Here is a 57671-nt window from a genome sequence, read left to right as displayed (position 1 = left end):
AGATGTCGCATTATAAATACCTTCTGCGCCTTCAAGAGAGCCTGAAATACCAACACTACTGCCTTGGTCACTAAAGCCCCAACGTACGCCTAAGTCTTCGGTAACGTTATCGCGTACCGTTACCATTCGAGATTCTATTACAACCTGCTGCACTGGAATATCAAGCGTTTCAATCATGCGGCGGATATTTTCTATACTCTTAACAGTATCTTTTACTAACAATGTATTTGTACGTTGATCAACAGATACACTACCACGGGCAGTTATAATACTGTTTGTATCTGTTTTTAATAAGTCAGCAAAATTTTCGGCTTTAGCATAGTTTAATCGGATGTATTCACTATATAGAGGCTCTAAGTCTTCAACTTGCTGTTTAGCTTTTAAATCTTTGGCTTCACGCGCTGCAAGTTCTTCTGCAGGCGCTACCATTAATATAGAGCCATCCATGCGCTTATCTAGCCCTTTAATACGTAGTACTACGTCAAGCGCTTGATCCCACGGTACACCATCTAGGCGCAACGTTATATTGCCCGTTACTGAATCACTGGTTACTAAGTTAAAGTCGTTGTAACCCGCGATAATTTGCAATGCTGCACGCACAGAGATATCTTGAAAATTTAAGGTCATAGGGCGACCTTGATACTCAACCCCACCATCTAAGTACGCATTTTGCGTTTCATCTTTTTCTACTGTCAACGTTAAAATATTATCTATTTGCTGATACGTAAACGTGAACTGAGCATTTGGTTCGATAACAACACGACTTAAACCATCTTCTTTAAAAGTCTCGATATTACTGACAACAGTACCAAAATCTAATACATCTAATTCATAAAGTAGATCGTCTAAAATATCGGTGTGATGAAAGTCAGCGTAAATTTTCCCGCCACTTTCATGGACTTCAATTGCAGCTTGAGTGTCTTGTAAAAATACAAGTACTTTTGCTTCACCCTTCTCACCACGTCTAAAATCAATTGACTGGATACGGTTAATGTAATTTCCACTTACATCACCTGAATCCAGCACTACATCTTCATTTTCAGATTCTGTAAGAGGGTTATCAGAGACACGTATCGATACTAAATTGTTATGAACTTCAGTCTCATAAATTTTTAATCTATCTAAGTTTACCGTTACCTTTAAACCACTGTTAGTTAAAACATTAGTAACACTGCTAATTCCAGCTTGATTAACTTCAACATCATTTAAACCAACCTCTAACTCTGCAGTATCAAAAAACATTTCGATTCGGGCTGGGCTATTAAACACTTGAACTTTTGGTTCAAAGGTTAACTCTTCATCAAAAACAAGCTGTAATTCAGTTTCGCCTTTAAGTAATGGATTATAACGAACATCATAAAGCAATGGCCCAGCTATGGCTGAGTTTACAGTGACTAAAGCAACAGCAGCCAGTAATGTCCGTGAAATACGATGAAGCCAAAGTACATCCTTATGCATCCTATTTTTACCTTTTTTATTATTAATTTGCGCCATCTGTTGCCGCCTCTAACATTTCTAATTTCGTCAGGCGCTCTTTCCAACAGCCAGACCCATCAGGGATTAATTCCACTAATTCTATATAGTCGTTGCTTACTCTTTTTACTTTGCCATCATAACTTCCAAGATAATTCCCTACCGTTACGCGGTGCAAAGTGTCATCTGTTGCTGTAATTAATGCCCATATTTGTCCACTAGAGCCAATTGTGCCTTTCATTGCTAAATTATCTAGCGGGTATTTCTCTAACGGTTCGCGGCGGCGCTCTTGATCTGGGTGCAAACAGTTTTTTACTTGCGTTAGTTTATTTTGAATAATCTCAGGCTGAGGCGCTACAAACGGGCTGCGTAGCTGACCAGCACTGTACTCAAATATTTCAAACTTTGTCAGTTCAGGGATCGACTCAACCCTTGGAGTTGTGCTTGCTTTTACCTGATCAATAAATTCTTTTTGCTCAGAAGTGTCATCATTACAACCCGCTAAAACAAATGCTATAGCTAAAGGTACTACGCGAAGGAGTTTCATTTTTTAACCCCTTCTTCATAACGATATGTTTTTGCAACAACACTGAATGTTAACTGTTTATCGCCCGATGATAAAATAGAAAAGTCATGTAAGCTTACAATCCGGGGTAACTGGGCCACTTTACCTACAAACTCACCAAACTCATGGTAGCTACCTATTACTTCGATTTTAATCGGCAGCTCGGTATAAAATTCTTTCTCAACTTCTGGCAGCCAACCTATTTTTAAAAAAGTCAGACCACTCGTTGTCCCAACATATGATAAATCATCAAGTAAACCAGGAGTTTCGTTCGAAGTGGGTAGACGCTTTAATAGCTGTGAAAACTTATCTTCCATTTCAATCATTTGTTGACGATATATTTCAAGCTTGCTCGCTACTGCATACTTAGTTCGATAAGTTGTTCGTAGTTCAACTTCTTTTGCCACGGCACTATGGTAGCTGTCAATTTCATCAGAAACTAATAGGCTATAACTAAAAAACAATACAAGGCCCGCAACAAATGTGCAGCAAATTGATTTAACAGCAATTGGCCAATCACCAATGTTATCAAGCTCTATTTCATTCCAATCAATTTCACTCAGTGCTTTAAAATCAAGGTTCATCGCTAACCTCACCAATTTTATCAAATGGTTTTACATAAAATTCCATATTAAAATCACTAAGTAAACGCGAAGATTGATCGCCTGCAACAATGCCCTGCATTGAAGGGTTCTCTAGTAAATATGAGCTTTGTACTTGGCGGAGCATTGTTGATAGGCGGTTATTAGATTCACTACGTCCTAAAACATGTATTTGGCTGCCTTTACGCTCCAGTTTTGTTAAATAAACACCACCTGGCACTATTTTGGCAACTTCATCCATTATTTGCGTACCCAAATTACGGCTGCTTTGCAATTCTTCAATGAGCCTCATACGCTGTTGTAAATTTTCCTTTCTTTTATCTAAGCTTCGTATTTCACTTATTTTTTTATCTAGCATGCTAATTTCTGAGCTTAAATAATTATTCTTTAAATTTTGACCGTCTTTTAAAGCACTATAAAAAGAGCTTAATAAATACATACTTGCAAAACAAAGTATAACGACACCAACAAGTATAGTTACAAATTTCTTTTTCGATTCTTCGCGTTGTGATTCACGCCAAGGCAGTAGATTTATATGTGGCATGTTGAAAAACTCCTTAATGCCAACCCTGTTGCAATTGCAAACTGCGTTTTGTGACGCTGCATTATATTACGATCTACCTTTGGGGAAATTTCCATATTTACAAAAGGCTCTGCAACAACTGAGTGGATACCGAGTTCTTCAATAAGCAATCGGTCGATACCTTTTATCATCGATGTACCGCCCGTTAATACAATATAATCTATTTGCTCTTTACCGCTGGTTGTTAAAAACATTTGCACAGCTCTGCGAACTTGTTGAAGTAACGAAGTTTGAAAAGGGGCTAATACTTCAAAGGTATAGTTTGGCGGTAAATCACCTGATGTTTTGCCTATTTCGGCTTCATCAAAGCCTTTATTATAATAAGCAACAATACTATTTGTATATTGATCGCCACCAAAAACTTGGTCACGGGTATAAATGGTTTCCCCAGCTTGCACAACACTCACAAGCATTAAAACTGCGCCAATATCGACCACAGCCACACACTTATTAAATGCATCGCTAGGTAATTGTTGATAGTAAACGTCCATAGCACGGCTCAATGCGTAGCTTTCTACATCTACTATTTTGGCTTCTAAATTTGCGGCTTCTAAAGCGCCCACCCGTGCTTCAACACTCTCAGTACGAGCAGCTGAAAGCAAAACATTCATTTTGCTAGGATCGGCCTCATTCGTCGAAAGCTTCTCAAAATCGAGGCTCACTTCATCAAGCGGGTAAGGGATTAAACTATCAGCTTCAATTTCAATTTGCGATTCAAGTTCAGCATCTGTTAACGATACATCCATGAAGATCACTTTTGTAATAACTGTTTGGCCAGAAACAGCCACTGCAGCAGATTTTAACGACTTCGGTAATTTTTTTCTTAATTTTGTAATAACGTTACCAATCGCTTCAATATCTTGGATTGTGCGCTCACTCATCGCACCTTTTGGCATCGGCTCAATTGCAAGTGCTTCTAGTCGAAATCCAGTTTCAATTTCACGTAAAAGCACCGCTTTGATAGAGTGCGATCCAATATCAATTCCTACCATCATCGGGGACGGTTTTTGAAATAGTTGACTTAGCATGTTTCAACTTGGCCTTTGTTTTAATAATAAACAAGTTATAATTTTTATCTGAAAAAATATTATTCATTTTTTAATCAATATATACTAGCAGTCAAAACTCGCAATTGGGAGTCCATTTAGGGAAATATAAGTGATTTTATTAAAACGAACTTTACAATTTTTTATCATTTGTGTATTAATTGGTCTGATCACTTTGGTCAGTCTTTATTACTACGTTAAACCTGATATCCCCAGTGTGCAAGTTTTAAAAGACGTGCAATTACAAACTCCTATGCAAGTATTCACAAAAGATGGGCTTTTAATCAATCAATTTGGTGAAAAGCGTCGTATTCCAGTGACTATTGATGAAATTCCTCAAACCCTCATTAATGCATTTTTAGCGACAGAAGATAATCGATTTTACGATCATATAGGCATAGATCCTATAGGTATTGTACGTTCGGCTATTGTTCTTATATCTACCGGCGAGAAAAAACAAGGCGCAAGTACTATTACTATGCAGCTTGCTCGTAATTTCTTTTTAACTCGCGAAAAAGCATATATTCGTAAAGTTAAAGAAATATTTATAGCGCTACATATCGAAGGTGTATTAACAAAAGACGAAATTTTAGAGCTTTACCTTAATAAAATAGAATTAGGTAATCGCGCTTTTGGTATTGGTGCTGCAGCACAAGTTTATTACGGTAAGGAGTTAAAAGATTTAACACTTGCACAAATGGCGATGATTGCAGGTTTACCGAAGGCCCCTTCAGCTTTAAACCCAATTCGTAACCCAACGCGTGCAAAAGCACGCCGAAATGTTGTATTAGGGCGTTTATTAACTGAAAATTATATTACTCAAGAAGAATATAACGAAGCAACGAGCCAACCTATCACCGCTTATTTTCATGGTGCTGAAATAAATTTATACGCCCCATATATTTCTGAAATGGTGCGCGCTGAAATGGTCTCGCGTTATGGAATAGATAAAGCTTACAACTCAGGTTTTAAAATTTTCACCTCGGTAGAGTCTAAAGTTCAAAAAGCAGCGCAAAACGCACTTGTAAACAACTTACATAATTATGATATGCGCCATGGTTTTAGAGGACCAACAGATGTTTTATGGGACCCTGAAACACAACCTGCTTTAACTGAGCAACAAATACTCAATAAATTACAAAGCGTAAATGAGTTGGGTACTTTGAAAGCAGCAGCCGTGCTTAGTGTTAATGACAAAACAGCGTCGGTATTACTTAAAAGTGGCGAGCGCACAACTCTTACTTGGGATAACTTAAAATGGGCGCGTAAATATATTACTCGTTACCGCCAAAGTTTTGCTCCAAAAGCAGCTACAGATATTTTAACGCCAGGAATGCAAATATGGGTGCGTAAAAATGAAGATGACAGCTACTTACTAAGCCAAATACCAGAAGCATCAAGTGCTATTGTGTCACTCGACCCACAAGATGGAAGAATTAAAGCTATTGTAGGTGGTTACAGCTTTGAGCAAAGTCAATATAACCGAGCGGTACAAGCAAAGCGTCAAGTAGGTTCTAATATAAAACCTTTTATATATTCAGCAGCACTTGAAAAAGGTTACACGCTTGCGTCTATATTAAACGATGCTCCTATAAACCAATGGGATAAAAGCCAAGGCGTAGCATGGCGCCCTAAAAACAGCCCTGCTATATATAATGGTCCGATAAGAATTCGCCGTGCCTTAGCACAGTCTAAAAACGTTATTTCGGTGCGCTTACTACGCGGCGTTGGATTACAACGTACTGCTGATCATTTATTAAAGTTTGGCTTTAAAGATTCAGACATTAATCGCAGTGAATCACTAGCACTGGGTAGTGCTTCCATTACTCCACTTGAACTTGCTCGTGGGATGAGTGCATTTGCCAATGGTGGCCACTTAATTGAACCTTACTTTATTTCAGAAATTCAAGATGCTTACGGTAATGTATTGTTCAAAGCAAACCCTGCCCTTGCCTGTGATGAAGAGTCTTTACCAACACATAATGAATTCTCACTTCATAATAGTAGTGCTGATGTAGAGCCAACAAAAAAATGTGCACCGAGAATTATTTCTAAGCAGAATGCATTTCTAATTGCTGATGCAATGCACAGTGGTATTTGGGGCGGCGGTAGTTGGGCCCATAAAACGGGTTGGAGTGGTACAGGTTGGCGCGCACAAGCTTTAGAACGTCGTGATCTTTCGGGTAAAACAGGCACAACAAACGATTCTGTAGACACCTGGTTTAGTGGCTTTAACAGTAAAGTAATGACTTCTGTGTGGGTGGGCTTTGATAACCCAGGTAACGCTCTTGGCCGTTCTACGTACAATAACAACTTAGATAGCAGCCAAATATCTGGTGCTGAATCGGGGGCTAAAACAGCGCAGCCTGCATGGATTGAATTTATGAAAGCCGCACTTGAGGGAACACCAGAGGCGCCAATTGAGCCACCTGAGGGGCTTGTTTCGATTCGTATTGATTTAGCCACTGGTTTGCTAAGCCACAAAAATGACTACACCAGCCGCTTTGAATACTTCGAAAAAGGCACTGCACCTACAAAGTATGTGCTATCTCAGCCAAACGATATATTTGAAGAAGACACAAAAACCGAAGAAGAGCTATTTTAATAATATCTCTGTAATACAAAAAACGGCAGCTTATTTAAGCTGCCGTTTTAATTTAAATAATGGCTTATTTTAAGTTTTGAACAAGCCAATATAAGTCAGAGTGTACACCAGCAGCGGTTACTTCTTTCCCAGCCCCAGGCCCCTGAATCACAAGCGCGTTATCACTATACCATTTGCTATTAATTACAAAAATATTATCGCCAGGTGTAAGGTTTGCTAACGCATCTCCATTGGGCACATACGTAATTCCTACTTTAGCGATAACTTCAGTTTTTGTTATATCTAATAGGCCTGTGTATCTCAGTACTGAGTTATTAGCTTTTGCTGTATCAGCATGCTCTTCAATGAACGCATCTAGCTGGGCTTTATTGTTTAGAAAGTCTTCCCAGCTTCCTAGCGCAAGCTCGCCGGGCATTAATGCCGATAAGCTAATATCACCAAGCTCAAGCTCTATACCTAACTCTCGGGCTAAAATAAGTAACTTACGCTGCATATCTCGTCCAGATAAATCCTCGCGAGGGTCAGGCTCTGTGAACCCCATTTTCTGTGCTTCTAATACCAACTCAGAAAAAGCAGTGGTACCATCATACTTACTACATAACCACGAAAGTGTACCCGAGAACACGCCTTCAATACGCGTAATTTTATCACCACTATTTTGCAAATCAGCCAAAGCAAAATTGATAGGTAAGCCTGCGCCTACACTTGTATTATATCGCCAATGTAAATTACGTTCGCCAAGGTTACTACGAAGTGCTTTATACCAAGAAGTCGGTGCTGTACCTGCATATTTGTTAGCACTAATTAAATGACAATCTCTGTCTACAAAATCTGTATATAAAAAGCTAAACTGCTCACTTGCAGTAATATCTATTAACACTTTATGTTCGTAGTCAAGCTCGCTTATCGCATTAAGTAAATCCGCAGCTTCATAGCTATTTGCCTCATGCTGCCATTGAGTTTTCCATTGCGATATATTTATGCCACTTGCATTAAATAACATATGTTTAGAGCGAACCAGCGCTACCAATTTAATACTAAAGTCGTCTGATAAACGCTCAAATTGTGCCGATAACTGCTCAATAAAAGCATCGCCTACATTGCCAAGGCCCGCAACTATAACGGCTATTTCTTGGCCTTTATTGATTAGCTTATCGTGTAAGGCGCTTTGTATATCGCTATCTATAAATTGGTCTGTTAGTAATAAAACATAACCATTATCTTGATGCACAAAACGCGGCTTTATAGTCTGTTCAGCTAATACCTCTAAAGCTTGCAGTTTCAGTACGCTAACGTCTTGCTCAGGGGCAACAATTGCACAGCCATTTAAATTTGACTCACTAATATTAGCTCTACCAGCAAAGTAATTAATAACTTGATATGTTTGTGCAGCCGGTACTACTAAATACACTTCACCATTATGGTTAAAATGATGAAGGCTATGCTGAATAAGCTGACTAACGCTTGCGACCTCACCTTCACTTAATCCTTCAACCATTAATAAATCAACATTTTGCAGCGTGGTTATAAAGCGCTTTTTCTTTGCTGAACCTTCTTTTACTATATCTGTTGGGCTTGCTTGCACATCAAAACTACTACGAACAGCTAGCTTAATATCTGTGTTTTTAAGTGGCGATAGTGTTTTTGCATGTAATACAGGGTTACCCAAACGAGCTAATAAATTAGCTTGCCCGCGACAAATTTTGCCGTACTTAATCGCTTTTTTTACCTTACGAGGATCAGTGCTAAACACTCCCTGTGTATCGGTCCAAATACATACTTGCTTAGCATTACAGTAATTTGCAAGTAGTGTTGCACTATAATCGCTACCGTTGCGTCCAAGTGTTACGGTCTCACCTTTCGTATCAGCGGCAATAAACCCAGTAACAACATTTATCTTATTAGGCAAAATTGACTGTCGACATTGCTGCGCATTTTGCGCATGCATTAATTCACCATCGTTTAAGGTAAAAAGACTACGGGCATCTTGAGCACACGCCTCAATATTTAACTGCTGTAAATAAGTAGCGAGTAAACGTGCTGACCACAGTTCCCCATGCGCAAGTAACGCAGCCTCTTTTAGCTGCTCAGCTTGAGCAAGTTCTGCAATATTACTAAGCTCGGTATTTAGTGTTTTAAGTGCGCTGCGCTTTAAATCAGCTTGTAACAACTGCTCAATTAAATCGCTTTGATGGTTATTTAACTGCAGTAAAATATCAGCGACAGCTTGCGTGTCTTGCAGCTGATAACTTTGCCACAACGACACAAGTGTATCTGTAGTCTTACCTGCAGCAGACACTACAACACAGTCGCCCGGCTGAGTATGCCCTATAATTATTTTAGCTACGCTTTGATAGCGCTCACTAGAGCTTAAGCTTGAACCACCAAATTTATGTACACAATTGACCATATTTATACCAATTCGCTTAATTAAGTTGTCTATTTTGAGGTAAGAAAACCGTATCGATAACAAGGCAAAAATTTCGTTATTTAGTTGTTCTATATTAGGAATTTTTAACGATGTTATCGTGCGGTTTAATCCCTCAAATTGATTAGGGCGTGTTGATCTTTGTGGATTGAAATTTGTTCAATCCAAGGAAGATTAAATCGCGGCGCGAGGTTTGTAACCTAGTGGGCTAAGTAAAAACCGAGCAAAGCTTCCGCGTCCTGCTCACGCCCCTTACCTACATCCATGTAGGCAACAAAGAGTTAATCGTCCCTAGAAAGAACCCAAAGGGCAGCGCATGTTTGGTATTTATGCTGCGTTATCGCCTATTCATGGGGAATAACCACACTACATAGGCTCCGCCTTGCCTAAAAACCAAACATACTGCTGCAAATTCACCCACCAAAGATCAACACGCCCTAGGTATTATTGCGGATTGGTATTACTTACCAAAGCGCTGGACGGGCTGCACTTAATTTAACGTTTTCACCAGAAGTGCCAGCACCTTTGCCTACACGGCCAACATTTTTATTTTGCCCTGGTTTTACAAGTTCAAATACTCGTTCAAAGTCAGCTATTAAATCGTGTATATCTTCAATCCCAACCGAAATACGAATAAGCGTATCGCCCACACCCGCTTCTAAACGTGCCTTTGCCTCCATGCCTGCGTGCGTCATAGTTGCGGGGTGACAAATTAAACTCTCTACGCCACCTAGTGACTCAGCTAAACTAAACGTTTTAAGACTAGTTAAAAATGCTGCAGCGTCGTTTATATCGCCTTTAATATCAAAACTAACCATGCCACCAAAGCCAAGTTGTTGTGCTTTAGCAAGCTCATGCTGAGGATGTGACTCAAGTCCTGGATAGTAAACTTGGCTTACAAAATTGGAGCTTTCAAGGTACTTAGCTATTGCTAGCGCATTTTCTTGGTGCTGCCTTAAGCGCACATTTAAAGTACGTAGACCACGAAGCGTTAAATAACTATCAAAAGGGGCGCCCGTAATACCAATATTATTTGCCCACCAAGCAAGCTCATCACCAAGCTCTTGTGTTGCAGCAATAACAGCGCCGCCCACTACATCTGAGTGCCCGTTAATGTATTTAGTAGTTGAATGCACCACAATATCTACACCAAACTTAATAGGGTTTTGTAAGGCAGGAGACAAAAACGTGTTATCTGCGGCAACCAATGCACCGCATTGCTTAGCAACATCGGTAACCGCTTTAATATCGGTTAAACGAAGTACTGGGTTACTTGGAGTCTCTATCCAAATAAGCTTAGGTTTAATTGCTAAAATTTGTTGAAGGCTTTCTTCTTTTGTTAAATCTAATACTTCAAGCTTCAATAGTCCGCGTTTTTGTAACGATGTAAATAAACGATAGCTACCACCATAACAATCATGTGGAATTACTAACGTGTCGTCACTGTTAAGTAGCTGAGTAGCTAAATGCACGGCTGCCATACCAGTGGCCGTAATTATGCCGCGAGCGCCGCCTTCAAGCTTAGCAAGCGTCTCTGCTAAAATATCACGATTAGGGTTACCACTGCGGCCATAATCATACTCACGCTTGGTATCAAAGTCGGCAAACGAATAAGTCGTTGATAAATAAATTGGCGGCACCACTGCACCATGATGTTTATCAGCATCAACGCCGTTACGTACAGCAATGGTCGCTTTGTTTTTTTCGCTCATATTCGTCACCTGATTAATTTGGATGTTTAGACGTCTAAAAGAGTAAGTTATCCATTTTAATAAGTCAAAGGATTTTAAAGCTCTAGATGGCTAAAGTTAGGAAAGGCGTTTGCTAGTATCACATTTTAACTCACAAAAGTGAGCTTATTTTTACATCCCAAATAGGCTTATTAAGATAGATCGGTATCTATTATTTGACTATCTTTTTTAAATCGATAGAATTTCACGCATATTTACACGCTTTTTATACCGTGTGAGAAATTAATAATCTGAGGCAACGATACATCTTATGGCTAAATGGAATGGTGAGTATATTCACCCATACGCAGAACACGGGAAAAAATCAGAGCAAGTTAAAAAGATCACCGTTTCGATCCCGCTAAATGTATTAAAAGTTTTAACGGATGAGCGTACGCGTCGTCAAATCAACAACCTTCGCCATGCAACAAATAGTGAATTGCTATGTGAGGCGTTTTTGCATGCATTTACTGGCCAACCTTTACCAAATGACGATGACCTACGTAAAGACAACGCAGAAAAAGTACCAGAAGAAGTTAAAAAGATAATGCAAGAAATGGGTTTAGAAGTGCCTATTTTAAACGAAGAATAAATCGTTACCTTTTTAATCAAAAAACCTCAGCATTGCTGAGGTTTTTTTGTTTAAGCGTTATATATTACGCCATATAATTTTCAGGCAAGTCAATTTGCGCAACACCCGACTCTACCGCAGCAAGTGCTACAGCTTTAGCTATACGCGGTAGTAAACGCGGATCCATTGGTTTTGGAATAATGTACTGCGCACCAAACTCTAGCTTATCTACGCCTGCGGCTTTTAAAACTTCTGCAGGTACAGGCTCTTTGGCAATACTACGAATAGCCTCAACTGCAGCAATTTTCATTTCATCGTTAATCGCGCTTGCACGTACATCAAGCGCACCACGGAAAATAAACGGGAAACATAAAACATTGTTAACCTGGTTAGGGTAATCAGAGCGCCCTGTTGCCATAATTAAATCGTTGCGTGCGCCGTGAGCAAGTGCAGGATCGATCTCTGGATCTGGGTTTGAACAGGCAAACACGACCGGTTTTTCTGCCATTAGTTTTAAATCTTCGGCAGCTAACAAGTTAGGACCCGAAACACCAACAAACACATCAGCATCTGCAATTACATCTTGCAATGTGCGTTTATCGGTATTGTTAGCAAAAAGCTGTTTATATTCATTTAAATCATCGCGACGAGTATGAATAACACCTTTGCGGTCAAGCATATAAATGTGTTCACGCAGTGCACCACACTTAATTAACAGTTCCATACACGCAACTGCAGCAGCGCCTGCACCTAAACATACAATTATTGCATCTTCAATTGATTTACCTTGTACTTCTAGCGCATTTAACATGCCGGCAGCCGTAACAATGGCGGTGCCGTGTTGGTCGTCATGAAAAACAGGAATGCTACAACGCTCTATTAATGCTTTTTCAATTTCAAAACACTCTGGTGCTTTAATATCTTCAAGGTTAATACCACCGAATGTGTCAGCAATATTGGCCACCGTGTTAATAAAGTCTTCTGTTGTTTTGTGCTTTACTTCAATATCAATAGAATCAAGCCCTGCAAAACGTTTAAACAATAACGCCTTGCCTTCCATTACGGGCTTAGACGCTAAAGGACCTAAATTACCCAAGCCCAAAATTGCAGTACCATTAGTGATAACCGCAACCATGTTACCTTTACCGGTATATTTATATGCATTTGCAGGATCTGCGGCAATTTCACGTACAGGTTCAGCGACACCTGGGCTATAAGCTAGGGCTAAGTCTTGAACTGTTTCAGCTGGTTTTGTTAGCTCAATGCTAATTTTACCAGGTACGGGATGTGAGTGATAATGTAGTGCTTGTTCACGAAAGTCAGACATAACGCGATGGTATCCTGCAATTTAAGTTAAAGTGAGAGGTGGAGTCTTGGGGTACGATACCCTTATTATTTTTAAATTCCAAGCAATATCAGGTCTATCCTGTTATATGCTATATCCTTTAATTTTAAGAGGTTTTTCAGTAACTTTGCAGGATTATATAAACATTTGATAAATAAAAATTCACCAAAAAAGTAAGTTTTGAGGTGCGTTTATGTCTATTAAAATATTAAAAAAATGTATGTTTAACGCATCATCATAAACTTAAAATAACAGCCTACTACACTACTTTAAAAACAGATAAGCCCACGTTAGCTACTTTTATCAACCTAGTTAAAATTTGTACTATTTAAAATATAGAGAATATCTATCGATTTGTCTGTAAAGGTTTATGCATACTCAGAATAAGAATAGGAAATAGTTATGCAAGGTGTGATGTAGCTCGAGCAAGCTAAATAAGATAAGAAGTGGTAAATTTTAGACACAAAAAAAGCACCCTAAGGTGCTTTTTTTAACTAAACAGCAATAATTACTTCTTGCTGCTAAGTGCACCGAAGCGCTTGTTGAAGCGATCAACACGGCCGCCAGTGTCTAAAATCTTTTGCTTACCAGTGTAAAACGGGTGACACGCAGAACATACGTCTAAGTGAATGTCTTTACAAAGAGTTGAGCTAGTTTCGAATTTGTTTCCGCATGAACATGTTGCAGAAATTACTTCGTACTTAGGGTGAATACCTTCTTTCATAGGAACCTCTAGTTAAGGCCGCATCGCTCTCCAAACCCGAAGTCTGGCACCATACGTCGTTAAAACAAATTTGTTGGTGGCGGATTTTATCCAACAACCTTCCCCTGCACAAGTATTTATTTATCTTTTCGCTAAAAAAGTGAACAATCTCTTTCTCAAGTACTATTGCTAGTAGGTTTTTAGCGGTATTTTTAGTACATTACAGCATTAATTTTACGGGTTGAGTTGTTATGAGTTTTGTTGAAGTTGCTATTAAAGTCCCGCTTCCACGCACCTTTGATTATAAAATAGAAGAGCAGCTCAGTGGCTTATCAACCCCAATACTACCGGGCATGCGGGTTTTAGTACCTTTTGGTAATCAAAAAAAAGTAGCTGTTGTTCTGGGCATTAAAAACAGTACCGACGTCCCTTTAAATAAAATTAAGAATATTATAGAGGTAATAGACGATACCCCTATTTTAAGTGCCCAACATTTAGAACTCCTTAGCTTTACTGCCCGCTATTATTGCTATCCCTTAGGCGAAACTATTCACATAGCGCTACCGAGTGCACTTCGCCAAGGTGAATCGCCAGATAAAACCAGTATTAACATGGTTGCTCTGACAGAAAAAGGCGCAAAAGTACCGTCATTAAAAGCCAAAACACAACTCAATTTATTAAAGCAGTTATCGCAATCGGGGAAATCATCGTTAACCGAATTAAAAGCTCTTGGCTTTAGCAAAAAAACAATAGATAGCCTAATAGATAAAGAACTCATTACGCAAACTATTGAACATGATAACCAATGGCAAAGCGTTGCACCAACTGTCGGAAGTAAACCTGTACTTAATAAAGAACAAGCGGTTGCTTGTACAGCAATAAATCAAAGTAGTGGATTTAGCAGCTTTTTATTAGAAGGCGTAACTGGCAGTGGTAAAACAGAAGTGTATTTACAGTGCCTAGAAGAAGTACTCAAACGTGGCGAGCAAGCATTAGTATTAGTGCCAGAAATAGGCTTAACGCCACAAACTGTAAACCGTTTTCGTCGCCGCTTTCCTGATACACCCATTATGCTTTGGCATTCAGCCCTTACCGACAACGAGCGATTACAAACATGGCGTTTTTGCGAAAAAGGCAGTTGTGCAATAGTTATAGGCACACGTTCGAGTATTTTTCTGCCATTTTTAAAACTCGGTATGATAGTTGTCGATGAAGAGCACGATTCATCATTTAAGCAACAAGATACCCTTCGTTACCATGCTCGTGATTTAGCTGCATACAGAGCTTTTCAGCATAAAATACCGCTTATATTAGGCAGTGCTACACCCGCACTTGAAACACTTCACAAAGCAATTAATAACAAATATCAGCTACTAAGTTTAACCGAGCGCGCGCAAACTGCGACAGATAACCAATTTAAGTTACTCGATATGAAAGGCCAACCCGACCAAGCAGGTATTGCACATGCAAGCCTTGCCACTATGCGCCAACACTTAAACCGCGGTAAACAGGTTATGGTGTTTTTAAATCGTCGAGGTTTCTCACCCACTCTTATTTGCCATGAATGTGGCTGGCTAAGTGAATGTAAACGCTGCAGTACCAGCGCCACATTTCATAAAGCGATTGGGCAAATGATTTGTCATCACTGTGGCGATCAATACCCTGTTCCTCACCAATGTCCTGATTGTGGAAGTACGCAAATATTTCCAAATGGCAAAGGTACAGAGCAAATTGAAGAGTTTTTATCGACCGAGTTTCCAGATACACCCGTTACTCGCATAGACCGCGATTCAACTCGCCGTAAAGGCAGCCTTGAAAAAGCACTAGATGAAATAAACCTAGGCGGTGCACGCATTTTAGTAGGCACACAAATGCTTGCCAAAGGCCATCACTTTGCAGATGTAAGCCTTGTTATAATTTTAGACGTAGATAGCGGCTTATACTCATGCGACTTTAGGGCGACAGAGCATTTAGCACAGTTAGTTACTCAGGTCGCGGGGCGAGCTGGGCGTTCAGGGGAACCTGGCCAAGTATTATTACAAACACACTTTCCAGAACACCCACTTTTACAAGACTTAGTTAATAATGGTTACCAAGACTTTGCTCGCTTTGCACTGAGTGAACGCGATGATGCAGACTTACCACCCATTACAAATATGGCTATTGTCCGTGCACAAGGACACAGCATTAAGCTAGTCGTCGATTTTTTGACGGATTTGGTTCCTGTGAATGGGGTATCTGGTATACAATTGCTCGGTCCGATCCCTGCTCCACTTGAAAAAGTCGCAGGTATGTATCGTTTTCAATTACATATTCAAGCGCAAGATCGCCGCATATTACATCAGTACCTTGCGCAAATGGTTGATTATTTAAGTTCAAGTAAACTTGCACAAAAAGTACGCTGGAGCTTAGACGTAGACCCTATAGACATGATTTAGGTTAAGGCCAAAATAACACCATGGCACAGCACGATTATATTAACAAAAAGCCTGCAGGCAGAAACAGTAAAAAAAACGCACCCGCTAAAAAACCATTTCCTATTCTTTTAGCTGTCATAGCCATCTTACTCGTCGGTGGTTTTGCTTATACATTATGGTTTATTAAAAGTAATGCAGATCCAAAACTTGTCGAAAAACAAGCAAACCCAACTGCACCCGCAAAAGTAGAAGTGGTTATTCCACGCACACCAGAGTTTATTAAGGAAATTAGAAACCACGAGATTCAAGTTGAAGTGAAAGAACTTGAGCAAAAAGGTCCTTACGTTATGCAGTGTGGTTCGTTTAAAACCCACGCACAAGCGGAATCGCTAAAAGCTAAAATAGCATTTGCAGGCCTCATTTCTGAAATAAAACAGGCTGAAGGCAGCAATGGTACTTGGTATAAAGTGCGCTTAGGCCCTTATAAAACCAAACGCCAAGCCGAAAGTGATAAAAACAAACTTAAACGTGTAAAAATAGTCGGCTGCGGAATTTGGGGCTGGACTTGAAAATAAACCATTCACCCATATAACCTCTTCATAATCGTTTTTTACGAGTTGCCTCTGCAGCTCGATGATGAGGAATAACATGACTACTATCGTAAGTGTACGCCGTGGCGACAAGGTTGTAATTGGCGGCGATGGCCAAGTGTCTCTTGGTAATACCGTAATGAAGGGCAACGCCCGTAAAGTTCGACGTCTTTATAATGGCAAAGTAATCGCTGGTTTTGCCGGCGGTACTGCTGATGCCTTCACTCTTTTCGAACGCTTTGAAAGTAAATTAGAAATGCACCAAGGAAACCTAACTAAAGCCGCAGTAGAAATGGCTAAAGATTGGCGCAGCGACCGTGCACTTCGAAAACTCGAAGCTCTGCTCGCTGTAGCAGACGAAACAGCCTCTTTAATTATTACCGGTAATGGCGATGTGGTTCAACCTGAAAACGACCTAATTGCAATTGGCAGTGGTGGTAACTTTGCACAATCAGCGGCAACCGCCCTTTTAGAAAATACAGATTTAAGCGCTCGTGAAATAGTAGAGAAAAGCTTAACTATTGCAGGCAACATCTGCGTATTTACTAATAACTTCCAAACAATCGAAGAATTATAATAGGAACTATCATGTCTGATATGACCCCAAGAGAAATTGTTCACGAGCTAGATCAGCACATTATAGGTCAGGCTAAAGCAAAAAAAGCAGTGGCTATCGCACTTCGTAACCGCTGGCGTCGCATGCAACTAAAAGAAGATTTACGCAGCGAAGTTACACCAAAAAACATTTTAATGATTGGTCCAACCGGTGTAGGTAAAACAGAAATTGCCCGCCGATTAGCAAAACTTGCTAACGCACCCTTTATTAAAGTAGAAGCGACTAAGTTCACTGAAGTTGGCTATGTTGGTAAAGAAGTTGAGACTATCATCCGCGATTTAGTCGATGTATCAATTAAAATGACTCGCGAACAGCAGACTAAGAAATTTAAACATCGCGCCGAAGAAGCAGCAGAAGAGCGCATTTTAGATGCCCTTTTACCACCAGCGAAAGATCAATACGGCGAAACGCAGCGTGATGATAACTCATCAACTCGCCAAACGTTCCGTAAAAAGCTACGTGAAGGTCAGCTAGATGATAAAGAAATTGAAATCGATTTAGCACAAGCACAACCAAACGTAGAAATTATGGCGCCTCCTGGTATGGAAGATATGACCAACCAGCTACAAAGCATGTTTCAAAACATGGGCGGCGATAAGCGCACTAAGCGTAAACTAAAAATCAAAGAAGCCTTCAAACTATTAACGGAAGAAGAAGCCGCTAAATTAGTAAATCCTGAAGAGCTAAAAGAGCAAGCTATTTTTGCAGTAGAGCAAAACGGTATTGTGTTTATTGATGAAATAGACAAAATTTGTAAGCGCGGCGATTCTTCAGGTCCAGATGTGAGCCGAGAAGGTGTTCAGCGCGACTTACTACCGCTAATTGAAGGTTCAACTGTAAACACTAAGCACGGAATGGTTAAAACTGACCATATGCTGTTTATTGCCTCTGGTGCGTTTCAGATGGCAAAGCCATCAGATATGATCCCAGAGCTACAGGGCCGCTTACCGATTCGAGTAGAACTTGAAGCACTAACTGCAGATGACTTTAAACGCATCCTTACAGAGCCTCATGCATCGCTTACCGAGCAACAACGAGAGCTGCTTAAAACTGAGCAGGTATCGATTGAGTTTAGCGACGATGCAATTGAGCGTATTGCCAAAGCAGCTTGGCAAGTTAACGAGAAAACCGAAAACATCGGTGCTCGTCGTCTACACACTGTAATGGAAAGATTGATGGAAGAAATTTCATACGATGCTTCTGAAAAAGCAGGCTCGTCATTAGTAATCGACGCCGCTTATGTTGAAAAACACTTAGGTGCACTTGTTGAAGATGAAGACTTAAGCCGCTTTATTCTATAAAACGAATATAAACGTTATACTAAAAGCCTCCAGATTGGGGGCTTTTTAATGGGATATATTAAATGAAACACGTAACAAAAGTGCATTACCACAGTGTAAGTAAAAATCTAGATGTTTACTTTGATGATGACAGTAAAGCTGTATTTAGCTGTGAGTTTTTACGTGTACACTCCCCTTCAGCTGAAGTGCAGGGCCATGGCTCTGGCCCAATGAAGCTAGTACTTAATAAGCAAGCTGTAGGAATAAAAAGTATTGTACCTGTTGGGCATTACGCACTTCGTTTAGATTTTGACGATGGCCATAACAGCGGACTATTTAGCTGGCGCTACTTTGAAAAACTACAACAGCAACAAGATACATTGTGGAGTGAATATTTAGCGCGGCTAACTGAACACGAAAAAAGTAAAGATAGCGTGCCTATAAAATTTGTTCCTTAAACTTTATAGGCCCGTTCTATTAAGCGTTATTAAACCTTAAATTTATCAATTGCAGTGAACAGAACGCGAGCCTGCTCAGAGACCTCTTCACTTGTTTGCGCATTGTTAGCGGCATGTTCAGTTGCGTCTTGTGCAATATCGCGAATTCTTACTACATTTTTATTAACCTCTGATGCCACTTGGCTTTGCTCATCAATAGCAACTGCTATTTGAGAGCTCATTTCCATTATTGTTTGTACATCCTCAGTAATTGCGCCCAATAGCTCACCTGCTTTAATTGCTTGTGAGGCACTTTCATCACCTTGAGAGCGACATTTGTGCATAATACTCACCACTTCTTGAGTACGCTGCTGTAAGGTACTTATAATACCTTCAATCTCACTTGTAGACTCTTGAGTACGCTTTGCTAATGAACGAACCTCATCTGCAACAACAGCAAAACCACGACCATACTCACCAGCACGGGCCGCTTCTATTGCCGCATTAAGTGCAAGTAAATTTGTTTGATCTGCAATCGCTCGAATTACATCAAGCACTGAACCAATTGTTTCACCATCTTTTTCAAGTTGCGACACTACATTTGATGCATTCCCCAGCGAATCAGATAGGGCCCTAATGTGCTTAACGGTAGAATCTACTTCACTACGCCCTTGTTGTGCACTTAAATTTGTTGACTCTGCTTTTTTCGCAGCCGCCTCAGTATTATGTGAAATATCCTGAATCGTCGCCTGCATTTCGGTGGCTGCAGTTGCAACCATGTCGGCTTCATGTAGTTGCTCTTGCATACCAGAGCTTGTTGCTGCGGTACTTTCTGATAAATGCTCTGTTGCTACATTAAGCGTGTTTAAAGCACCATTAACTTCGTTAATTAAGTTCTTAAAATCGCCTATTAAGCTATTAAAGTCGACCGTCATGGTGGTAATTTCGTCTTTACCAGTTTGCTCTATCATCACGCTCAAATCATTATTACGACGAATATCGTTAATAGTGTGATAAACCCGCTCAATAGGTACAATAATGGAGTGGCTTGTAAAATAAACGAGTGCTAATACAATCACACCTGCAATCACAAATACCAAAATAGCTAAAAATTGAGCCTGCTCTACACTTTGTTCTACTTGTAACTTAGTGTCTTTAACGATTTTAGAAACAATGGCGTCGCTTTTATCTACACTGTCACGCATTACTCCAAGTGCGCCTGACTCAAGATCTAGCCCTTGCTTAGTTTGCGCCTGCACAAGTGTTTGAAATTCGCTTTGGTATATATCAATCAAAGGATTAATTTGTGCTTTATAGTCGCTTGGCAGCTGTGCTGCAGCTATCTGCTGCTTAAATGTATTAATTCCCTCATTAAAACGCCCTAGGTACTTAATATCAAATCTCAGCATAAAATCTTTTTCTGAGCGTCTTAGTTGCAGCATTGACGACACCAGTTGGTAATTTTGCTGCTCTTTTAATAGTTGCTCAACTTCATGAACCGAGCTTCTAAGCTTGCCATATAACCCGTCGGTCGGGGTTAAACCAATTTCTTTTTGAAGCTTAACAACAGTATTAAAATCATTATTATAGCTATTTATTAATTGCTCAAAGCGCTGGACCTGCTCCTGTGCAATACCTTGGTTAGCCATTAACTGTTGTAACTTTTTTACTTTATCACTTAACTGCTCAAAATCCGTTTCAAATGCAGTTAACGCATCTTCTTGTTTATAAAACAAAAAGTTTTTTTCATGTTTACGCAATGCTAATGCATGTACGTTGAGCTCTTCTGCTAATTGAATAGTCTTGTTTAAGCTCAAGGTTGTACGTGATTCAAAAATAATCACGCATAAAAGGACCACCATTGCTAAACCAACAACGACTGCGTTTAATTGTAAACGTCGTTTGATTGTTAAGTTTTGTAAAAAATTCATCGCTAACGCCTTTTTTAAATATGCATTTTTATTATAGCTAATAGATCAAAAGCGACTAATTAATTTAACTTTTTATTATTGGTAATTTTAAACAGTTTAAATGTGATGGCTATAAGGCGACACTATCCCACAAACCTTTATGTAACGATTGTGTGTTATTCCATTGTTGTTTAACCAACCAATCAATTAAAGGCGCGGGGTCGCTGGGGTAATTTATTTGCTTGTTTTGCGGCGCGCTATTCCAATCATCAAGGGCTTGTGGGTTTAAATAGTTCATAACATGCGCCATGCCCATGGCAAATAAAGTTTGTGCATTTGCTGCTTGCTCAAACTGACCATCTAAAGGCTTTAATAGTAACTTTTTACCTAACTTAAGCGATTCACTGGCAAGCTCAAATCCCGCATTACAAATAACGCCACTTGTGTTTGCTAAGTCGTTTAAAAAGCCAGAACGTGAAGGGGCTCGTAAATGTATATGTCCAAAAGACTGATTGCTGGCATTTGGGTGATAGCAATAAAATTCTTTTTCGGGAAAGTCTTTTAAATAATCAACAACGCTATCTAAGTTTTCGAAAGGTAAATATACCAATACCTTGTTCATTACGGCTACAGGGTTGTCGTGATTATGATGAGCAATAAAAGGCGGTATTATATTATTTGCAAATGGTTGCCAGTGCACGCCTAAGTAGGTAGTCGCTGGTGCATAATGCTTGATAAGTGATTTTCTCAGGACGCCACGGCCAAACATAGGTACGTTATCTGACAAAAATGCTGCTTGGTGACTAATGCCAATAACGGGTATACCTGCCCGTTTTGCAGCCCATGCTGTAACAGGCTCAAAGTCGTTAAGTACAAAATCGTACTGTTTTATCTCAAGCGATTTTATATCACTCACCAACTTACAAATTCGCATGTTTTTAAGTGTTTTTAAATTTTTAACTTGCCCATTTTCAGTGCTAAACGACAAACCGCGATACGCTTTATAATCTGAGAATTCGTGCATATCAAAGTAATCTTTATTTGCGCGCCCTGAAAACACATAATCAACATCAATACCGAGCTTATTAAAGCAGCTTGCCATAACCCGAGCGCGCGTTATATGACCATTACCGGTACCTTGTACTCCATACAATATTTTCATGCAGGCACCACGAGTACTAACGCAAATAAACCACAAAAACTACCAATCGTTGCGCCTATTATAATATCAGCAGGAAAGTGCACACCCAATACCACACGAGACATAGCAACGCCGGTAGCCCAACTAAATAGTAGTAATGCATATTCGGGGAAAAAATGGCTTAATATAATTGCCACTAAAAAGGCTGCAGCACTGTGACCCGATGGTAAACTAAATTTATCGCTTGGTACTATATAGGCATTTGTTACTAAGCAGTCGCATGGACGGATCCGAGCAAATCTATTTTTAGCTAGTAGGTAAATAGGTCTTTCTATAGCAAAACCAATTAATATAGTGACAGGCAATAATTGGTGCTGTTCATTATTACTAAGCCACCACACTGCTAAGCATATTAATATATAAAGCCCACCATCACCGCTTTTAGACAAACCAAAGGCCATTGTTTTAAACCACCTCGGTGAATTGCAATTAAACAAAGTTAAAAATAATTGCTCATCTATCTGAGTTACCTTTTTAAGCATATTATTATTCATCACCATCCCTCATTGCATAACATATGAACACCGATTTAGCTTATGTGTTGTAAATAACAATTGAGTGACGCTTTTAATACACTATTATTGCGATTAATGATTTAGCGCTTGTTTTGCCTAAATTTACTGCGATTAAGTCGTTGTTATTGCTTATAAGGAGGGTATACTGAGATATAAATTAATGTACCTTTTGAGGATAAAATAATGGATTACAGCACTTCTGATTTATGCGACCACTTTGCTGACGTGGTTGACGTGCTAGAGCCTATGTTCATCAACTTTGGTGGTCGACACAGCTTTGGTGGCCGCATTAAAACGGTTAAATGTTTTGAAAATAATGAACTCATCCGCGAATTACTTTCTCAAGATGGTACAGACCTAGTACTTCTTATTGATGGTGGCGGCTCAACTCGTCGCGCACTAATCGACATTGAACTGGCTGAGCTAGCACTTGAAAACAACTGGAATGGTATTGTTGTTTACGGCGCAGTACGCCACGTTGATGAGCTTGAAGAGCTTGATTTAGGCATTCAAGCAATTGCTTCAATCCCTGTTGCAGCCGACAGCGAAGGTGCTGGTGAAGATGCTATAGGCGTTAACTTTGCTGGGGTATCATTTTTTGATGACGACTTTATTTATGCTGATAGCACAGGCATTGTTTTATCTGCAGAAGAATTAGAGTTGGAAGTTGTAGAAGTATAACGTGACCTCCCATTTAAAAGTATATGATGAAAGCGCGGTTAGAACACTTTGCTCTACCCGCGCAAATGAGAAAAAAGCATGGCAATCAATGGCCTTGCTCGACACCCAAGTAAACCTGCAACAAGCACTTGTTGACGCTGCTCAATTTGGTATCCGCTATGTACTTCTGGGTATTTGCGAAGATATCGGCCCAAAAGCAAACTTAGGAAATGGCGGTGCAAACGAAGCATGGCCGGCTTTTTTAAAACGCTTTTTAAACCAACCTCACAATCAATTTATTGCCACTCAAAAAGTGCTTTTATTGGGTGAAGTTAATACTGATGATTTAATGGCGCAAAGCAACCAGCTTAATAATCAGCAAGGCCAGCAATTAACTCAATTACGAGATTTATGCCAACAGCTTGATGAACGCGTAGAGTCGTTATTGAGCCTTATTTTTAAAGCGGGGCTTGAGCCAATCGTTATTGGCGGAGGTCATAACAATTGCTTGGGAATTATCCGTGCCCTGAGTAAGTCAAAAAATACACCTATTAATGCTATCAACTTTGACCCTCATGCCGACTTTAGAGAATGTGAAGGTCGCCATAGCGGCAATGGCTTTCGCTACGCTTATAACGAGCAACATCTAAGTAATTACCACGTTATTGGCTTACATGAGATAAAAAACAATCAAGCAATTATAGATGCAATGAGTGAAGCTAACTTTACGTTTGATAGCTATCAATCAATACAAGTTAAGCGAAAAATTACACTCACGCAGGCAATTGAAAACGCATTAAGTAATTTTAACGATTTACCACTGGGTATTGAAGTTGATTTAGATAGTATTACTTACATGCCGGTTAGTGCGTACACATGTTGCGGATTTAGTGTGAATGACACTGAGCACTTTGTGCATTTAGCAGCAAACCATCGCTACTCTAAGTACTTACATTTATGTGAAGCAGCGCCTAGCCAGCACCCTAACGGAGTTGAGGCCGGTGCTGCCCATGTAGGACAAGTGATCAGCGCACTTGTGAATAGCTACCTACAAGCCAAAGAAAACACTTAGCGCTGCTGAACTAATCGCCACTCTTTTAGCCAGCTCATTAAACCGATACTACTTAGCGGGTGACCAAAGTAATAACCTTGGGCAGCATAACCTTTTAAGCTTTTTACAAACTTAAGTTGCTCAAGTGTTTCTACCCCTTCAAAAATCACTTTTGTTTTTTGTTGGCTATGCATTTCAACCATTCCGCTAACTAAACTGCGTATATTGTTTTGATTACTAAAGTCAGCAGTAAGTGAAGGTGAAACCTTAATATACTCTACCGCTAAACTTGGTAACTTAGAAAGCAGTACCGGGTTATCACCAAGTCCATCAACACATACTTTTAAGCCTATGTTATTAAGCCTTGCGATCATGCCTCTGCCTTTATCATCTAGTCCCGCAAAAATATGCAAAGGGCATTCAACAATTAAATCGCCAGCTTCCAAGTGATGCTCACTTAAAACAACATCAACAAATTCAATAAACTCTTCGTTAAGCATTTCAGGACCAAATACGTTAATGCTAAGCGGTATAGAAATACCTTCTATTCTAAGCGCCATTGCAAGCTCAGCGGCTCTCTCTATTACAAATTTAGCGAGTGGATAACCAAGCCCTGCAATTCTTATGTCGTCGATAAATCTGTTAGCGGATAAAATTCCTTGCTTAGGGTGCTGCCAACGCAGTAGTAATTCTAAAAACTCAATTTGACCGTTTTCGTTACAAATAATAGGCTGAAAATAAAGCTCTAACTCACTCGAAAAATCAATATTTGCTAATTCTTTTAGTCGCGCTTGTTGCTCTCGCAATTCAATCATCATTTGTTGATGATAAGGCACAACCTTGCGATCTGGGTGGCTATCGAGTGCTAGGTATGCGTACGATATTAAATTATCAAAGTTGTTATCTTGCTCATTACAATCAACATAACTCGCTCTCGCTTTTACTTCTACAGTGCAGTTAGCAACATTAAATGGCTTAAGCGTTGCACCCAGTATTTGGTCAATAACTAATTCATGTAAGTGTTTTTGATTCGCGAAACTACAAATAAATGCAAAGTTAAGACCCCCTAAGTGGGCTAGCTTTTCTTGCCCAGTTAAAGTCACTATTTCGTCACTTGAAAGTAGCTCTTTTATTCGATTAGCCGATTGCGCTAACAGTATATCGCCAAAGTCGCGTCCAATATGCTGGTTAACTTGCTCAAAGCCTTCAAGGCGAATAACGATTAACGCTGCGCTTATTTGTTTGTTGTCGCACCATGTATAGTAACCTTGGCGTAATTGTTTTCTATCTGCAAAAGCTGAAAGCGGAGACTCTTCAACAAATGCATCACCTTCAGGTTCTGGCTCTATAACGACTTCTATTTCAGCACTTTCATCATTTAAAAAGCCAACAATAGCTAATAATAATATTGCTAACACAACCCAAAATAGCGGAACTTCCAATAATAAATGAGCTGAAAATAGAACAACAAATAAAAGACCAGCCATTGAGCTGGTAATTATCATGCTCCAATTATTTCGCTCAAATGCTTGCCATAAGTGAAAACAAAATCCAAAGGCTAGTAAAATAGCAAGCCAAGCCGCACCGCTGCTTAAGATAGCTAAACCAACAGCAGCTGTGCATAAATAACTAAATTTAATACTGGTATTTTTAACAGCAAATAAAGTGGCGATCATCGCCATTAATAGTGCACCACTAAAAAATATTGGGAAATTACTGTCGGTTAGTATGTTCAAATTAACGGCATCCGTATTCGCTAAAAAAGTTTAAACCAAGTTATATGTGAGCAAAAATAATACAAACTAATTAATTCTACCCAAAATCCATAAATTTAACAGTTTATTTACGCCAAATTGGTAACTTAATTGTGATGGATGACTTATTTGCCAATGCGCAATATCAGCTCTTGCGCCAACCTTTAAAATACCACGGTCGTCTAACCCTAGTGCTTTAGCTGCATTTCGAGTAACACCAGCTAATGCTTGCTCAGGTGTTAATCTAAACAATGTGCATGCCATGTTCATCATCAAGTGCACTGAGCACAGCGGTGAAGTACCAGGATTAAAGTCACTCGCAATAGCTATCGGTACTTTATATTGATTAAGTAATTCAATAGGTGGAAATTTAGTTTCTCTTAAAAAATAAAATGCACCTGGCAATAACACCGCTACCGTCCCAGCGTCTGCCATGGCTTTTACACCCTCTTCATCTAGATGCTCTATATGATCCGCCGAAAGGCCATTAAACTGCGCCACCAGCTGAGCCCCCTGTTGATTAGATAGCTGCTCAGCATGGCATTTTACTGGGAGGTTATGCTTTTTAGCCGCCTGGAAAACACGTTTGGTTTGCGAATAACTAAACCCTACATTTTCACAAAATACATCGACTGCATCAGCAAGATTATTAGCCACTACCTGATCAAGCATGTCAGTACACACTAAATCAATATATTCATCAGCACGGCCTTTGTATTCAGGCGGTAGAGCATGCGCCCCTAAAAAAGTAGTTTTAATATCAATAGGGTGATGTTCACCTAATAAACGAGCGACTTCTAATATTTTTATCTCGTTTTCAGTATCTAGCCCATAACCAGACTTTATTTCAACGGTGGTTACACCTTCTTTTAACAACGTATTTAAGCGATCTTTTGCATCTACAAACAATTGTTCACGGTCGGCTGCTCTTGTGGCTTTAACCGTACTTGCTATGCCACCGCCTTGTGCTGCGATTTGCTCATAACTTACACCCTGCAAGCGCTGTTCAAACTCTTGCGATCTTGAACCTGCAAATACTAAGTGCGTATGACAGTCTATTAGGCCCGGCGTTAACCATTGTCCCTTTACACTCAATGTCGGCGTTGCAAACACATCAAAACTAGGCAATGTTGATTGCTCTCCAATCCACGCAATTTTACCATTTTTAATGGCTATAGCAGCATTTTCAATTGCGCCATAAGGGGCATTTATATTGCTATCCATAGTGGCAATATTGGCATCAGTTAAAAGTAAGTCGATTTCTTCTAACTCATAATTTTGTGTTGTGCTTTGCATTTTTCAGCCCTTTTTACGCCCAGAGTGATGAAAATATAGTCTAACAACCCACCTTGTATATACAAGGTAATTGTGTCATCTTATTTATATAGTTTATTTTTAATGTAACCATAAATTTAATGACGACACCTAAATTTGCGCAAATAAAACAATTCATTGTTGATAAAATTCGCAGCGGTACGTGGCAAGAAAACCAACGTGTTCCCTCTGAAAACGAACTAAGTAGTCAATTTAGTGTAAGCAGGATGACAGCCCGCAGAGCACTAAGCGAATTAACCGAGGCAGGCATTTTAACCCGCAGCCAAGGGTTAGGTACATTTGTAGCTACATTTAAATCGCAGTCATCATTACTTGAAATAAAAAATATTGCTGATGAAGTAAAAGAGCGTAACGGCAACTACACCTGTAGCGTACTCATACTCGAATCAATAAATGCAGTCGCACCTATTGCCATTGCACTTGGTGTTGAGGTTGACAGTGTTGTATATCGAAGTGTACTTGTGCATAACGAAAACGACAGCCCTTTGCAGCTAGAAGAGCGTTTTGTAAACCCTGCCCTTGCGACTGGCTACTTACAACAAGACTTTAGCATACTTACACCTCATGAATATCTATCTAGTGTTGCCCCACTTACCCAAGCAAGGCATACAGTAGAGGCCATTATGCCAAACAGCGAAATGTGCCAATGGTTAAACTTATATAATGAAGAGCCATGCTTACAAGTGATCCGACGCACCTGGTCTGTTAAAGGCATTGTAAGCTTTGCGCGCCTTGTATCACCTGGCAGTAAATATCGCTTAGGTGGCCACTTAACATTTAAAAAATAACAAACAATAGCGCTTACTGCGCTTTTTTTATAACAAATCACCTTGTATATACAACAGGAGCAAAACATGAACAACCGACTCGACACAAGTCGCGTAATACGTGCACCTCTCGGAGATAAAATAAGTGCTAAAAGCTGGCAAACAGAAGCTGCTAAGCGCATGCTAATGAATAACTTAGACTCTGAAGTTGCAGAGCATCCTCATGCACTTGTTGTATATGGTGGTATTGGCCGAGCAGCTCGTGATTGGCCAAGTTATGACAAAATTATAGAAACCCTCGATAGGCTCGAAAGCGACGAAACCCTGCTTGTACAATCAGGAAAACCCGTTGGTGTATTTAAAACCCACAGTAATGCTCCTCGCGTGCTTATTGCTAACTCAAATCTTGTTCCACACTGGGCAAATTGGGAGCACTTTAACGAGCTCGATAAAAAAGGCTTGATGATGTACGGGCAAATGACGGCGGGTTCTTGGATTTATATTGGCTCGCAAGGCATAGTACAAGGAACTTACGAGACCTTTGTAGCTATGGCAAAGCAACATTTTGCAGGTAGCGCTAGTGGTAAATGGGTATTAACAGGTGGTCTTGGTGGTATGGGCGGTGCGCAACCACTTGCAGCTACAATGGCTGGGTTTAGTGCACTGGTTGTTGAATGTGATGAAAGCCGTATCGATTTTCGTATAAAAACAGGCTACGTTGATGTAAAAGCAACAAGTCTTGAACACGCACTGCAATTAATAACCGATGCATGTGTTAAAGGTAAAGCCCTCTCAGTGGGTTTACTAGGTAACGCTGCCGATATTTTTAGTACACTGGTTAAAACAGGCATTACCCCTGATGTAGTCACAGATCAAACATCTGCTCACGATCCATTAAATGGTTACTTACCACAAGGCTGGACAATGGAGTACGCAGCAAAAATGCGTGAGCAAGATCCAAAAGCCGTAGTAAAAGCCGCTAAACAATCAATGGCAGTCCAAGTTAAAGCTATGCTGGCACTACAAAAAGCCGGTGCCGCCACTACTGATTACGGTAATAATATTCGTCAAATGGCGTTTGATGAGGGGATTACCAACGCGTTTGATTTTCCTGGATTTGTGCCTGCATATATTCGCCCTTTATTTTGTGAAGGTATTGGACCATTTAGATGGGTAGCATTATCAGGCGACCCTGAAGATATATATAAAACCGACGCTAAAGTAAAAGAGCTTATTCCTGATGATGCACATTTGCATAACTGGCTTGATATGGCGCGGGAACGCATACAATTCCAAGGTTTACCTGCACGTATTTGCTGGGTTGGACTTAAAGATAGAGCGCGCCTTGCACTAGCCTTTAATGAAATGGTTAAAAATGGCGAACTTAAAGCCCCTATCGTTATTGGTCGCGATCACCTCGACTCTGGCTCAGTTGCAAGCCCTAACCGCGAAACAGAGAGCATGAAAGATGGCTCAGATGCAGTATCAGATTGGCCATTACTCAACGCACTGCTTAATACCGCAAGTGGCGCTACTTGGGTGTCGCTTCATCATGGTGGCGGTGTAGGAATGGGATTTAGTCAGCACTCTGGTGTAGTTATTGTTGCCGATGGTACTGATGAAGCTAAAGAGCGTATTGCTCGCGTACTGTGGAACGACCCTGCAACAGGTGTAATGCGCCATGCTGATGCCGGATACGACATAGCAAAAAACTGCGCTAAAGAACAAAATTTAGACCTACCTATGTTAAACGAGGAATGATCATGTTCGAACTTACTCTCACACCCGGATCACTTGATTTAAACACACTAAGAAAAATTAATAATTCACCGGTAAAATTGAGCCTTGCAAAGCATGCCGAGTCGCAAATAGCAGCCAGCGCGCAAACCGTTCAAAACGTTATCAATGAACACCGCACTGTATACGGAATTAACACCGGCTTTGGATTATTAGCCAATACCAAAATTGCCGACGACGAACTTGAATTATTACAGCGCTCCATTGTACTTTCACACGCTGCGGGTATTGGCGAATACATGGATGACAGCACAGTAAGGTTAATGATCACCTTAAAAGTAAACTCGCTTTCACGTGGCTATTCGGGCATTCGCCTGCAAGTAATCCAATTTTTTATGCAGCTGCTTAGTAGCGAAGTATATCCGTGCGTGCCTAAAAAAGGCTCCGTTGGGGCATCGGGAGATTTAGCTCCTCTTGCGCATATGTGTCTACCTTTATTAGCTGAAGGTCAAATGCGACATAAAGGAGAAATTATTAGCGCAGCACAAGGGTTAAAAATAGCGGGACTTGAACCCCTGACACTTGCAGCCAAAGAAGGCTTAGCATTATTAAATGGCACACAAGCGTCGACTGCGTTTGCACTACAAGGCCTATTTAGAAGCGAGAACTTATATGCACAAAGCTGCGTTATCGGCTCGATAAGTATAGAAGCTGCAATGGGCAGTCGCGCGCCATTTGATGCACGTATTCATGAGATTCGCGGCCAACAAGGGCAAATAGACACCGCTCAAGTATTTAGGGAGCTACTCGATACGCACTCTCAGATTAGTGATTCCCACGTAAATTGTGAAAAAGTACAAGATCCATACTGCCTTCGCTGCCAACCTCAAGTGCTAGGTGCTTGCCTAACTCAGATACGCCAAGCTGCAGAAGTGTTGCTATGCGAGTCGAACGGTGTAACCGATAATCCGCTAGTTTTTGCCGATGTAGGCGACATAATATCGGGAGGAAACTTTCATGCAGAGCCCGTTGCAATGGCCGCTGACAACTTAGCAATCGCAATTGCCGAAATTGGCGCATTAGCAGAAAGGCGAATTGCATTACTTATCGATTCAAACCTATCCAAATTACCGCCATTTTTAGTTGAAAACGGCGGGGTAAATTCAGGATTTATGATTGCCCAAGTTACCGCAGCAGCGCTTGCATCAGAAAACAAATCATTAGCGCATCCGGCTTCGGTCGATAGCTTACCTACATCAGCAAATCAAGAAGATCATGTTTCTATGGCAACCTTTGCAGCAAGGCGCTTAGATGAAATGGCCAATAATACCCAAGGTGTTTTGGCAATAGAATGGTTAGCATCGGTTCAAGGGCTAGAATTTAGAAAGCCGCTTGAACCATCAAATAAAGTGCAAAGCGCTAAAGCGTTGTTACGCGAGCATGTGAGTTATTATGATAAAGACCGCTACTTTGCTCCCGATATCGAAGCTGCTAACACATTACTAAGTGAAGGTAAGCTATGCGACTTTATAGAGAGCAGTCCCCTGCCTTCAGCATATTAAATACCATGCTGATAGCTAAACCCTAAGGCTTCAATGGCTGAGCCTAATATTTTTCGCTCAGCCGAATCAGTTCCTGTAAACGTTGGCATTTCACCACCATGTTGCTGACACTTCATCGCGTAATATTCAGCTTTTGTAGGGTGCGCAGGATTAACCACATTATAAATATTTTGCCCTACTTGCCAGTGCTCTATCACCGCAAAAATAGCATTAATTACATCTTGTTGATGCACCATATTTACCACTTGCTCACTTGATGTATTGAGCTCTTTACCTGCCACAAAACGCCCCGGTTCTCTATTAGGCCCTAGTAATCCAGCTAAACGAAGTATTTTGCCATCTTGTTCAAGCACTTGCTCTTCAGCTTCGTAAAGCTTTATTTGGCGCTCGTTTGTGCATGAAATATCGCTACTTTCACTATATACACCAGGCTCTTGATCGTACACCCCGGTTGATGAGCACAATAAAAAGCCCTTTGCGTTTAGCTCCTTTGAAAGCTTAAGCGCTGCGGTGAGTGTTTCAGGATAATTACTTTCACTGTGTCTGCTACGGGGTGGAATAGCACATACCCAATAAGCATCTTGTAAATCAACTTGATGCCTTAATTGTCCATCTTCAAGTGTAAACTGACGCTCAAAGTCAAACTCGTGTATATCTGTTCTATGCGTTCCTTGTACTTGCCAGTCAGCTTTTTGTGCACTTACGCATAAAGCATGTCCTAACCAGCCGGCACCTAATACTACTAATTTATTACTTTTATTTGTCATTTTTGTATAAGCCTTTATTTTAAACGCATAATTAGTTCTTTCTATCTAACTTTATAGAGATTTTAAGTAAGATATGATTAGATATAATTTCATAAATAATAAAAATATGTGTACTCATGCTAAATAATTTATCATTACGGAAGAAAATATTATTATTGATTGGTGGAACAATTACCGTTTTACTAATTATCGCCTCAACATTTTTTGTTAAACACATTGCCAATCTCTCTAGAGAAAACATAGAAAACGAAGCACAAAGTTATCTACAGACCGAGCAACTTTCAATGCAAAGTTACTTCGCGATGTACGGTAAAATGGTATCAACCTTTGTTAATAACCCACATTTAATCAACTTTTTTGAAAATTGGGATACGCGCGATCAAGCACTCGAAAGCGCGCCAGGTTACAACGAAGTAAACCAAGACTTTGTGCGTTTAAGCTCAAATGACGAAAACATTTTATCGGCCTTTTTTGCCTCAGCAACCACCGGTGAATACTTTAAAGAAAACGAGCGTACAAGTCACTACAACGGCCAGCCTTATTACGCCTACAAGCGTGGGTGGTGGCAAGAAGCCATGCAAGTTAACAAGCTTTACGTAGGTCCAATCTCTGTTGATTTAACCACAGGCGTAGCATCCGCAGTAGTACAACAACCTGTTTATAACGCTCAGCGAAAACTCATTGGTATGGGCGGTGTTGATTTACAATTAAACAAAATTAACGACATGGTCGAAAATATTCGCTTTAACGGCCAAGGTTATGGATTTTTACTCGATGGCAATCAAAAAGTAGTACATTTTTCAAAGGCCACTGGGCATAAACTTTCAATTACAGATGAAGGTGCAAACGGTAAAGAAGGGCTCGATGCGCTTGAGCAACAATTTACAAATACAGCAGGCTTTAAAGAGTTAAATACACAAATGCGAAATAACCTTGAAGGCAGCCAAATGGTTACTTTTAAAGGTGAGCAGTTTTATGTGGTTTACCATCGTCTGCAGCTAGAGCAGCCTTATATAGATTGGTATGTAGGTCTACTTATCCCAACTACTATGATTGAAGAGCCTGTAAATGCTGCAGTAACCGCTACAACAACAGCGGTAATTATTATCTTAATCATTATATTAGCCATGATTTTATGGGCTACCCACATGATTTCAAAACCCATTACAACGCTTACGCACATTATGCGTGATATAGCATCAGGCGAAGGCGATCTTACTCAAAAAATTGATATTAATAGTCAAGATGAAGTGGGACAGCTGGCCAACCACATGAACACTTTTATTGATAAGTTACACGCCATGATGCTTGATACCGCAGCGCAAGCAGAACAACTAAGTAATGCAGCGGCCCAGCTAAGAAGTGTTTCTGAGAAAACAAATTCTGAAATTCAGCAAGAGAAGCAGCAAGTTGATAGCGTGAGCGCAGCGGTAACTGAAATGGCGACTACTGTGCTTGAAATATCACGTAACGCACAACACACAAATAACGCAGCTGAAGAAGTACAAGCAATTACAGCTGAAGGAGCTAGCCGTTCTACACAGGCGCAAACAGTAATGACTGAACTGGCATTACATATTGGCGAAGCATCTAAAGTGGTTGCAGGTCTTGAGCAAGAAAGTAATAACATTGGTGCATTAGTCGATGTAATTAATTCCATTGCTGATCAAACCAACTTACTTGCACTTAATGCGGCTATAGAGGCTGCTCGTGCCGGTGAACACGGTAGAGGCTTTGCCGTTGTTGCTGATGAAGTTCGTTCACTAGCAAGTCGCACACAAGAATCAACAGACGATATTCGAAATATGATTTCGCGCTTGCAGCAAATAGCTCAACAAGCCTCAGTAATGATGCAACAAGGACAAGATCAAACCGAGGGCTCAGTGCTTCAAACTAAAGAAGTGCTTAGCTCACTTCACAATATTGCGCAGTCGGTTACTAAAGTACAAGACCAAAGTCATCAAATAGCCACATCTACCGAGGAGCAAACTGTTGTTGCTGAAGATATTAATACGAGCCTTTCGGCAATTAATAACTTAGTGAACAGTACCGCTGACCATGCGCACACCCTCGCTGACGAAGCTCGTGACTTAAGTGATTTAGCTGCGGCGCTTAACAAAACGGTTAATCAATTTAAATTATAAAACATTCATTTTATAGTTGTGTTTAAGCGTAAAACTTAAGCGCAACTATAACCCTTGTTTTTAATTTATTTAGCACCATATCTTTACAGTTCGCTGCTATTTTTACTGTAATTGAGTAATACAAAGTGATTTTTACGAACCAGATCAAATTTTTCGATTTTATACACCGATCTTTTTATTGAGATAGTTTGTTGTTTGGCAGAGTCTGGTATAGTAGCGCACGTAATAAACAGTGCTTTTTGAACGGTTTAATACAAAATTGCTAATTAATATGTTCTAAGTGTTACTTAAAAGCACATATTAATTACCAATTGTTAAAAATGGGTTAGCCGATACTCGGCTGACAAAGAATACATTGTAACGGTTTTATCATGATATCTAATTTATTTACCAAGCTTTTTGGTAGTCGCAATGACCGCACTATTAAAAACTTAAGAAAGACGGTCGCGCTAATCAATGCGCTAGAAACGCAACTTGAAGCGCTTTCTGATGAAGATTTAAGAGCTAAAACAGCTGAGTTTAGAGAACGTTACGATAACGGACAAAGCCTTGACGACATTCTACCAGAGGCTTTTGCTGTGGTACGTGAAGCATCAAAGCGTGTAAATGGCATGCGTCATTTCGACGTGCAGTTATTAGGTGGTATGGTTTTACATCAAGGTCGCATTGCAGAAATGCGTACCGGTGAAGGTAAAACACTTACAGCTACTCTACCAGCTTATCTAAACGGCTTAACAGGCAAAGGTGTTCACGTAATTACCGTGAATGACTACCTTGCTAAACGTGATGCTGAAACCAACCGTGCGTTATTTGAATTTTTAGGCCTTACAGTAGGCTGTAACGTACCTGGTATGATGCCGCAGCAAAAGAAGCTCGCTTATACTGCCGACATTACATACGGTACTAATAACGAATTTGGTTTTGACTACCTTCGTGACAACATGGCTTTTAGCATTGATGAACGAGTTCAACGTCCATTATTCTATGCTGTAGTCGATGAAGTGGATTCAATCTTAATTGATGAAGCACGTACCCCGCTTATTATTTCAGGCCCAGCTGAGGATAGCTCTGAGCTATACACTGAAATAAACACCATCGTTCCTTTACTTGAGCTTCAAGAAAAAGAAGACGAAGAAGGCATTGAAGGTGACGGCGATTACACTATCGATGAAAAATCTAAGCAAGTTCATTTAACAGAACGTGGTCAAATTAAAGTAGAAGAGCTACTTACTGAGCGCGGCTTAATTGAAGAAGGCGATTCGCTTTATTCAGCAGCAAGCATTACGCTACTAAGCCATGTTTATGCCGCCCTTCGTGCTCATAAGCTATACCAAAAAGATGTTGATTACGTTGTAAAAGAAAACGAAGTAATTATTATCGATGAGCATACTGGTCGTTCAATGGAAGGTCGTCGTTGGTCAGAAGGTTTACACCAAGCTGTTGAAGCAAAAGAAGGTGTAAAAATTCAAAACGAGAACCAAACACTTGCCTCTATTACGTTCCAAAACTACTTCCGTTTATACGAAACGTTAGCAGGTATGACAGGTACAGCCGATACTGAAGCATTTGAGTTTCAGTCAATTTATGGCCTAGATACTGTTGTTATGCCAACTAATAAGCCGATGATTCGTGATGATCGCGCCGATTTAGTTTACCTAACGCAAGAAGAAAAATACGAAGCTATTTTAATTGATATTAAAGACTGCCAAGACCGCGGACAACCGGTGCTTGTTGGTACTATTTCAATTGAAAGCTCTGAGTATTTATCGCAGTTTTTACGCAAAGAAAAAATTAAGCACAATGTACTTAATGCTAAATTTCACGCGCAAGAAGCTGATATCGTTTCAGATGCTGGCCTACCAGGGACAGTAACAATTGCAACAAACATGGCCGGTCGTGGTACCGATATCGTGTTAGGTGGTAACTGGAACAGTGAAGTTGAAAAACTTGAAAACCCAACTGATGAGCAAATTGCTGAAATTAAAGCAGCTTGGAAAATTCGCCATGATGCAGTAATTGATGCCGGCGGTTTACATATCATAGGTACTGAACGTCACGAATCTCGTCGTATCGATAATCAGTTACGTGGTCGTTCTGGTCGTCAAGGTGATGCTGGTTCAAGCCGTTTTTACTTATCGATGGACGATGCGCTAATGCGTATATTTGCCGGTGAGCGTATGACGAACATGATGCGTAAATTAGGCATGCAACGCGGTGAAGCAATTGAACATCCATGGGTTAACCGTGCGATTGAAAATGCACAGCGTAAAGTAGAAGCACGTAACTTCGACGTTCGTAAGCAACTACTTGAGTACGATGATGTAGCAAACGATCAACGTCGTGTTGTTTACTCTCAGCGTAACGAACTACTTGAAGAAGGTGATATTTCAGAAACTATTACTGCAATTCGTGGTGACGTACTTAGCAATACAATTGATCAGTACATTGCACCGCAAAGCCTTGCTGAAATGTGGGATATTCCTGGCCTTGAAGAGCGTTTAAAACAAGACTTCTTAATTGAGTTACCTATTACTCAGTGGTTAGCAGATGACAATAAACTATACGAAGAAAAGCTTCGTGAGCGTATTGAGCAGGCGGTTGAGCAGTCATACAAGCAAAAAGAAGAGCAAGTTGGCGATTCTGTTTTACGTCAATTCGAAAAAGCGATTATGCTACAGAGCCTTGATCAGCATTGGAAAGATCACCTTGCTGCAATGGATCATTTACGCCAAGGTATTCATTTACGTGGTTACGCGCAAAAGAATCCTAAGCAAGAGTACAAGCGTGAATCGTTTGAGCTGTTCTCCGAAATGCTTGAAAACTTGAAAGTAGATGTTGTAAGCATTCTAAGTAAAGTACAAGTACGCGCAGAAGAAGATGTTGAAAAAGTAGAAGAGCAACACCGTAAAAGTGAAAATGCTCCTCGCGAATACCAACATGAAGAAGCTGAGCACGTAGGTGGCGAAGCGCCAGAAACAGCGACAGTAATGGCTCGTACAGAACCAAAAGTAGGTCGTAATGACCCTTGCCCTTGTAAATCAGGTCAAAAATTCAAACAGTGTTGCGGTAAATTAAAATAACCCAATATTGTCAGTAGCTTATTAAAAAGCGGCGCTAGCGTCGCTTTTTTTTATGGAGTTTTAAAGTAATGACTATAGAAATTGTACATGTAGCTGTTGGTGTTATTAAGAAAAATAACGCTATATTCATTTGTAAACGTGCAGATGAACAACATCAAGGCGGTTTATGGGAATTTCCTGGTGGTAAAGTCGAAGCTGGAGAAAGTGTGTTTGTTGCACTTAAACGCGAGCTTATTGAAGAAGTTGGACTAACCATTCACAGCTCTAGCCAATTGATGGTGATTGAACATGACTACGGCGATAAATGCGTTAAATTAGATGTACACGTAGTAAGTAACTTTAGCGGTGAGGCACATGGCGCTGAAGGGCAACCTAGCGAATGGGTAGCAATTAGTGAATTAGAAAATTATGATTTTCCTGAAGCGAATGCTGAAATTATCGAAAAAATAGTTGCCCGATACGCATAAAAAAAGGGCATAAGTGAGCACAATGAATATCTCAATACAAAATAAGCTAAGCGAACTGTTAGCACTGCCCCCTGAGTTAACTCAAGTTAGTGCGATTGGTAGCGGTCATATAAATAGTACATGGCTACTTACAAGTATTGATAAACAGTTTATTGTGCAAAAACTAAATACTGAGGTATTTAAAAACCCTGCTCAGTTAGTGAGTAACGCAAAACTAATTGAGCAGCATTTAAATGCTAAACAACTGCAAAATAATTACCCGCTTGAAATAATCAAACATATAGCGACACAAAGCGACGAACACTTAATAAAAATTGATAATGCGTATTATCGCGTCCTTAACTATATTAGCGGTAGCTACAGCGAAGACGTTGCTAAAAATACCCAGCAGAGCGAGCAAGCGGCTTACGCCTTTGGCGTATTTGCTCATGCATTACAAGATTTTGATGCGCAACAGCTACACACTGTAATTCCTGATTTTCATAACTTAGCGATGCGCTTTGAGCAATTAAATACCGCAATCACTAACAACGTAGTTAATAGAGTAAAGCACTGCAATGGTGAAATAGAGTATTGCTTAACGCAGCAGCATTTAATTACTGAGCTTAGTCAGGTAGCTAAACACATACCGCTTAGAGTGTGTCATAACGATACAAAAATAAATAATATGCTGTTTTGTAATACAACTCACAAAGCAAAAGCAGTTATTGATTTAGACACCTGTATGGCAGGACTTTGGCTTTATGACTTTGGCGACATGGTACGTACATTTTGCTCCCCCGAAGCCGAGGATTCAACTAACTTACACAACGTTGTTATTCGAAAAGATATATTTTCAGCCATTGTTAAAGGCTATGTAACGCCATTAAAAAGTAGCATGAGTATACTAGAGCAAGAAAGCTTATTATTAGGCGCTAAAATTATGCCACTCATGTTAAGTGTGCGCTTTTTAACTGATTACTTAAATAACGATGTGTACTTTAAAGTAGCTCATGCAGAGCATAATTTAGAGCGAACACAAAACCAACTCGCGCTTTATAAAAACATACTGAGTAACGAAGAATGGATGCACGCGTGCTTAGTCGATAAACAAATTCAAGATACAAAAAAACCAGTAAGCTAAAAACTTACTGGTTTTTTGTTATTTATAGTAATGCAATTACCAGATTTTTACGCGATCTTCTGGTTTGATATACATTTTATCACCTTCTTTTACGTCAAACGCTTCGTAAAACTCAGGCATGTTCGACAAGATACCGATTACACGGTAGTGGCTTGGTGAATGAGGGTCTGTTAATAAACGATTACGTAACTCTTCATCGCGGTAGTTACGACGCCAGATTTGTGACCAACCCATAAAGAAACGTTGATCGCCTGTGTAACCATCTATCACGGGTGCTTTTTTATCACCTAAAGATAGCATATACGCTTTATGCGCAACGGTTAAACCACCTAAGTCACCAATGTTTTCGCCAAGCGTTAGCTCACCATTAACACTTGCATCTTCAAACGGTTTATATTCGTTATACTGTGCAACTAAAGCCGCTGTACGCTCTTCAAATTGCTTAAGGTCAGTCTCACTCCACCAGTTACGTAAGTTACCGTCACCGTCGTATTTAGCACCTTGGTCGTCAAAACCGTGACCCAGCTCATGCCCAATTACCGCGCCAATTGCGCCGTAGTTTACAGCATCATCCGCTTCTAAATTAAAGAATGGTGGTTGTAATATAGCGGCTGGAAATACAATTTCATTGTTTACTGGGTTGTAATACGCATTGACTGTTTGCGGAGTCATGTGCCATTCAGAGCGATCAACTGGTTTACCCAATTTAGCAATCATGTCTGCGTATGCCCATTCGCTATAACGGATGTAATTACCTACTAGCTCGTCTGAGTTAATCTCTAGCTCTGAGTAATCTTTCCACGTGTCTGGGTAACCAATCTTAGGCGTAAATTTGTCTAACTTTTCTTTCGCTGCAAGCTTTGTTTCAGGGCTCATCCACTCAAGATTTTCGATAGCAACGCCATAACCTTTAATTACGTTATCAACTAACTCTTCCATGCGTGCTTTAGCTTCTGGCGGGAAGTTATCTTTAACGTATACCTTACCTAAAATTTCACCAAGTACACTGTTAGATGCATCAACCGCTTGCTTCCAAAGAGGTGCTTGTTCTTCTACGCCACGAAGTGTTGTGCTGTAAAAGTCAAAGTTAAGGTTAACTAAATCTTCGCTAAGTAGCTCTGCATAACCACTTACAAAATGAAATTTTAAGTAGTTTTTCCACGTCGCTAAATCAGTATCTTTATAAATAGTAGCAAGTGCTTCTAAGTAGCTTGGTTGACGTACAATAATATCACTTGCACTCACGCCTGCATCTTTAAAGAATGCAGCTAAATCAAGCTCCCCCATCAACTTGCTTGCGTCTGCTACTGTCATCTTGTTATAAGATTTAGTTGCATCACGGCTTTGCACACGGCTCCACTGAGCATCAGCTAGTGTTTTTTCAAATGCAAGTACGCTCTTGGCAGCTTCTGCTGCATTTTTAACGCCTGATTTTGCTAAAACATCTGTGATGTATTGCTCGTAAGAAGCACGAATTTTAGTGAATTTTTCGTCATCATTTAAGTAATAATCACGATCTGGTAAACCAAGACCCGACTGAGATAAATACAATGCATACTCGCTCGAGTTTTTAGCATCGTTATTTACAAACCAACCAAACGGTAAAGTGCCGCCTTGTTTTTGAATTTTAGCCATTAAACCCACTAAGTCAGCTTTAGATTTAACGCTATCAATCGTATCTAATGACGGTTGTAATGGCGTAATACCTAGCTCATTACGCGCAGATTGATTCATGTAGCTTTTATAAAATGCGCCAATTTTATACTCATCACTGCCTTTTTTAGCGGCCTTATTCGCGGCTGCGTTTTCAAGGGCAATTTTCATCGCTTTTTGTGACTCATCATATAGCTGCGAAAAAGAACCGTAGTTAGACTTATCACCTGGTATTTCAGTTTTTGCTAACCACTGTCCATTTACATGATAATAAAAATCGTCTTGTGCGCGTACTGAACTATCCATATTCGCTAGTTCAATACCAAGCTCTAGTGGCTTTTCAGCGGGTGCTGTTACTACAGGAGTATCGGTTACTTTAGCTTCTTGTTGTTTTTCACCACAACCTACTAGACCAAGTGCAAGCGCTATGCTCGCAGCGGCCATTGTTACTTTATTCATAATGGTTCCGTTTGTTAGTTAGAATTAAATCATACCAATCTGCTTATGTATGGGGTCTATTTAACGTTAAGAAAATTACGCTAGAACTAGGCAAAAGTTTTTGTATCTAGTTGTTCTAAATAAAAAAATTTTAACGACGTTATAGTGCAATTTAATTCGTTAAATTGTTCAAAGATTTATGCAGGTTGGTATTACATACCAACTCCATTAAATTCTTGAATATAGCAGGAGTAAAAATAGCACTGCCTGTACGCTTTTACTTAATGGAATGGGTATCAAGGGAGCTTTAAATAATAAAGCACACCACGCAGTATAATAAACCTCATTAGACCAACAATAAAATGGAATATGTAACAAAGTATTTTGAATGCGGTGAGCTGCAAAAATAGCCCTACCAATAACAATATAGTGGATGGCTAAGGCTAACTTTTATTCTTTCCGTGGAGCGCTAAACGCTCTAGTTTTTCTTTTAATGAAGGGGGGGCAGAAGCCGCTATCGCATTTAAGTAATTAGCGGTTTGCTCACTCATTTTCCGTGAGTTGGTAACTGTAGGGCTGCCCGATTTATTCGCGGTACTTAATCGCTGAGTTGCTTGAGGATTTGCAGTTATTTTTATTTGTCCAAGCTCTGCCATTCCAGCTGCTCTAAAGTGTGAAAGCATATCCATTTTTAAATAATTAAGCCTAAGCGCGATAGGCGCAGATACCGCCTCTATCATTAGCGTGCCGTCTCGGTAATTACTAACTCGGCATTTATCACCCAATTTAGGGCCTAAAAAATCTTTTAATAAGGTTTGCTGTGTATCAAGTGCTTGGCTTTTGCCTGCATAAGCCGATAAACGATTATTTAACCCCGCCATAATATCGGTTAGCGGTTTTGGTGCATATCTATCTTTAGCCATTTTACACCTCGTAAAAACTCACTTAGACCCAGAGATAATACTCTGGGTCTAAGTATACACTGCGTATTAATACTACGCGCCGGCTATTTGCATTTGCTCGATTAATACTGAGCCTGTTTGAATACCACCACGGCGTTCTATATCACCACCAATGGCAGAAATACCTTTAAACATGTCTTTTAAATTACCAGCAATAGTAATTTCACTTACCGGATATTGGATTTCACCATTTTCAACCCAAAAACCTGCAGCGCCACGAGAGTAGTCACCCGTTACGGTATTTACGCCCTGCCCCATTAGCTCTGTAACTAATAAGCCGGTGCCCATCGTTTTTAATAGTGCAGTTAAATCGTTATGAGTTTGCTCAACAAGCCAGTTATGTATACCGCCTGCATGCCCTGTTGGGGTCATGTTCATTTTACGCGCGGCATAACTTGCTAATAAATAAGTTTGTAACTCGCCGCCTTGAATTATTTCTCTATCGAATGTTTTAACACCTTCGCTATCAAACGGTGACGATGCCAACCCTTTTAAAATATGTGGGCGCTCAGCAATATTCACACAATTACTAAATACCTGAGTGCCTAAGCTATCAAGTAAAAAACTTGATTTACGATAAAGCGCGCCACCACCAATTGCCGACACCAAGTGACCAAACAATGAATTTGCAATATCGGCTCTAAAAATAACAGGCACTTTCATTGTGCCTAACTTTTGGCTATTTAATTTAGCTAAGGTTTCAGCTGCCGCTTCAAGACCCACTGCCGCCGCATCATTTAAACCAGCCTGATCGCGAGCAACTGTATAAGCAGAGTCGCGCTGCATGTGTTCGCCATCTTTACCTATTACCATAGTACTAATACTATGACGAGTGCGCGGAAAGCCTGCAATTAAACCGTGGCTGTTACCATAAACACGTAATCCCTGATGCGATGAAAAACTCGCACCATCAGAGTTAACAATCCGCTCGTCTGCATTTAATGCAGCTTGCTCAGCAGCATGACAAAGCTCAATGCCTTCCTCAGGACTTACATCCCAAGGATGATATAAATCTAAATCTTTAGGATTAAATTCAAGTAACTCTTTATCAGCAACGCCGTTAAATGGGTCATCAGATGTAAATTTGGCTATATCAATCGCTTTTTCGACTACCGTGCGCAATGTTTTTGGATTTAAATCAGCCGTTGACGCCGAGCCTTTATTATTACCAACATATACACTAATGCCTAAGCCGCCGTCTTGGTTGAACTCAATGGTTTCTACTTCACCCATTCGTGTACTAACCGATAAACCAGACGTGCTAGACATCGCAGCTTCTGCAGCTGTAGCGCCTAATTTTTTAGCATGTTCGAGTACTTCTGCTACCGCATCTTTAACTTGCGATATTTGAGAATAAATTGGATCGTTTTGTTGGCTTTTCATAAATTAAGTCCTGAGCCTTAGAGGCATAATGCACGCATTTCTTATATTTAAATGCTAACACACTCAATGCATCACATCAGCTAATATTCCTAAGTATCATATTCATGTATAATGGCAAAAGTTATTTTTATTTAAGAGCACCCCATGGCAAAGAAAAAAGGCAAGCCTGCTGAAATTGAAGAAGAAATTGAATATGTATCAAGAACGGAGCTTAAACGCGAAGCGCAAGAGTTTCATCAGTTAGGTACTGAAATTGCCAAAATGGGTAAAAAACAGCGCGAACGCCTGCCATTAAATGACGATTTAAAAGAAGCGATGGTTGTTGCTGATAAAATAAGTAACAAAAGCGACGCGTACCGCCGCCACTTAAACTACATCGCTAAAACACTGCGTACTGTAGAAAACATTGATGATATTAAAGCGATTATCGATGTGATGCTTAATAAAAATAACCAAGCTGAAGTATTGGTCAAGAAGATTGAGCAATTACGTTCAGATTTAATTGAACAAGGTGATGACCTTATCAATGAGACTATTGAGCAGTTTCCGTCTCTTGATCGCCAACAAATGCGCCAATTAGTTCGTAATGCAGCAAAAGAAGCGAAAGCTGAAAAGCCAGGTAAAGGTTATAAAGAATTATTTCAATACCTTAAAGATGCTCATACTATTACGTATTAATTAGGTCATATTAAGTTATATTTTATTAAAAAAGGTGCTTCGGCACCTTTTTTGTTATAGATCAAACCGCCTTCCTGAGTACTTTTTTATAATCCCTCCTAAATAAATACTTAGGTGCGCGTGATGATTAAACTTCCACAATGGGATGAAACCCTAATAAACAAATATAATGTGTCTGGTCCGCGTTATACCTCTTATCCCACGGCTTTATCACTGCGTGACGGGTACCAGCAACAAGACCTACTAAGCGCTATAGAATCGTCAACAAGTCGCTCTCTTTCTTTATATATTCACATCCCGTTTTGTAGTCAGCTTTGCTACTACTGTGGCTGTAATAAAATAATTACCCGTCATCAATCTAAGGCAGATACGTATCTCGACTTTTTAGCAAAAGAAATTACTGCCCAAGCGCCTTTATTTAAAAGCTACACGGTTGAGCAATTGCATTTAGGTGGCGGTACTCCCACCTTTTTAACCGCAAAACAAATGACCCGTTTAATTAAACTTTTAGAACAACACTTTAATTTTACACGCACGACAGAGCGCGGCATTGAAATAGACCCTCGCTCACTTGCCGATAATATGCTTGTTGATTTAAGGATGCTTGGCTTTAACCGCGTCTCGTTTGGGATTCAAGACTTTAACGATGACGTGCAACTTGCTGTTAATCGCCCGCAAAATGCAGATACCGTTAAGCAATTAATTACACAAGCTCGCGAGCTGGGATTTCAATCTATTAATGCAGATATGATTTACGGGCTTCCTCTGCAAACGCCAGAGAGCTTTAAGAAAACTATAGAGCAACTTATTGAGTTAAGCCCTGACAGAGTATCAGTGTTTAACTACGCGCATTTACCAGAGCGCTTTGCTGCACAGCGTAAGATTAAAGATGCAGATTTACCCAGTGCTCATAATAAGCTCACCATGTTTAAAAATACGCTGGAGCAGATGACACAAGCAGGCTATCAATTTATTGGTATGGACCATTTTGCAAAAACTGATAATGAACTAGCTGTTGCGCAAAATGAAGGCAAGTTACATCGTAACTTTCAAGGTTATACAACCCATGGAAATTGTGATTTATTAGGTTTAGGCGTGTCATCAATTTCACAAATTGGCACCGCCATTTTACAAAATCAAAAAGAATTAAAACATTATTACCACAGCGTAGAAACACAAAGCGGCAGTGCTCTTAATAAAGGAATGCACTTAACACATGATGATGTAATTCGTGCTGATGCAATTAAACAGCTCATTTGCCAATTTGAATTAGATATACAAGACTTTAGTGGAAAACACGCGCTTATATTTAATGACTACTTTGAGGATGCATTAGTAGCGCTGGCGCCACTTATAAAAGATAAACTAGTAACTATAATTGATAATAAAATTAGCGTAACACCACGCGGTAACTTATTCATTCGTATTATTTGTATGTGCTTCGATGCTCACTTACAAAAACAAATTAACGCAACGCGCTTTTCAAGAGTGATTTAGCCTGAACTCTGGATAATAAATACATCGACACAAAAAAAGCAGACCTAGGTCTGCTTTTTGTATTTAAGGTGTAGCTTTAATTAAAAACGACTTTATCGCTACCTGGAGCGGCTTTAAACTCGATGATAATTTTAGCGCAATCCGCTTTAACTTCATCTTTAAGTGTTTTTTCAGCTTGCCAGCGAGCCTTATCTAGCTTAAAAATCTCTTTTTTAGAGTATTTTTTACGTGCATCGTGCGTCGGCATTTCTTTAACTACCTGATACATCTTATAAATACCAGGATACTGCGTTGTTAAATCACGCTCGCTTTCAAAGGCATACTGAGACATAAGTACCCAAATGCGTAAACAGCCTTCAGAAAACTCACACTGCTCTTCATTCATTGCACGTGCGATTAAATGAATACTATCGGCTAGTTTTGCGTTTCGCTTTAAACGCGACTTTTCAAGCTTTTGCTTTTGTTCAGCCTGCGTTTTAGCAATTAACTTTTTTTGCGCATTTAACTTATACAGCAACTGACCCGCATAAAATGCCAAACCAGCTATGATAGCAGCGCCTAAAAGTAAGGCTAAAATTACCGAGGTACTCATTATTTATCCTTACTATTTGTCGTCTTCATCTAACCATTCGTTGGCTAAATCATCAGATAAGTATTGATCGAAATCAGAATTGCCTTGGCTTTCAAGGTCATCTTCAAACTCGTCTTCGTCCTCATCTTCAATACCAAGAATTTCACATAACGCCTGATGACGAGCAATGCGACTATTAAAGTACTTAGCATCTTTACCTGTTAGCATTTCACCTTTTTCATGACGCTCTACTAATTTAAGTAAACGTTCATCATTCTCAAGTGCTTCTAGCTCTTGTTCAGGTGTAAATTCAGGCTCGATTACTTTTTTCAGCTCAATAGTTGGCTTTAAGTTGCGTTTCATTTCAACTTTAGGCTCTGGCGCGGTTGCGATTAACGGCACAGGCTTTTTACTGCCTACACGCTTATCTTTAGGCGCGTGATTACTATTTTGGCTTTCGCTATCTAGTAAATCTGGCGCATTACGAGAACCGGGCTTTGCGCCTTTGGTTTTTTTAACTCGCTGCTCTTTTAATGCGCGCATTTCTTTAAGCTTATCTTGGCTTAAACGAACAGGTCCGTTTGCTGGGCTTTTGCGTGACTTTTTAGTTCTACTCATATCTTGATCATCTCACTTAAGAGGTTTTGAGCGAAGCGCAAATTAATGGGCATCGCAGTGCTGGCCTAGCCAGAAGAATTCAGTTTGCGCTATAGAGGTTGGGTTTCTCATTTAAAAGCGCCTTAGCTAATTAATCGCTAATTTTAAACGGTGGGTATTGTAACAGGACAAATAAAAAGGCGGTAGAGAAAACATCTCTACCGCCTGCTAATCTGAGCGCCATTATCTGGACACTTCTCCCTTCGACTTTTTTTAGTCTTTATTATTTTTATTATTATCAGTCCGTATTGTTATTATTTTTACGTTCCTTGTTACATTCCATTTTGTTTTTATTATTAAACTTCCATGAGTTTTTTATTATTTTCGGTCATCCTGACACTTTTTTATTATTTCCTTTAGTAGCACCAATCTTGTGCTATGTAGTCATGCCGCGCCACTTTCCTTATAGCTTGTTTCCATTTTGTTATTGTTCTTTTGCGACAGTGGTTAATTTACTCGTTAATGATTTTGTTACAACTGGTTTATATAACTTTTATTATACTTATTACATTTTAAAATCAAATAAACAATAAAATACAATAAGTTAATGATAGATAAAAAATAAAAAGAAGACTTTTCTCACACTCACGCATGGTCAATGTCTTACATTTAAACGGGTGATATCGTTAATTTTGCACACAAAAAAAGCAGCCCGGGCTGCTTTTTGTAAAACATTGTAGTGTATTTATTATTAATTGCTAAATAAATACGACTTTAGTGTAAACCACCTAAGTACTGAGAAAGTACTTCAATATCTTTATCTGTTAATTTCTTCGCTATATCGCCCATCATGCCATTTAAGTCATTGTGACGAGTTCCATCACGGAATTTTTCAAGTTGAGACTTGATATATCCAGGATGCTGAAAAGAAATTTTTGGAAACTTAGCAAGTGATGAACCGTTACCACGTGGACCATGACATGCTGCACATGATGGAATTCCACGCCCCGCATCGCCTGCTTTAAAGAGCATTTCGCCAACTTCAACAACATCTTTAGGTGTAGCACCTTCAGTCATGTTCATTGAAGAAAAATAAGCAGCTAGATCTTTCATGTCTTGCTCGCTAAGTGGCATAGCCATAGCGCTCATTACTGGATCCATACGCCCTTCTTTGCCGCCTGACGTCATACCTAATTTTAAATCCTGAAGTTGCTTAAGGATATAATCTGGATGTTGACCTGCAATTTTAGGGTAAATATTAACCGGCGCATTACCGTCTGGGCCGTGACAAGCCGCACACGTTGCTGATTTTTCTTTACCTGCGTTTACATCGCCATCAAATGCTGTTGCGTTGCTTGCTGACAACGCACCAAGCAATATTGTTAAAGATAGTGCTATTTTTTTCATGGTGAATTCTCTGTTTCCGACCCTGTATCATCTACAATCGTGATGTTGTAATACATATATTCTACACGATAATAAATTCTCTGGCACGTTTTCTACACATATTAAGCTTATAATTTACAGGGTTTTGACTTAGATTAAGCTTTAACATGTTTTAAATGTACCATAGGTGCTGTTTTTAGGTGGTTAAATACGCTTTTTAATACATCCTTTATAGTATAAAATACGCGCCCTGAGTGAATTTGGTTTACTCAATGTTATTTTTTTAAGTTTTAGGAGAGCCTGTGCTCAAATCTCGTATCAAATATAATACTGCGTCTTTCGTAACAAGCGCTCCCGACATTACTAAATTACCTGCTGATACGGGAATTGAAGTTGCGTTTGCCGGTCGCTCCAATGCAGGTAAGTCGAGTGCATTAAATGCATTAACCGATCAGAAGCTAGCACGTACAAGTAAAACACCTGGACGTACTCAGCTAATCAATACATTCGATTTAGCGGATGTCGACGATATGCGCCTTATCGATTTACCAGGCTATGGCTTTGCTAAAGTACCAATCGAAATGAAAAAGAAATGGCAAAAGTCGTTAGGTGAATATCTGCAAAAGCGTCAAAGTTTAAAAGGTATTGTTATTTTAATGGATATTCGTCATCCATTAAAAGATTTAGACCGTGATTTGATTAACTGGGCAATTGGTAGTGAAATTCCAGTATTGGCACTATTAACTAAAGCCGACAAACTAAAGCAAGGCCCTCGTAAATCACAAGTACTGCAAGTTCGTCGTGAATTAAGCACGCTTGATGGCGATATCACAGTTCATGCGTTTTCATCATTAAAAGGCACCGGTTTACCAGAAGTAGCTAAAAAGCTAGATGAATGGTTTTTAGGTCCTGTTATTGCTGTACCACCTACCGATGAAACAATCACAGACGAAACAAACCCAGAGGCTTAAACGCTGGCGTTACGATAAATAAAACTGCTTTCCTGCAGATTTAATAAAATAGCCGAGCTTATCAGACTCGGCTTTTTCAGCCCACTGATAAAATACACTGCGTGAAACTCGCGCACTACAACCATACGGTAGCTTTAAATAAGGCACCTTTGAACCATTGTAGTCTTTTATATGCAAGGGCTGCTGAGCGCTCACTAGCCACTGCCTAGCTAAATTATCAATACAACACAACACTTGCCCTTGCGCTGTATTTTCAAAACGCCAATCAACAATAATAAACGGCGCATCTACAACCGTTATTGTTATTTTTTCGACAGGGGTTTTTAAATAAAATTGCTCATCTTCTTTACATAATACAGAAGCAAACAGCTTCACCATGGCTGGGCGTGTTATTTCGCTGCCATCGTAAAACCATTTCCCTTCATTATTAATAACAATTGGCAGCTCCCCACAATGGTTAGGCTGCCAACTATCAAAAGGTTTGCTTGGCTCACTTAATCGCTTGCTAAGCTCACTTAAAGAAATCACTGTTTTTTAAGTGTTATTGCAAATGTAACAGGTACTGCTGTTGCAATTGAAGGTAAACCCGCTAGCTCTTGCAGCTTTTTAACGCCTTCGGTTACACCAAAATCATCACTATTAATAATAATAGGTGTTAATGATGATACCGTTAAATCACCACTTTGCGTGCTGTTAACGAGTACATCAATTGCCAATGGTTTTTTATTACCATGAAAATCAAGCTCAGCTTTAATACCCTTCAATATGTATTGACCAGGCTTTTTAATATTACTTAGCTCTTTAGTTAAATTTGCAGTTAAAACAGCATTGGGGAATTTAGCCGCTTCGAATAAAAATGTAGCTAAACGCTCATTACGAATAGGGATTAGAGTTTCGGCTGATGTTAAATCAACATTAACGCTAAACTCTCCTTTATCAGAAAGCATACCTTCAAGGTTAGTAAAATGGTGAGCTTCAGCAATCGAATCTTTTTTAATTGAAACAAAGCTTAGTTGGCTTTTATCATTCACTAGCTGCCAATTGGCCTGAGCAACATTAGAAATAACTAAACTTGATAAAGAAAAACCTGCAATAGCTAATGCTTTAAACATAACGCACTCCTTAGTAATAAAATGAAAAGAATAAAAATGGTAGCACTTCGATGGTATCACCTGCGATGTACCCAAACCACCTCGAAGTGACGAATGAATAATACAATTGGTATAGCGCAAAAAAGAATTAATTAGATAGGATTTTTAGGCGTAAAACAAAAAACGGCCCACCAAACAAGTTGGTAGGCCGGTATAGCAAACTGGGGAGAAGCTATCAATTTGTTGCACCCTTTCAGATGCATCATCAACAGGATGTCCTACAGGATAGGACAGGCGGGACTTTAACAAAAGCACGCATTAAAATACAATCATATTCCTGTAAAACAGCTCGAATTGACGAACATATAACTATTTAATACAAATAGTTGCTTAAATTAACCTTATTTTAACTAAAGCTTGCATATAGCTAATTAAATAGCTGTTATTCGTCATTTTTATTAAACATAAAAAAAGCGCCAAAAGGCGCTTTAATTAAAATGCTCAAATTGCATTAATGGGCTTGTTCCCAGTTGTCACCTTCGTCGGCTTCAACAATAAGCGGCACATCAAGCGCTGCAGCTTGCGACATCAGCTCACAAATATGTTTTGTGTATTCTGGTGCGCAGTCTGTTTTAATTTCAAATACCAATTCATCGTGTACTTGCATAAGTAACTTAATCGTATTTGGCGCTTGTTCGTGTACCCAGCGGTTAACGCTCAGCATTGCCTTTTTGATAATATCAGCAGCAGTACCTTGCATTGGTGCGTTTATAGCAGCACGTTCGGCTCCTTTTCTGCGCGCGCCATTACGTGCGTTTATTTCTGGCAAATGTAGGCGGCGACCAAATATTGTTTCAACGTAGCCATTTTCAGCCGCTTTTTCACGTGTTGTTTCCATGTACTCTAATACACCAGGAAAACGCTCAAAGTATTTATCTATGTAATGCTGCGCTTCATGGCGTGGCACATCTAGTTGACGTGCTAAACCAAATGCCGACATACCATAAATTAAACCAAAGTTTACTGCTTTTGCCTTGCGGCGCATATCGGTAGTTACATCATCAAGCTCTACACCAAATACTTCAGCGGCAGTTGCACTGTGTACATCTAAGCCGTTAGCGAATGCATTTAATAGACCTTTGTCTTGTGAAAGGTGCGCCATAATACGCAGCTCAATTTGGCTGTAATCGGCAGCGACAATTTTATAACCATCTGCAGCTATAAACGCTTCACGAATTCGACGCCCTTCTTCTGAACGAATAGGAATATTTTGTAAATTAGGATCGGTTGAACTCAAGCGCCCCGTTGCTGTAATTGCCTGATGATAAGATGTATGTACACGCTGGGTTTTCTCATTCACCATTAATGGTAATTTATCGGTGTAAGTTGATTTAAGCTTTGATAAACCACGATGCTCTATAATTACTTTCGGTAGTGGATAATCATGAGCAAGCTCTTGCAATACTTCTTCTGCGGTAGAAGGTGCACCTTTAGGTGTTTTTTTGATAATAGGCAGGCCAAGCTTTTCAAACAACAATACTTGTAGTTGCTTAGGAGAGCTTAAATTAAATGGTTCGCCTGCTATTTCAAATGCTTCTTTTTCAAGCTCAATTAAACGCTCGCCTAATCGTTGGCTGTGCGCTGCAAGCATATTACTATCTATTGCAACGCCGGTTCGTTCAATATCAGAAATCACACTAACAAGTGGCATTTCTATATCTTCGAATACAGATTTTAGCTTTTCATCAGCCGCTATTTTTGGCCAAAGCACTTCATGTAGGCGCAAAGTAATATCGGCATCTTCTGCAGCGTAAGGCGCAGCTTTTTCAAGTTCAATTTGGTTGAAGGTAAGTTGCTTTTTACCTTTGCCAGCAATATCTTCAAAGCTAATATTTTTATGACCTAGATATTTAAGTGCTAGCGAGTCCATATCGTGGCGTGTACCCACACTATTAAATACGTATGACTCAAGCATGGTGTCAAACTTAATACCGTTTAGCGCAAAACCTGCATTCGCTAATACACTTTTGTCGTATTTAAGGTTTTGCCCTACTTTAGCTTTGTTTTCATCGGACAAAATTGGACCTAGCTTTTGCATTACAAATTCCAGACTTAATTGCTCAGGCGCACCCGGGTAGTCATGCGCTAGAGGTAAATACACAGCTTCACCCGCTTTTACGGCAAAACTCATACCCACTAATTGCGCTTTCATGTAATCAAGGCTGGTAGTTTCTGTATCAAATGCAAATAACTCGGCACTATTTAATTGCTCTATTAACGTATCAAATTGCGCTTGCGTTAAAATAGTTTCGTAATGGGCATCTTCTACTTTTGGTAATTCAGTGGCTTCGGTAGGTACAGCTAGATGTGTTTCTGCATCTTTAGGGTTATCTAGTATCTCAGCTAACCAACGACGAAATTCGCACTCACCATATAGTGCAATTAATTCGTCTTTATTTGGCTCTTGTAGTTTGAACGTATCAAGATCTGATTCAACTTCAACATCGCACTTAATTGTTGCAAGCTCGTAGCTTAAAGGCAGATGATCGAGAGCTGCAGCTAACTTTTCACCTATTTTACCCTTAATCTCACTTGCGTGATCCATTACACCTTGCAACGAGCCATATTTCTCTAACCACTTAACGGCCGTTTTTGGACCACAGCCTTCAACACCTGGGATATTATCGACCTTATCGCCCATTAGTGCCAAGTAATCGATAATAAGCTCGGGGCCTACACCAAACTTTTCAACTACGGTAACAGGGTCTGAAATACTGTCGGTCATCGTGTTTATTAATGTAACGTGTTCATTTACAAGTTGCGCCATATCTTTATCGCCAGTGGAGACAAGGACATGCCGTTTTTGCTCAGTTGCAATGCGTGCAAATGTGCCAATAACATCATCAGCTTCAACGCCTTCGATACTAATTAGCGGAAAACCCATCGCTTTGATAATGCTATGTATTGGTGCTATTTGCGTACGTAAGTCATCCGGCATCGGCGGGCGATTTGCCTTATATTCGCTATACATATCGTTACGGAACGTTTTGCCTTTAGCATCAAATATAACCACCATGTGTGAGGGATCATATTGTCTGATCAAGCTTTTAAGCATGTTGATCACGCCATAAATAGCGCCCGTAGCCTCACCTTTAGAATTAGTTAAATGCGGCGGAGAATGATAAGCACGAAATAAATATGACGAGCCATCAACTAAAATAAGTGGGTTTTCGGGGATCTGAGCCATGGTGAATTTGGATCCTAAATGCAAAAAATTAAGGTAATTATAAGCATGCCATAAGGTAGTAAATAAAACGACTGTGAATTACTGTTTATCGTGTTATTAAAACTAGAGCAAGCTGTGGATAAGTGTGTAGATAACAGCCACGAGCTATTCTTCCAAAGCATTATAAAATGCCTAGAAAATACTTTAACTGTATGTTTTAATTTAAAAAAGATAATACGAGGTTCTTTTTTTATTATTTTAAACCAATGTGGAAAAAGGTTTTCTAACGACTGCTTCTGTTGTTATTCACTTTGATTATTCGCGTCCATTTAAATAACCGGAGGAGTATTCTAGCACAATGGATCGAAGATCATAGCGATCCTTTATAATTTTTTTAAAGGCAAAGTGATCGCAAATGGCATAAACCGCAAAACGACTTGCACTGCGAATGATTTTTGTACTAAAAATTTATTTTCGCGAGAAATTTTGAGCATGTTAAACTTCATCCGATCGACTTATAAAAAAGACTTTAGGGGCACAAAAGCATGAAAAACGTAGCAGTAATATTAGCAGGGTCTGGTGTGTACGATGGTAGTGAAATTAATGAAGCAATTTTAACTTTATTACATATAGCCAAAAATGGCGCAACGTATCAGTGTTTTGCACCAGATATTGAGCAACTTCATACCATTAACCATTTAACAGGTGAAGTAATGCCTGATAAACGCAATGTATTAACAGAAGCTGCTCGCATTGCACGAGGTGACATTAAATCACTGATTGAACTAGACGTGACTCAGTTTGACGCATTAATTGTGCCTGGCGGTTTCGGTGCTGCAAAAAACTTATGCGATTTTGCAATTAAAGGCGCAAAAGCAAATATCAATCAGGACGTCCTTAATGCTTGTAAATCATTTGCAAAAGCGAATAAGCCTGCAGGTTATATGTGTATCGCACCCACATTGATCCCATTTATTTACGATAACGCCGCACTTACTATTGGTAATGATGTAGAGACAGCACAAGCGCTAAGCACATTAGGCGCTAAACATATAGATTGTGCGGTTGACGGTGTAGTTATCGATGAACCAAATAAGTTAGTTACCACCCCTGCTTACATGTTGGCAGAATCGATTCTTGAAGCCGACGCAGGGATCGCAAAACTAGTTAGTAGCGTATTATCAATAAATTGATTTTGATCTTAGGATCTAAAAAGTTAATTGTATGACTGATTACGCTTATTAAATTGCTTAACAAAAAACAGTAAATAATTAAATTTTATTGCGTTAACGCAAAAAGTAGTCAGTTTTATTAATAAAAACGGCTCTTAGCATTTTATAAATTGGCTCAGAGAGTTATAATCGGTTTAATTTCCGTCATCTTTAATCGTGATTGATCACGTTCAAATCGAAGTGAGCAAGGCAAAATGAAAAAATTAACAGCTGCAGCATTATTATTGCTAGCAACCACTGCATACGCACAGCCATATGATAACTCTATGACTGAAGATGCAATTAAAGCACGTCTCGCGCCGGTTGGTGCTGTATACCTTGAAGGCGATAAAGCTGCAGTTGCAGCGGCGCCTACAGGTCCTCGTTCTGGTGAGCAAGTATATCAAGGTGCATGTTTTGCATGTCACGGCACTGGTGCACTAGGCGCGCCTAAATCGGCTGACGATTGGGCTCCACGTATTGCTAAAGGTAAAGACACTTTACTTGAGCATGCACTAAATGGCTTTAATGCTATGCCTCCAAAAGGCACGTGTATGGATTGTTCTGATGATGAGATTAGCGCTGCTATCGACTTTATGACATCTAAATAAGCTCGATTGAAATATACAAAAAAGGTTTACTTCTGTAAGCCTTTTTTAATGCCTAAAATAGTGTGTCTAGCTACTGCTTTAGTAGGAATATCAACTTGACGATAAGCACTAAAAGTGAAAGTATAAGGCTAATAACTATACAATAAAAATAGCCGGTTAGATCATTGGAAGATAAACTATCAGTATCGAGTAAATTGGCGTATCAAAATAAACGCCTTAGAGCGCTTCTCGAAAAATACAAACAATCACATCACTTACAAAATGCCCTGATCCAATTATCAGAGCAGGCAAGTACTGTGGCCGAGCTAACCCTGCTATACCCCGCCATCCATGACATTTTACAAAAGTACGTACCTAGTAAAAGTTTTTATGTGGTGCTGCTAAATCAGTACAGTCAATCACTGGAACTTTCTTACTTTTCAGATGAAAAAGATGGTATTGCCGTCGCCCTTAACCAATCAAATAGCTTTGATGAAGGCGCCACGGGTTATGTATTTAAACAGGGTAAAACCACATGTTTTACCAAGCAGCAAATGCAAGATGCTGCAGCAGAAGGTTTATTTAAAGCATTAGGCACTCCTGCCGAACACTGGGTAGGCGTACCTGTTTATCAAGAACACAATATTATCGGTGTTTTAGCAGCGCAAAGTTACGATACAAAACAAGGCTATAGCTCACAGCAAATACAATTACTCGAGTTTATGTCGCTTTATTTGGCAACTGCAATAGAGCGTGTAAAAAAACGAGAGCTTCTTGAGTCAGAAGTTAAAATTCGCACCCGCGCACTCACTCAAAGTAACGATGCACTAAACCTTGAAATAGAGCAGCGTAAACGCGCACTTCAACGCCAACAAATTCTATTTAAAATATCTGAGATAGCAACACAAGCTAAAAACCTTGATGACGCTTATTTTAAGATACACGAAATAATAAAAACAATTACCTACGCAGAAAACTTATATATTGCACTTTATGATAAAGAAACAGGGTGGATTAGTTTTCCTTATTGCGTAGATGAATTTAAAGAAAATACACAGCCAAGACGCTTTGCTAAAGGTTATAGCGAACTGGTAATAAGCACCGAAGAAACACAACTAATACACCCATGTAGAGCAAAAGAATTAATAGAAAGCGGGGTGGTACAACGCTCTGCTCCCGTGCCAAAAGAGCAAATGGCCACTAGCTGGTTAGGCGCTCCACTTAAAACAGCTCAAGGTGTTATCGGCCTTATTGTTTGCCAAGCCTACGATAACAAACATATTTTCAGCCGAGATGATTGCGAGTTAATTACCTTTGTATCGCATCAAATTGCAGCTGTTTTACAAACAAAGCTCGTCAATCAAGCAATTGCAAAAAGCCATCAAGAACTCGAATTTAGAGTAAACGAAAAAACCAAAGAATTGCGTCAAACTAATCTGCACTTACAAATGCAAATAGATGAGCGAAAAAAAATAGAGCAGCAGCTTTATCATGATGCACATCACGATTCACTTACGAGCTTGCCTAATCGTAGTCTATTTTTAACTCAGCTAGAAAAAACGCTACAACATTATCAACGTTTTCCTGAGCACCACTTTGCTGTTTTGTTTATCGATTTAGATAAATTTAAAGATATTAACGATCAGCTTGGCCACCATGCAGGCGATCAATTTTTAATTAACGTGAGTGAGTTATTTGCCCAATGTATACGCGAGCATGATTTACTAGCACGTTTAGGCGGGGATGAATTTGTTATTTTATTAACCCATTTAACTGAGCCTCAACAAGCAGAAGATGTTGCAAATCGTATTATAGATTTAATGAAAAAACCCTTTTATCTCAAAGGTGAGTCTTTACAAAGTGGCGCAAGTATAGGGATAACCTACTCAAAGAAAAGCTATACGCATACAGATGAAATTATTCGTGATGCCGATGCCGCCATGTATCACGCTAAAAACTCAGGAAAAAACCGTTACGAGTTATTTCATCCGCTATTAACGCAATCAATACCTGCGCAGACCCTAAAAGCACAACATCACCTTGATATATTACCTATGAGTTTTAGAAGCTCAGAAATAATTACGCTTGATGAGCAACAACAGTCTGAATCTTTATTTGAAGCATTTGGTGAACACCCAATACTTGGCTTTACTAGCTTTGATATTTTGAAAAAGTTTGCATCAGATAAAGAGCAGCATCTGCAAGTAGAGTTACAACTATTACAACGCGCCTATGCACAAGCAATTACTGCAAATGTAGCTATGGCATTGGTTCCTTGCTCTGGTTTGCTACTTGAGGAACACGAATTTGTTTTATTTACAGATACGCTAAATAAACAACAAGGACAAAGCCA

Annotated in this window: 46 protein-coding genes (2 of these 46 only partly in view); 22 read left to right on the top strand and 24 right to left on the bottom strand. The window is 39.7% G+C overall.

The features are described from left to right. The 5 genes in view from JG479_RS01800 to JG479_RS01780 are tightly spaced (each overlapping or abutting the next) and all read right to left on the bottom strand, a layout consistent with a single transcriptional unit that may run on beyond the window. A protein-coding gene (locus JG479_RS01800; protein WP_200219799.1) for a type IV pilus secretin PilQ crosses the window boundary here: on the bottom strand, nt 1-1494 show its 5' portion. The gene continues 612 nt to the left of window position 1, outside the view; the window shows 1494 of its 2106 coding nt (coding positions 1-1494); its start codon is at nt 1492-1494; its stop codon lies beyond the left edge, outside the window. Beyond that, nucleotides 1481-2020, bottom strand: a complete 540-nt coding sequence (locus JG479_RS01795) for a pilus assembly protein PilP (RefSeq protein ID WP_039485843.1) — start codon at nt 2018-2020, stop codon at nt 1481-1483. The genes JG479_RS01800 and JG479_RS01795 overlap by 14 nt, the downstream gene beginning before the upstream one ends. Continuing rightward, nucleotides 2017-2622: a type 4a pilus biogenesis protein PilO gene (locus JG479_RS01790; protein WP_200219798.1), complete on the bottom strand. Its 606-nt coding sequence runs from the start codon at nt 2620-2622 to the stop codon at nt 2017-2019. The genes JG479_RS01795 and JG479_RS01790 overlap by 4 nt, the downstream gene beginning before the upstream one ends. After that, on the bottom strand, nt 2612-3184 hold the full coding sequence (locus JG479_RS01785) for a PilN domain-containing protein (RefSeq protein ID WP_002958376.1): 573 nt from the start codon (nt 3182-3184) through the stop codon (nt 2612-2614). Before JG479_RS01785 ends, JG479_RS01790 begins: the two co-directional genes overlap by 11 nt. Continuing rightward, nucleotides 3172-4251 (bottom strand): pilus assembly protein PilM, encoded by a 1080-nt coding sequence (locus JG479_RS01780; protein ID WP_024596029.1) that lies wholly within the window; start codon nt 4249-4251, stop codon nt 3172-3174. Before JG479_RS01780 ends, JG479_RS01785 begins: the two co-directional genes overlap by 13 nt. Nucleotides 4252-4381: 130 nt before the next feature. On the opposite strand from JG479_RS01780, the gene JG479_RS01775 reads away from it, so the two are divergent. Next, nucleotides 4382-6874 carry a penicillin-binding protein 1A gene (locus tag JG479_RS01775; RefSeq protein ID WP_200219797.1) on the top strand — a complete coding sequence of 831 codons (2493 nt, stop codon included), beginning with the start codon at nt 4382-4384 and terminating at the stop codon, nt 6872-6874. 64 nt (nt 6875-6938) lie between these two features. Here the strand turns inward: JG479_RS01775 and metL are convergent, their stop codons facing one another. Then, nucleotides 6939-9284: a bifunctional aspartate kinase/homoserine dehydrogenase II gene (gene metL / locus JG479_RS01770; RefSeq protein WP_200219796.1), complete on the bottom strand. Its 2346-nt coding sequence runs from the start codon at nt 9282-9284 to the stop codon at nt 6939-6941. 482 nt (nt 9285-9766) lie between these two features. After that, nucleotides 9767-11014 (bottom strand): cystathionine gamma-synthase, encoded by a 1248-nt coding sequence (gene metB / locus JG479_RS01765; RefSeq protein ID WP_200219795.1) that lies wholly within the window; start codon nt 11012-11014, stop codon nt 9767-9769. Between the two features lie 289 nt (nt 11015-11303). On the opposite strand from metB, the gene metJ reads away from it, so the two are divergent. Further along, a complete protein-coding gene (gene metJ / locus JG479_RS01760; protein WP_002958371.1) occupies nt 11304-11624 on the top strand; it encodes a met regulon transcriptional regulator MetJ in 321 nt (106 codons plus the stop codon). Between the two features lie 64 nt (nt 11625-11688). On the opposite strand, the gene JG479_RS01755 is transcribed toward metJ, so the two are convergent. Both JG479_RS01755 and rpmE read right to left on the bottom strand, forming a co-directional pair. Further along, nucleotides 11689-12930 carry a malic enzyme-like NAD(P)-binding protein gene (locus JG479_RS01755; protein ID WP_002958370.1) on the bottom strand — a complete coding sequence of 414 codons (1242 nt, stop codon included), beginning with the start codon at nt 12928-12930 and terminating at the stop codon, nt 11689-11691. Nucleotides 12931-13456: 526 nt separating this feature from the next. Next, nucleotides 13457-13672, bottom strand: coding sequence for a 50S ribosomal protein L31 (gene rpmE, locus JG479_RS01750; protein ID WP_002958369.1), 216 nt, complete (start codon nt 13670-13672; stop codon nt 13457-13459). 230 nt (nt 13673-13902) lie between these two features. On the opposite strand from rpmE, the gene priA reads away from it, so the two are divergent. The 5 genes from priA (at nt 13903) to JG479_RS01725 (ending at nt 19012) form a co-directional block, all read left to right on the top strand. After that, a complete protein-coding gene (priA, locus tag JG479_RS01745) occupies nt 13903-16089 on the top strand; it encodes a primosomal protein N' (protein ID WP_039485864.1) in 2187 nt (728 codons plus the stop codon). Between the two features lie 20 nt (nt 16090-16109). Then, nucleotides 16110-16637, top strand: a complete 528-nt coding sequence (locus JG479_RS01740) for an SPOR domain-containing protein (protein ID WP_024596311.1) — start codon at nt 16110-16112, stop codon at nt 16635-16637. A gap of 79 nt (nt 16638-16716) precedes the next feature. Then, nucleotides 16717-17235 (top strand): ATP-dependent protease subunit HslV, encoded by a 519-nt coding sequence (gene hslV, locus JG479_RS01735; protein ID WP_002958366.1) that lies wholly within the window; start codon nt 16717-16719, stop codon nt 17233-17235. A gap of 11 nt (nt 17236-17246) precedes the next feature. Next, the gene (hslU, locus tag JG479_RS01730; protein ID WP_024596310.1) at nt 17247-18575 is read left to right on the top strand and encodes an HslU--HslV peptidase ATPase subunit; all 1329 of its coding nucleotides are present in this window, start codon (nt 17247-17249) and stop codon (nt 18573-18575) included. A gap of 62 nt (nt 18576-18637) precedes the next feature. Beyond that, entirely contained in the window at nt 18638-19012 is a 375-nt protein-coding gene (locus tag JG479_RS01725) for a gamma-butyrobetaine hydroxylase-like domain-containing protein (protein ID WP_200219794.1), read from the top strand. A 29-nt stretch (nt 19013-19041) separates the two neighbouring features. On the opposite strand, the gene JG479_RS01720 is transcribed toward JG479_RS01725, so the two are convergent. The 3 genes from JG479_RS01720 to JG479_RS01710 form a co-directional block, all read right to left on the bottom strand. Next, nucleotides 19042-20922: a methyl-accepting chemotaxis protein gene (locus JG479_RS01720; RefSeq protein WP_200219793.1), complete on the bottom strand. Its 1881-nt coding sequence runs from the start codon at nt 20920-20922 to the stop codon at nt 19042-19044. Between the two features lie 109 nt (nt 20923-21031). Beyond that, on the bottom strand, nt 21032-22063 hold the full coding sequence (locus JG479_RS01715) for an MJ1255/VC2487 family glycosyltransferase (protein ID WP_200219792.1): 1032 nt from the start codon (nt 22061-22063) through the stop codon (nt 21032-21034). Beyond that, nucleotides 22060-22599 carry a phosphatase PAP2 family protein gene (locus JG479_RS01710; protein ID WP_200219791.1) on the bottom strand — a complete coding sequence of 180 codons (540 nt, stop codon included), beginning with the start codon at nt 22597-22599 and terminating at the stop codon, nt 22060-22062. Before JG479_RS01710 ends, JG479_RS01715 begins: the two co-directional genes overlap by 4 nt. 201 nt (nt 22600-22800) lie before the next feature. Here JG479_RS01710 and rraA point away from each other — a divergent pair, with 201 nt between their 5' ends. Continuing rightward, nucleotides 22801-23298 carry a ribonuclease E activity regulator RraA gene (rraA, locus tag JG479_RS01705; protein WP_002959955.1) on the top strand — a complete coding sequence of 166 codons (498 nt, stop codon included), beginning with the start codon at nt 22801-22803 and terminating at the stop codon, nt 23296-23298. A gap of 1 nt (nt 23299) precedes the next feature. Then, nucleotides 23300-24349, top strand: a complete 1050-nt coding sequence (locus JG479_RS01700; RefSeq protein WP_200219790.1) for a formimidoylglutamase — start codon at nt 23300-23302, stop codon at nt 24347-24349. Here the strand turns inward: JG479_RS01700 and JG479_RS01695 are convergent. Both JG479_RS01695 and hutI read right to left on the bottom strand, forming a co-directional pair. Beyond that, nucleotides 24346-26010: an EAL domain-containing protein gene (locus JG479_RS01695; RefSeq protein ID WP_200220311.1), complete on the bottom strand. Its 1665-nt coding sequence runs from the start codon at nt 26008-26010 to the stop codon at nt 24346-24348. The two genes, JG479_RS01700 and JG479_RS01695, sit on opposite strands and share 4 nt — an antisense overlap. A 120-nt stretch (nt 26011-26130) precedes the next feature. Further along, nucleotides 26131-27378 carry an imidazolonepropionase gene (hutI, locus tag JG479_RS01690; RefSeq protein WP_200219789.1) on the bottom strand — a complete coding sequence of 416 codons (1248 nt, stop codon included), beginning with the start codon at nt 27376-27378 and terminating at the stop codon, nt 26131-26133. A gap of 119 nt (nt 27379-27497) precedes the next feature. Here hutI and hutC point away from each other — a divergent pair, with 119 nt between their 5' ends. The 3 genes from hutC (at nt 27498) to hutH (ending at nt 31483) form a co-directional block, all read left to right on the top strand. After that, on the top strand, nt 27498-28205 hold the full coding sequence (gene hutC, locus JG479_RS01685; RefSeq protein ID WP_200219788.1) for a histidine utilization repressor: 708 nt from the start codon (nt 27498-27500) through the stop codon (nt 28203-28205). A gap of 66 nt (nt 28206-28271) precedes the next feature. Beyond that, entirely contained in the window at nt 28272-29945 is a 1674-nt protein-coding gene (gene hutU, locus JG479_RS01680) for a urocanate hydratase (RefSeq protein ID WP_200219787.1), read from the top strand. 2 nt (nt 29946-29947) lie between these two features. After that, nucleotides 29948-31483 carry a histidine ammonia-lyase gene (hutH, locus tag JG479_RS01675; protein WP_200219786.1) on the top strand — a complete coding sequence of 512 codons (1536 nt, stop codon included), beginning with the start codon at nt 29948-29950 and terminating at the stop codon, nt 31481-31483. Here the strand turns inward: hutH and JG479_RS01670 are convergent. Then, the gene (locus JG479_RS01670) at nt 31480-32250 is read right to left on the bottom strand and encodes an NADP-binding protein (RefSeq protein ID WP_138488417.1); all 771 of its coding nucleotides are present in this window, start codon (nt 32248-32250) and stop codon (nt 31480-31482) included. The two genes, hutH and JG479_RS01670, sit on opposite strands and share 4 nt — an antisense overlap. Nucleotides 32251-32366: 116 nt before the next feature. Here JG479_RS01670 and JG479_RS01665 point away from each other — a divergent pair, with 116 nt between their 5' ends. The 4 genes from JG479_RS01665 to JG479_RS01650 all read left to right on the top strand — a co-directional run bounded on the left by JG479_RS01665 (nt 32367) and on the right by JG479_RS01650 (nt 39064). Continuing rightward, a complete protein-coding gene (locus JG479_RS01665; protein ID WP_024596300.1) occupies nt 32367-34394 on the top strand; it encodes a methyl-accepting chemotaxis protein in 2028 nt (675 codons plus the stop codon). Between the two features lie 371 nt (nt 34395-34765). Further along, entirely contained in the window at nt 34766-37474 is a 2709-nt protein-coding gene (gene secA / locus JG479_RS01660; RefSeq protein ID WP_039485905.1) for a preprotein translocase subunit SecA, read from the top strand. 68 nt (nt 37475-37542) lie between these two features. After that, complete coding sequence (gene mutT / locus JG479_RS01655) at nt 37543-37941, top strand: 8-oxo-dGTP diphosphatase MutT (RefSeq protein WP_007582062.1); 399 nt, start codon at nt 37543-37545, stop codon at nt 37939-37941. 22 nt (nt 37942-37963) lie between these two features. Beyond that, the gene (locus JG479_RS01650) at nt 37964-39064 is read left to right on the top strand and encodes a phosphotransferase enzyme family protein (RefSeq protein ID WP_200219785.1); all 1101 of its coding nucleotides are present in this window, start codon (nt 37964-37966) and stop codon (nt 39062-39064) included. Between the two features lie 36 nt (nt 39065-39100). Here the strand turns inward: JG479_RS01650 and JG479_RS01645 are convergent, their stop codons facing one another. The 3 genes from JG479_RS01645 to pmbA all read right to left on the bottom strand — a co-directional run bounded on the left by JG479_RS01645 (nt 39101) and on the right by pmbA (nt 43500). Further along, nucleotides 39101-41176, bottom strand: a complete 2076-nt coding sequence (locus JG479_RS01645) for a M13 family metallopeptidase (protein ID WP_154903909.1) — start codon at nt 41174-41176, stop codon at nt 39101-39103. A gap of 422 nt (nt 41177-41598) precedes the next feature. Next, the gene (locus JG479_RS01640; RefSeq protein ID WP_002959934.1) at nt 41599-42078 is read right to left on the bottom strand and encodes a DUF721 domain-containing protein; all 480 of its coding nucleotides are present in this window, start codon (nt 42076-42078) and stop codon (nt 41599-41601) included. A 72-nt stretch (nt 42079-42150) separates the two neighbouring features. Then, the gene (gene pmbA, locus JG479_RS01635) at nt 42151-43500 is read right to left on the bottom strand and encodes a metalloprotease PmbA (RefSeq protein ID WP_002959932.1); all 1350 of its coding nucleotides are present in this window, start codon (nt 43498-43500) and stop codon (nt 42151-42153) included. Nucleotides 43501-43644: 144 nt separating this feature from the next. Here pmbA and yjgA point away from each other — a divergent pair, with 144 nt between their 5' ends. Continuing rightward, on the top strand, nt 43645-44178 hold the full coding sequence (yjgA, locus tag JG479_RS01630) for a ribosome biogenesis factor YjgA (protein WP_002959930.1): 534 nt from the start codon (nt 43645-43647) through the stop codon (nt 44176-44178). A 123-nt stretch (nt 44179-44301) separates the two neighbouring features. After that, complete coding sequence (gene hemN, locus JG479_RS01625) at nt 44302-45675, top strand: oxygen-independent coproporphyrinogen III oxidase (protein WP_200219784.1); 1374 nt, start codon at nt 44302-44304, stop codon at nt 45673-45675. A gap of 76 nt (nt 45676-45751) precedes the next feature. Here the strand turns inward: hemN and JG479_RS01620 are convergent, their stop codons facing one another. The 3 genes from JG479_RS01620 to JG479_RS01610 form a co-directional block, all read right to left on the bottom strand. Then, nucleotides 45752-46267, bottom strand: coding sequence for a DUF2489 domain-containing protein (locus JG479_RS01620; RefSeq protein WP_002959926.1), 516 nt, complete (start codon nt 46265-46267; stop codon nt 45752-45754). Between the two features lie 12 nt (nt 46268-46279). Continuing rightward, a complete protein-coding gene (gene yihI / locus JG479_RS01615) occupies nt 46280-46864 on the bottom strand; it encodes a Der GTPase-activating protein YihI (RefSeq protein WP_002959924.1) in 585 nt (194 codons plus the stop codon). 753 nt (nt 46865-47617) lie between these two features. Further along, on the bottom strand, nt 47618-48250 hold the full coding sequence (locus tag JG479_RS01610; RefSeq protein ID WP_002959922.1) for a c-type cytochrome: 633 nt from the start codon (nt 48248-48250) through the stop codon (nt 47618-47620). Between the two features lie 281 nt (nt 48251-48531). Here JG479_RS01610 and yihA point away from each other — a divergent pair, with 281 nt between their 5' ends. Further along, nucleotides 48532-49200 carry a ribosome biogenesis GTP-binding protein YihA/YsxC gene (gene yihA / locus JG479_RS01605; RefSeq protein WP_007377272.1) on the top strand — a complete coding sequence of 223 codons (669 nt, stop codon included), beginning with the start codon at nt 48532-48534 and terminating at the stop codon, nt 49198-49200. 9 nt (nt 49201-49209) lie between these two features. Here the strand turns inward: yihA and JG479_RS01600 are convergent, their stop codons facing one another. The 3 genes from JG479_RS01600 to polA all read right to left on the bottom strand — a co-directional run bounded on the left by JG479_RS01600 (nt 49210) and on the right by polA (nt 53538). After that, on the bottom strand, nt 49210-49728 hold the full coding sequence (locus tag JG479_RS01600) for a DUF1285 domain-containing protein (RefSeq protein ID WP_200219783.1): 519 nt from the start codon (nt 49726-49728) through the stop codon (nt 49210-49212). Beyond that, the gene (locus JG479_RS01595) at nt 49725-50312 is read right to left on the bottom strand and encodes a YceI family protein (RefSeq protein ID WP_039485927.1); all 588 of its coding nucleotides are present in this window, start codon (nt 50310-50312) and stop codon (nt 49725-49727) included. The genes JG479_RS01600 and JG479_RS01595 overlap by 4 nt, the downstream gene beginning before the upstream one ends. A 490-nt stretch (nt 50313-50802) precedes the next feature. Beyond that, entirely contained in the window at nt 50803-53538 is a 2736-nt protein-coding gene (polA, locus tag JG479_RS01590) for a DNA polymerase I (RefSeq protein ID WP_200219782.1), read from the bottom strand. A 524-nt stretch (nt 53539-54062) separates the two neighbouring features. On the opposite strand from polA, the gene elbB reads away from it, so the two are divergent. From elbB to JG479_RS01575, 3 genes are all read left to right on the top strand, one after another. Then, complete coding sequence (gene elbB, locus JG479_RS01585; RefSeq protein WP_197121753.1) at nt 54063-54710, top strand: isoprenoid biosynthesis glyoxalase ElbB; 648 nt, start codon at nt 54063-54065, stop codon at nt 54708-54710. A gap of 233 nt (nt 54711-54943) precedes the next feature. Next, nucleotides 54944-55339, top strand: a complete 396-nt coding sequence (locus JG479_RS01580) for a c-type cytochrome (protein ID WP_002959908.1) — start codon at nt 54944-54946, stop codon at nt 55337-55339. A gap of 164 nt (nt 55340-55503) precedes the next feature. Continuing rightward, nucleotides 55504-57671, top strand: the 5' portion of a protein-coding gene (locus JG479_RS01575) for a sensor domain-containing diguanylate cyclase (RefSeq protein WP_138488409.1). 397 nt of this gene lie beyond the right edge of the window; only the first 2168 of its 2565 coding nucleotides appear in the window; it begins with the start codon at nt 55504-55506; its stop codon lies off the right edge, out of view.

The organism is Pseudoalteromonas sp. LC2018020214 (assembly GCF_016598755.1).
GTDB classification, from domain to species: domain Bacteria; phylum Pseudomonadota; class Gammaproteobacteria; order Enterobacterales; family Alteromonadaceae; genus Pseudoalteromonas; species Pseudoalteromonas distincta.
Note: the sequence above shows the minus strand (reverse complement) of the source record. Positions and strands in the feature narration are given on the sequence as shown.

Bases quoted from the DNA above. Each gene is read 5' to 3' on its own strand.
- JG479_RS01790 (WP_200219798.1), bottom strand. From the start codon at position 2,622: ATGAACCTTGATTTTAAAGCACTGAGTGAAATTGATTGGAATGAAATA.
- yjgA (WP_002959930.1), top strand. From the start codon at position 43,645: ATGGCAAAGAAAAAAGGCAAGCCTGCTGAAATTGAAGAAGAAATTGAA.
- yihI (WP_002959924.1), bottom strand. From the start codon at position 46,864: ATGAGTAGAACTAAAAAGTCACGCAAAAGCCCAGCAAACGGACCTGTT.
- rpmE (WP_002958369.1), bottom strand. From the start codon at position 13,672: ATGAAAGAAGGTATTCACCCTAAGTACGAAGTAATTTCTGCAACATGT.
- hslU (WP_024596310.1), top strand. From the start codon at position 17,247: ATGTCTGATATGACCCCAAGAGAAATTGTTCACGAGCTAGATCAGCAC.
- mutT (WP_007582062.1), top strand. From the start codon at position 37,543: ATGACTATAGAAATTGTACATGTAGCTGTTGGTGTTATTAAGAAAAAT.
- JG479_RS01650 (WP_200219785.1), top strand. From the start codon at position 37,964: ATGAATATCTCAATACAAAATAAGCTAAGCGAACTGTTAGCACTGCCC.
- pmbA (WP_002959932.1), bottom strand. From the start codon at position 43,500: ATGAAAAGCCAACAAAACGATCCAATTTATTCTCAAATATCGCAAGTT.
- JG479_RS01695 (WP_200220311.1), bottom strand. From the start codon at position 26,010: ATGGCGATGATCGCCACTTTATTTGCTGTTAAAAATACCAGTATTAAA.
- rraA (WP_002959955.1), top strand. From the start codon at position 22,801: ATGGATTACAGCACTTCTGATTTATGCGACCACTTTGCTGACGTGGTT.
- JG479_RS01740 (WP_024596311.1), top strand. From the start codon at position 16,110: ATGGCACAGCACGATTATATTAACAAAAAGCCTGCAGGCAGAAACAGT.
- JG479_RS01595 (WP_039485927.1), bottom strand. From the start codon at position 50,312: ATGTTTAAAGCATTAGCTATTGCAGGTTTTTCTTTATCAAGTTTAGTT.
- metL (WP_200219796.1), bottom strand. From the start codon at position 9,284: ATGGTCAATTGTGTACATAAATTTGGTGGTTCAAGCTTAAGCTCTAGT.
- JG479_RS01715 (WP_200219792.1), bottom strand. From the start codon at position 22,063: ATGAAAATATTGTATGGAGTACAAGGTACCGGTAATGGTCATATAACG.
- JG479_RS01780 (WP_024596029.1), bottom strand. From the start codon at position 4,251: ATGCTAAGTCAACTATTTCAAAAACCGTCCCCGATGATGGTAGGAATT.
- JG479_RS01785 (WP_002958376.1), bottom strand. From the start codon at position 3,184: ATGCCACATATAAATCTACTGCCTTGGCGTGAATCACAACGCGAAGAA.
- hutH (WP_200219786.1), top strand. From the start codon at position 29,948: ATGTTCGAACTTACTCTCACACCCGGATCACTTGATTTAAACACACTA.
- secA (WP_039485905.1), top strand. From the start codon at position 34,766: ATGATATCTAATTTATTTACCAAGCTTTTTGGTAGTCGCAATGACCGC.
- polA (WP_200219782.1), bottom strand. From the start codon at position 53,538: ATGGCTCAGATCCCCGAAAACCCACTTATTTTAGTTGATGGCTCGTCA.
- hutU (WP_200219787.1), top strand. From the start codon at position 28,272: ATGAACAACCGACTCGACACAAGTCGCGTAATACGTGCACCTCTCGGA.
- JG479_RS01725 (WP_200219794.1), top strand. From the start codon at position 18,638: ATGAAACACGTAACAAAAGTGCATTACCACAGTGTAAGTAAAAATCTA.
- priA (WP_039485864.1), top strand. From the start codon at position 13,903: ATGAGTTTTGTTGAAGTTGCTATTAAAGTCCCGCTTCCACGCACCTTT.
- JG479_RS01670 (WP_138488417.1), bottom strand. From the start codon at position 32,250: ATGACAAATAAAAGTAATAAATTAGTAGTATTAGGTGCCGGCTGGTTA.
- JG479_RS01755 (WP_002958370.1), bottom strand. From the start codon at position 12,930: ATGTCTGACTTTCGTGAACAAGCACTACATTATCACTCACATCCCGTA.
- hemN (WP_200219784.1), top strand. From the start codon at position 44,302: ATGATTAAACTTCCACAATGGGATGAAACCCTAATAAACAAATATAAT.
- hutC (WP_200219788.1), top strand. From the start codon at position 27,498: ATGACGACACCTAAATTTGCGCAAATAAAACAATTCATTGTTGATAAA.
- JG479_RS01620 (WP_002959926.1), bottom strand. From the start codon at position 46,267: ATGAGTACCTCGGTAATTTTAGCCTTACTTTTAGGCGCTGCTATCATA.
- metB (WP_200219795.1), bottom strand. From the start codon at position 11,014: ATGAGCGAAAAAAACAAAGCGACCATTGCTGTACGTAACGGCGTTGAT.
- elbB (WP_197121753.1), top strand. From the start codon at position 54,063: ATGAAAAACGTAGCAGTAATATTAGCAGGGTCTGGTGTGTACGATGGT.
- hutI (WP_200219789.1), bottom strand. From the start codon at position 27,378: ATGCAAAGCACAACACAAAATTATGAGTTAGAAGAAATCGACTTACTT.
- metJ (WP_002958371.1), top strand. From the start codon at position 11,304: ATGGCTAAATGGAATGGTGAGTATATTCACCCATACGCAGAACACGGG.
- hslV (WP_002958366.1), top strand. From the start codon at position 16,717: ATGACTACTATCGTAAGTGTACGCCGTGGCGACAAGGTTGTAATTGGC.
- JG479_RS01665 (WP_024596300.1), top strand. From the start codon at position 32,367: ATGCTAAATAATTTATCATTACGGAAGAAAATATTATTATTGATTGGT.
- JG479_RS01795 (WP_039485843.1), bottom strand. From the start codon at position 2,020: ATGAAACTCCTTCGCGTAGTACCTTTAGCTATAGCATTTGTTTTAGCG.
- JG479_RS01610 (WP_002959922.1), bottom strand. From the start codon at position 48,250: ATGAAAAAAATAGCACTATCTTTAACAATATTGCTTGGTGCGTTGTCA.
- JG479_RS01645 (WP_154903909.1), bottom strand. From the start codon at position 41,176: ATGAATAAAGTAACAATGGCCGCTGCGAGCATAGCGCTTGCACTTGGT.
- JG479_RS01720 (WP_200219793.1), bottom strand. From the start codon at position 20,922: ATGAATTTTTTACAAAACTTAACAATCAAACGACGTTTACAATTAAAC.
- JG479_RS01580 (WP_002959908.1), top strand. From the start codon at position 54,944: ATGAAAAAATTAACAGCTGCAGCATTATTATTGCTAGCAACCACTGCA.
- JG479_RS01640 (WP_002959934.1), bottom strand. From the start codon at position 42,078: ATGGCTAAAGATAGATATGCACCAAAACCGCTAACCGATATTATGGCG.